The following is a 57,671-nucleotide window of genomic DNA, read 5'->3' as shown; positions in this document are numbered from 1 at the left end:
AAGAAATCGCTTACTCCTCCTGCACCGCCGTCTAATCAGGAGGAACACCCTCAGGAGATACATTCGCAACCAAAGTCATCATCCGATGCATCATCGGATTTGTCTCCTGTAAAAGAAGAAAGATATGAGAAGCAAGAGCAAATAGAACAAAAGCAATCCCAGGAACAGCAACCCCAGGAACAGCAACCCCAGCAATCAAAAGGAAATAATGGGCATCAGCAAGAAAACAACGGTAAAGAGTATAAACAAGAAAATAAAGAGTCTCAGCAAGAAAACAATGGTAAAGGGTATAAACAAGAAAATAAAGAGTCTCAGCAAGAAAACAACAGTAAAGGGTATAAACAAGAAAATAAAGAGTCTCAGCAAGAAAACAACGGTAAAGGATATAAACAAGAAAATAAAGAGTCTCAGCAAGAAAATAAAGGCAATATAAACGAAAACAACGGGCATAAAAAAGAGGACAAAAACGTTCCTGCCACGCAACATCAGGGGAAAGAAAAGAAAAATCCATAGAATATTTAAGAAGTATAGGGGACATTGTTTATCAAGACCTAAATGAAAAATTCCCAATAAGTAAAGGACAATACATATTTTATATAACCCAAAATATGATATTTTTATAAAAAAGTTTAATCAAAATTCACTTAGAATTCTTTACGTGAAGGGATAAAGCATCGCATCTTTTTTAGAAACGTCGCAACTTTCTTAAGAACTTCGCGTCTTTATTCAAAGCATCGTGATTTTATTTCAAAGCCAGAGTAAGAGTAGAAAAAATTGTAACGCTAGGGAATAATGAAGCTAAGTATTTTTATTTTTGGGACTTAGATGGAAATATGTTCGAAGCGGCTTGGTCGGTGTGGGATGAAACTGTATAAAGAATATTGATATGTGAGGGTTTTACTGCCCGCGAATAGCGAGATAAAATGAATGCGAGTATTTTTACATATGAATCTATGAAAAAGTTGATGAAATTGTCAGCTTTTTATTTTTGAAAAAAATTGTTTATCTATTTTTATAAAAAAATATTTTTTTGACCCCCATAAAATTTTTATTTCCTCCGAATATGTATAGTGAAGAAAGCAATTAGAATTGAAATCATTTCGTACAGCAACCTTGATTTTGAGAGGTATCGAAGCCATGCATATGATGAAAAAAGGGCAACTTCACCAAAGGGTGAAATCTGCCCAAAATGAGGTTGAAGTCATTCATAAGTTATTTGGATTAGTCGTTTGATCTCAAAGTTAACGGGAAATTACTGTTCTATATTCCTATTAAGCTATTTTCACACCAGAACCCTAGAAGGTCTATCTATTAAAATAGTTTGCGTTTGTACTTAGAATAAAAAGAAAAGGAGTATGTAAAAAAATAATGGAGAAAAAAATTCAACAAAAGACAGATAACTCAAAACCCGTTTTTTATGATCCTAAAGGAAGAAGAAAAATAGCTTTCAGTTGGTTTCTATGTATCTCAATAGTTAGCGTAAGTATTGTATTTTATTTTTTCTTTCGAAGTATTTTTTCAACACCAGAAATTCCAAATATGAATCCTTCTGTAAAGCAAGATACTAAACTTGTACCTATTAATCAAAAACTCAGCGACCAGCAGTTAAAGAAGGAAGAATTCAAATCTCCTAATACCGAAATAAAGAATAATGAAAATTCAGAAAAATCAACAGGCAATGGCGAACAACCTAAAGAAGTTTATGGTTTTTATGTAAACTGGGATGAAAATAGTACTGCTTCTTTAAAAGAAAATATCGATTCATTAACCATGTTAGTACCAGAATGGTATCACTTAAAAGCAGACTTAACAATTAGTAGTGAGATTAAGCCTGACATTGTAAAGTTAGCAAAAAAAAATCATGTGAAAATTATGCCTTTGCTTACTAACTATACGCAAGAAGCTTCTGGTCCTGATAGTAAACTTATTCATAAGTTACTGAATGATTCAGATGATGTACAGACAAAGTTTATTAATGATTTAGTAAAGCGAATTGAAGAGAATCAATTTGCAGGTATTAATATTGACTTTGAGTCAATACCTGAAGGCGATAGAGATAAATTAACAAATTTCATGAAAGAACTTACTACGGTCTTTCACAAACATCATTTGCTCGTAACGCAAGATGTCCCTGCTAATGATAAAGCCTTTGATTATGGTGCATTAGCCAAAGTAATAGATCGTATGATTGTAATGATGTATGATGAGCACTATGGAGCAGGGACACCAGGACCAATTGCTTCAAATAAATGGTTTGAACATACGCTCAATGATCTAAACATTCCCTCTGAGAAACTTATAGTTGCTTTCGGTAACTATGGATATGATTGGGAAGTAAATAGCAAAAAACCTGCGAAGTCTTTAACTTTCTCAGAAGTTATGACAATGGCTCATGATTCAAATATAAAAATTCAATGGGATAAGATTAGTGGAAACCCTTATTTTCGATATAAAAAAGGAGCGAAAGAACATACTGCTTGGTTCTTAGATGGTGTTACTCTTTATAATCAAGCAAAAATCGCAATGAACAACAATGCAAAGGGATTTGCATTATGGAGACTAGGAGCAGAAGATCCTACTGTATGGAAAGCTTTAAAAGATCCTATTGAGGTACAAAATAATCCTGATGCATTACATAAAATCGCTAGTTTAGATGAAGTAAATTATTCTGGGCAAGGCGAAATTTTACAGATTGAGAATGAAAGACAAAATGGATTGAGAGATTTTAAAGTAGGCAAAGAAGGTTATCTTACAGATGAAGTATATCAATCACTACCATCTTCATATCAAGTGAAACGCTATGGAAAACCAAAAGGAAAACAAGTAGTACTAACATTTGATGATGGACCAGATCCTAAATACACACCGGAAATTCTAGATATATTAAAAGAGCATAAAGTAAAAGCAGCCTTTTTTGTACTTGGTGAAAACGCCCAAATAAATCCTAATCTTGTTAAAAGAATATACGATGAAGGCCATGAAATTGGCAATCATACCTTCAAGCATCCTAACGTAGCTGATACGTCTTTACTACGAACAAAAGTAGAACTGAATACAACTCAGCGCCTGATTCAGGAAATAACTGGACACTCTACGGTTTTATTTAGGCCACCATATGAAGCGGATGCTGAGCTGGATTCACCAAATGAAATAGTACCTATTTTGCGTGCACAAAATATGAACTATACAATGGTGGCAGAAAAAGTTGATCCTGAGGACTGGGCGACGCCCTCAACAAATGAATTGGTAAAGCGTGCTCTTAATCCCATTTATAAGGGGGAGGGAAATGTTATTCTTCTCCATGATGCAGGAGGAAATCGTACTCATACGGTAGAGGCGCTGCCAATTATTATTAAAGATCTTAAAAAGCATGGATATAGTTTTGTAACAATTTCAGATTTAATGGATAAAGAACGAGATGAAGTAATGCCTCCCGTTTCTTCTGAGGGTAAGCAATATTTACTTTACAACAAAGCTGTTTTTTCAGGAGCGGGGTATTCTAAGCATATATTAACAACTATTTTTTATATTGCTATTGGATTAGGTATTTTCCGATTCCTATTTTTAATTTATTTTGCATTCAAGCAAAAAAGGAAAACAAGATCTCGTTTATTTACTAATTCGTCTTATCAACCTTTCGTTAGTGTTGTGATAGCAGCATATAATGAAGAGAAGGTTATAACCAAGACGATTCGCTCAATTTTGGATAGTGATTATAGAGAGTTTGAAGTTATTGTTGTTGATGACGGATCGAAAGATGGTACGTCAAAAGTAATTCAAGAAGCATTCCATAAACATCCTAAAGTTTGTTTAATTCAGAAAGAAAATGGTGGGAAATCATCCGCAATGAATTTAGGATTTCAAAAATCACGAGGAGAAATTATTGTCACTTTAGATGCGGATACTATTATTGCGCAAGACGCTATTTCTCTAATGATTAGACACTTTGAAGATCATAATGTAGCAGCAGTTTCAGGAAATGTCAAAGTGGGAAATAGACGGAATTTGTTAACTACTTGGCAACATGTTGAATACATTACAGGATTTAATTTAGAACGCAGAGCTTTTGATGAGTTGAATTGTATCACGGTAGTTCCTGGAGCTATTGGAGCATGGCGTAAAAAGAATGTAGTTGAATCTGGATATTTAAGCGAAGATACACTTGCAGAAGATACGGATCTTACTATAACATTTTTACGTCAAGGGCATCGAATTGTATATGAAGAAAAAGCATATGCTTATACGGAGTCGCCTGAAGATGTGAAAAGTCTCATTAAACAGCGATATCGTTGGTCGTATGGTACACTCCAATGTCTTTGGAAGCATCGAAAGGCATTGTTTAATCCAAAGCATAAAACATTAGGGTTTGTTGCATTACCTAATATGTGGTTGTTCCAATATGTCCTGCAGTTCATTGCTCCTTTAGCAGATATATTAATGATTATAGGGCTATTTGGTAGCAATCCGCTAAAAGTTTTGGGATTTTATCTTGTATTCTTTCTAATGGATCTTCTCGCTTCTCTTTTTGCATTTAAATTAGAGAAAGAGAATCCTAAACCATTAGCATGGTTAATTTTACAACGCTTTATTTATCGTCAATTTATGACTTATGTTGTAATTAAATCTGTATTTTCATCTATTCGTGGGGTTGCGGTAGGATGGAATAAATTGAAGAGAATGGGAAGTGTTAAGCACTCCTCTGAACATAATGAGGCATCATAAGAGAGCAGATAATCTGCTCTCTTTTTTTACTAGTAGCTTCTTATTTTGAATAACAATAGTTATGAATGATGTGGAACGAAAAATGCAAGTGGTAGAAAAAGAGAGAAATGGAAAATATGCTTTCTTGAATGATCCTAAGGTAATATGCCATTTTGTACACTTACAAAAAGATATAGATAAGAAGAAAAAATAGAAAAGAGGATACAGATGAATTCTTTAATTTACTCATTTTATTTTCCCTAATCTATTTGATTGTTGAGAATATAAAAACAGAAAGTGTAGCTTCTTTAGCTAAACTTTCTGTTTTTTCTTTTAGAATACACAATCATTCATTTAAATTCCCGAAGAAGAAATTCGTTTTTTTGTTTTTGGTAAGATAATAAATTTGATGAAAAATATGCTGACTATAACAGTTGAAAGAACAGGCAAAAAATCCTGTAGTGCAGCAAATAAAATAATGGAAAATAACGCTAGCTGAACGATTGCTAATGAAAATATAAGAGTGAGAAATTGACGTACTCTTTCTTTAAATGAAATCGGATATAATGCTACAATAGTATTTCCCGAAAAATATTTCCATAAGGAACGCAATTGCATAGCAGTCATATATAAGAGACAGCAAGTGATAGCGCCTTTTACAAATACATTTGGTACGAAATATAAAATGAAAGAACCGATAATAGTCAATCTCATATATATACCAAAATAATCATTCGCACGTAAGAATGATAAAGTGTTCAAATATAAAAAAGTAGATTGTTTTTTATGTAATATAGGTTCTAGCCAACTTGTTAGCCATTTTCTTTGTTTTACTTGTTTTTTCAGCTGCGGGACATCGGTGAAAAAGTTTGCAAATTGGTAAAAGCGCATGTCCATTTTTTCTTCTTGCTCAATTATATATTCCCATCCAATTCGTTTTGTTGGTTGTTTTGTTGTATAAACAAGTAGGAAGACAAGAAGTAATAGCATCGCACCTAATAGAACAACTGATACGGACTGAAAGAGCATATAAAGAATAAGTGCATTACAAGTGAAGCGAATAATAAACCAGATTTGGCTGTTATATTGATCACGCCATATCCAATTGATATATAGGTTCCAACCTTTTATTAACATTAAAATGAAAAAGATCGTACATAAGAATGGAACGGTTGTCTGTAATGTTTGCATTGCTAGCGGTGTAATGATTAGAAACGTAAATAGCAATGGAAAAAGTTGAATGACATAATTGTATAGAAGAGACTGTTTGAAATAAGATGTTAATTTCTCTTCGAGTGCCAGTAAATAGACAGCGTCAGGCTTCTGGATAAAAGTACGAATCGGGCATCTCGTTATCATGATGGTAAGCAGAGATATAATGATGATTAATGAAATGCCTTTAGAAGGAGATGTTTTAAGAAACTTGGCGTAATAATACGCACCAATGCATGAGACGAAGATAAAACTGTATAGTAGACCGCTAATCATGCGTGCAAAGTACATGATGACGTTTTGAATATGCTTTTGGAAACGAGTGCTCCATAGTGTTTCGATTGACATGTTTTTTCACCTCTGTCTTCTATTATATAGGTTTCTTTCTTATACAAAAATAAAAACGAGCAAATTGCTTTAAGCAATTTGCTCGTTTTTATTTTCTTCATTTTTTTTCTTATCGCGATTCATTAATGGATAAAATGCAAAGCCAATTACAAATAAGCCGATTCCAAGAAGGAATGTTTTTATATCTGAGGATCCAGTTTTAATGACCCACAGTGCATAGCAAAGTGCAATGACTGCGATAATACCATCCATAATCCTTGAACCGGGTTCGTTTTTATACGTTTCACCAGTTGCAACGAGTTTTAATTGGAAGATTGGTGAAACGAGATAAGGGATTAAGTAAGCTAAGGTTGAGACAGTAATAACGAATGTATAGGCCTCAGCAATGGTCCCTGATAACGTTGAGAAAAGGAAGACTTGCGACATAATATTTGTCAGTCTTAGTGAATAAATTGGACTTCCTTTTTTGTTTGTTTTTGCAAAGAAGGAAGGGAAGAATCCTTCTTTCGCCGCCTGATAAGGTACTTCTGAGCTTAATAAAATCCAGCCTAAGATAGAGCCGAATAGGGAAGTAAGAGCAAGTAGTGCCATCAATTTCCCACCGCCGTGGCCCATTGCAGCATTTAATGCATCGGCTAATGGACGTTCAGAAGTTTGAAGTTTATCAATGTGCAGAACACCCATTGTTAAAATGGTAATTCCTAAATAAATGGCAACTGTTAGTAATAAGCCAGCTACAGTTGCATGCTTTACTGTTTTTGGCGATTTCGCACGGTTTGATAAAAGAACAGCTGATTCAATACCGATAAATGCCCAAAGTGTTGTAAGAGCGGCTAAATTCACTTGTGAAAGTAGTCCATGTGACACGCCTTCTTTATCAATCACTGGTGTGTACCATTGTCCAAATTTAGAAGCTTGAAATGCAAACAAAGTAACAACGATAAATAGAAGGAATCCAGTTACCTTTGTTGTTGTTGCTAGGAAGTTTAATTTCCCGGCTCCGTTTACACCGTTTGTTAAAATCATATGTGTTCCCCATAGTAAGCATGAACAGATGCAAAATGTAATCAGTTTTCCAACTTCCACATCGAAAGAGCCGATTGAAAATAAGATACGTGTATCTTTCATAATCGGGAAGAAGAGTGATAAATAACCTGCAAAAGATGTAATAATAGCAACATTACTTGCCCAGTTTGCGACCCAGTAGCCCCAAACTATGCTGAAACCAGCCATTTTTTTCTTTTTTGGTGATGAGAATAAAGCATATGCATGACTTTGTGGTCCTGTTGTTAAGTCAGGACGACGAATTGCCAAATTACCGAAAACAAGAGCTAGCATTAAAACACCAAACCCTGTTGTTAACCAAGCTAATGTAACACCGAGTGGGCTTGCTGTTTGTGCTAACGTACTTGGCACCATGAAAATACCAGCGCCAACCATGTTACCGACAACGAATGCTGTCAGTACCCAAAAACCCCATTTTTTTTGTTGCATAAAAAATACCTCCAAAGTTAGTATAACCAAGTCAAGCGAGGAGATATGTATGTCTTCCAAAAAGGGAAGAAAGGTAAGCTTCATACAAAACAAAAAAAGCACGTGTAATTGTCGCTACGTGCTTTCTATCTTATAGGAAACCCACGACATACCTCTCGATAGCTCTCCACAAACAAATTGTTTGTGACAGTTCTGCACTTATTAAATAGCAGACCCAGCAAGAATGCACAGTGGGCATTTCTTACTTCGGCAACCATTCCTTTCCCATTCATTCATCGATGCCACTACATCTCCTGAAATGATACTCTTAATGACTGCAACCTCTACCTCACCGAGATACGAATGAGGATTTATGTATTAAATTAACATAATCAAGGGTAACAAATGAATTTTTATACGTCAATGGATATAGTAATAATCAGACTATAGTGAACAATTTGTCATTAAAAGAAGAGGGATTTTTTAGAAATAGGCTCTGTTAATCTGTGTGTTAAACTAATGAAGCAAATATTTTTGATATTTTGTTTCACTTGAGTCTAGAAAAACAACATAATTATTCTGTAAGGTTATTTGAGAATGTAATGGATTGGTTAATGAGAGAAGAGAAAGCGGGCTCATTGTAGCTCTTTTTTCTGTGCTGAAATATTACCATATAACAGAGCCTAGGAATAAAAAAAGAAGCTAAGTCTACAACCGTAGATTAGCTTCTAACACGAAATATTATACTAAGTTTAATACAGTTACTTTTTCACGTGTCATAGACTCAAGGCTCTTACGAATACCTTGTGCTCCCATACCAGAACCCTTCACACCGATGAATGGGAAGTGGTCAGGACCACGCTCTGTACGTCCGTTAATTTGAACGGAGCCAGTATCGATTTTGTTTGCAATTGCAAATGCTTTATTAATGTCTTTTGTGAAGACACTTGCTTGTAAGCCGAAATCTGATTTGTTCGCAATTTCAATTGCTTGTTCATCAGAAGAAACACGGATGATTGGAAGGATTGGGCCGAATGGCTCTTCCCAAGCAACTTTCATATCTTCTGTTACATTGTCAATTAATGTTGGGTAGATTAAGTTGCGCTCGCGTTTGTTACCAATTACGATTGTAGCGCCTTTTTCTACTGCATCGTCAACTAATCCTTGAACGAAATCAGCAGATTTATCGTCGATTAATGGCACGATTGTACAGTCTTGTTCTGGAGAACCAACAGTTAATTCAGCCACTTGATCTTTTAATAAGCTAACAAGCTCGTCCGCTACATTTTCATGTACAAGCACGCGCTTGATTGCAGTACAGCGTTGACCTGAGTATGAGAATGCGCCACTAACGATATGTTTTGCTGCTTCCCCTAGGTCAGCATCTTCACGTACGATACCAGGGTCTTTACCGCCAAGTTCTAATACAAGCGGAATCATAGCAGCTTTTTTCGCTAAGTGAGCACCTGTGTTTGTACCACCTGTGAACGATACCATATTTACGCCAGGATGTTCTACTAAGTAGTCGCCGATAACAGAACCGCGTCCTGTTGCTACGTTTACAAGTCCTTTTGGAAGACCTGCTTTATGAAGAGCTTCAACCATTTTAATACCGCTAATTGCGCCTTGTGTTGCTGGTTTAAAGATAACAGCGTTCCCCATAATAAGAGCTGGTGCAAGTTTTGCAGCAGATAAGTTTACAGGGTAGTTAAATGGTGCGATTGCTAAAATAACACCACGTGGTGCACGTTGAATGATTGCAAGCTTGGATTTAGATCCACCAGGGAAGCTATCGCCCATCATGCTTTCGCCATGCATGTGTAATGCTTCATCTACAGTATAACGAATTAAATCAGCTGTACGAACAACTTCTTTTTTCGCATCTTTATAACCTTTACCGACTTCTTTCATTACGATATCGGCAATTTCATCTTGCATATTTACGAGCTCATCAGCCCATTTATATAAATATTTTGCACGATCTTGAAGAGAAGCTTCAGCCCATTCTTTTTGAGCTTGTTGTGCTGATTTAATTGCTTCGTCAACTTCTTCACGAGTAATTGCTTGTACTTTACCAATTACTTCGTGTAAGTATGGTGATGGAATATCAATTGTTTGCCCAGAAGAGCTTTCTCTCCATTCACCGTTTAAATAAAATTTGTACGTATTGCTAGTTGTCATGATTTGTCCTCCTAAAATAGCAACTTGTAAGAGTGAGTATATGGTGATTGTAGGGGGTTTGAGAACATTTTTCAAACAAAATGTTTATGGAAACGATTTCTTATGTGATTTTTATTTTGTATGCCCTTTCTTAAAGGGGTTTACCTTATTTGTAAGTGAAATATAGGATTATCTATAATAATATCGATAGATAATTTTTTCGAGTATCGAAGTGGTATTGTACATCTTTTATTTTTGGTGATAAAAGTTTATTTTGTAAAATAATGAAAAAAACAATTGACAGAAAAGTTGATAAAGTTATAAAATTAAAAATGGAAAATAAATGAAGGGGGTGCGCGTAATGATTGTAATGGTAAATATGACTGGCTTAGTTGGATTACATGGTGGGAAACATTCATATCATTACGCAACCCGTACGGAAAGATAGTGCTTTTTTGTTTTTTCAAAAAGCGTACGTTGCGTATTTCGTAACGTACGCTTTTATGCGTTTTTGCGCATATCGTCAAGCGGCGGTATGCGTTTTTTTGTCTCTATTTTGGTTGTTTCCATACTTTGTATGGTTTCGATAAAGTGAAACTTCCATTCGTAAGGGGGATTTATCTCCCACGGATGGTTAGTTGAACCAATCGGGCATTAACGGGCAGTTATCCCCTTATCTATCGTGCTCATTTCTTGCTGAATCTTGAGGTGGGGATTTTACTGCCCGCAAATAGCGGGGTAGAAAAATATGGAAGGTGAGAAGTTATGGTGAAACAGTACAATTGGTACGGTGTAAAAGCAGGGGCTTTTGATAGTGGATAACAGAAATAGACTGAAACAAAATCGAGAAGGGAGAGATTTCATTGTTTTCAGTATTACAAAAGTTAACATGGTTTTTTAAAGAACATTGGAAGAGGTATAGCATAGCAATTGGAGTGCTTCTAATTGTAAATGTAATAGAGGTAATTCCTCCGAAAGTAATTGGATTAACAATTGATCATATAAAAGTAGGTTCTTTAACAAACGAAGTGATTATACAGTATGTTTGGATTTTATTTGGGGCGGCAGTTGGTGGGTATGTACTCACCTACGTATGGCAGCACCAATTATTTGGCGGTGCATTCGTGCTTGAAAAAACGATGCGTTCAAAATTTATGGGGCACTTGTTGAAAATGACGCCGACCTTTTATCACAAAAATCGTACTGGTGATTTAATGGCGAGAGCGACAAATGATTTAAAGGCGATTGCTATGACTGCTGGTTTTGGGATTTTGACACTTGTTGATTCTAGTTTATATATGCTCACAATTGTTTTTATGATGGGATTTTCAATCAGTTGGCAACTTACAATTGCGGCACTTCTTCCCTTGCCGATTATGGCATATGCGATGAATATATATGGGAAGAAGTTACATGAACGCTTTACGATTGCTCAAGATGCTTTTGGAGATATGAATGATAAAGTACTTGAATCGATTGCAGGCGTGCGTGTTATCCGTGCATATGTACAGGAAAAAGCTGATGAGCAAAGATTTCATCAATTAGGAACAGATGTATATGAAAAAAATATGAAAGTAGCAAGAATTGATGCACTGTTTCAGCCGACGGTTAAGATGCTAGTTGGTCTTAGTTATTTAATTGGCCTTGTATATGGAGCGTTTTTAGTGTTCCAATCGAAGGTTACTCTTGGTGAACTTGTGTCTTTTAACGTTTATCTTGGGATGATGATTTGGCCAATGTTTGCGATTGGTGAATTAATAAATGTCATGCAGCGCGGAAATGCTTCGCTAGATCGTGTCAATGAAACGTTAGCGTATGAGCCTGACGTGAAGAACGTGAAAAAGCCGACGCGTGTACACGAGCCAGAGTATATCGACTTTGATAAAGTTTCCTTTTCGTATCCTGCTTCACCTGAGCTTAATTTGAAAAATGTTTCTTTTTCATTAAAGCAAGGGGAAACGCTTGGTATTGTTGGGAAAACAGGGAGTGGTAAAACGACTCTTGTTCGCCAGCTCCTTCGTCAATATCCACTTGGAGAAGGGGATATTACGGTGTCGAATGTTGCGCTTGATGAAATTTCAACCGAAAACGTACGAAGTTGGATTGGATATGTACCGCAAGAGCATATTCTATTTTCAAAAACAGCACGAGAAAATATTTTATTTGGGAACAGAGAAGCAAATGAGGAGGAGCTTCAAAAAGCAATTGAAATTGCAGCATTTAAAAAAGATCTGGAGTTTCTTCCAGAAGGATTAGAGACGCTTGTTGGAGAAAAAGGTGTTTCTCTATCTGGTGGACAAAAACAACGGATTTCGATTGCGCGAGCTGTGATTCAAAATCCGGAAATTTTAATTTTAGATGATTCATTATCGGCTGTGGATGCTCGAACAGAAGCAGCGATTATTGAAAATATACGGAGAGAAAGAAGCGGAAAAACAACAATTATAACAACGCACCGCCTGTCAGCTGTGCAGCATGCTGATTGGATTCTCGTTATGGATAATGGTGAAATTATCGAAGAGGGAACACATGATAGGCTCGTTTTGAATGGTGACTGGTATGCGGAGCAGTTTGAAAGACAGCAGGGCGAAAACGTAGAGGGTGAGGTGAAAATATGAGTGTTGGAAAACGGTTATTTCAATACGCTATGAAAGTAAAGGGAACCATTTTTGTGGCACTTGCAATGTTATTTATTTTCGTTATTGCAGAGCTTGCAGGCCCATTTGTAGCAAAGACAATGATTGATGATCATATTGTCGGTATTGAGAAACCATGGCATGAAACAGTGCAAGGGGACGATGCCGTACTTTATAACGGAGCTTGGTATAAGCGAAGCGACCGCTTTGAACAAGGTGAACAAAAAGGAAAAGAAGTTCGTATTATACAAGTTGGTTTCACTTATTATTTTGTACCTAATAAGGTTGCAGCAGAGGGAACACATTCTGTAAAGGGAGATATTATTACAGTTCAAAGTGGAAAAGCAACGCAAGTGTATAAAGCAAAAATGTTAACAAACAAAGAAGTGTATTCGTTTTATGAACCTGAGATGAAACGATTACTTTTACTTGGCGGAGGATATTTTGCACTATTGTTAGTTGTATCTTTATTTGCATATGGTAAACAGTTTTTCTTACAGAAAGCATCTAATAAAATCATTCAAATTATGCGTGAAGATGTCTTTTCTCATATTCAAACATTACCGATTCGTTATTTCGACCATTTACCAGCAGGGAAAATTGTATCGCGTGTAACGAATGATACGGAGGCCATTCGGGAGTTATATGTAACAGTTTTAGCGACATTTGTTTCTAGTTTTATTTATATTATCGGAATCTTTATTGCTTTATTTTTACTTGATATGAAATTAGCGCTGTTATGTTTAATTATCGTACCAATTTTAATTGTTTGGGCTGTTGTATATAGAAAATATGCCTCTGTGTACAATCATAAGATGCGCTCTCGGTTATCAGATATTAATGGAACAGTGAATGAATCCATCCAAGGAATGCCTATCATCCAGGCATTTCGTCAAGAACGTGCAATAAAGAAAGAATTTGAAGAATTAAATGAAGATTACTTTAAGTACCAAAATAAAATTTTAAATTTAAATGCAGCGACATCGCATAATTTAGTGGGTGTCTTACGCAACATTGCTTTTACAGCGGTTATTTGGTATTTTGGCGGTGCCTCTTTGAGCGCTGCTGGGATTATCTCTTTAGGGATACTGTATGCATTTGTCGATTATTTAACAAGGCTCTTCTCACCAATTACAAATATGGTAAACCAGCTTGCGAATTTAGAGCAAGCGCGCGTTGCATCGGAACGTGTATTTGAACTGCTGGATGAAAAGGGCGAAGTAGTGGAAGAGGAACGTATACCACGTCTTAATGGAAATGTTCGATTTGATGATGTTTCATTTTCTTATAATGGGAAAGATGAAGTGTTAAAAAATATTTCTTTCGAGGCAAAAAAAGGAGAGACGGTGGCCCTTGTTGGTCATACGGGATCTGGGAAAAGTTCTATTATGAATGTACTCTTCCAATTCTATGAGTTTCAAAAAGGAAAACTTACAATCGATGGGCATGACGTAAAAAATATACCAAAGCAAGCACTCCGCGAGCACATGGGAATTGTATTACAAGATCCATTTTTATTTAGTGGTACAGTTGCGTCGAATGTAAGTTTAGAACATCCAAAGATTTCAAAGGCTCGAATTGTAAAAGCACTGCATGATGTAGGGGCAGAACGATTTGCTAACAATATAGAAGAAGAAATTACGGAAAAAGGAAGTACCCTATCGACTGGAGAGCGCCAACTTATATCTTTTGCACGTGCGTTAGCATTCGATCCTGCCATTTTAGTGTTAGATGAAGCGACTTCAAGTATTGATACAGAGACTGAGGCGATGATTCAAGGGGCACTAGAAGTTGTAAAGAAAGGAAGAACAACATTTATTATTGCACATCGCCTTTCCACAATTAAGAGTGCAGATCAAATCATTGTGCTCGATCGAGGGACTATTCTTGAAAAAGGGTCACATGAAGAATTAATGCAGAAAAAGGGTCGTTATTATGAAATGTATAAAACGCAAATAGAAGGAAGTCAAAGTGCGTAATTTTCACGAAATGTTCAGAAAACTTTAAAGCGATGTTTACAAATGCTCCCATCCCTTTCCTTATCCATGTGATATGTTGGAAGCAAGGGGGAGATAGAGATGGAAGAATTATCAGTTACATTTAACATTGCTTTCTTTTTATTATTGTGCGGAATGATCGGGTATTGTGTATTAGATTCTTAAAGGCAAGCTCTTTTAAGAGTGTTGAGAAACAGGGGCAGCTGCCTCTGTTTTTGTCGTTGTTTGTCAAAATGATAACCCCATAGTTAGTAAAATGATTGTTGAGAGCAGTTAACCTCTGATAAACTTAATTTATCAGAATTTTCCGGACTGATGATTGTTTGATGTTTCGTTAAAGCATAGGATTGAGGAATAAGCATAAGAAAATTTCACTAAGTAATAACCGGATTTAGCAGAAGACTAACTATTAAATGGGGATTATCTAAATGATACGTGTTTATAGGGGAAAAGAAGATAAGGTCAGTATATTAAATCTAATAAAAAGTATGGGGATAGAAGAAGAGGTAGGTTCTTTAGATGATATTGTCCTAAATTCTATGCAATTTCTCCTATATGAACAAAATGGAATTGAAGGGTTCTCATATTCATCTGTCTATGCAAATAGTGCTGGAGAGTCTATTGCTCAAATCAGTGTTTATGTAGAACCAGATTCCCGTTTAAAAGGTATTGGTTCTACATTATATAAAGCAATGGAAGAGGTAATTTCTAAAACAAAACCAGATTTTGTGTGTACTTATATGAGAGTCGAATCAGAAAATCCTATTGGCTTTGCTAAGAAAATGGGGTTTGAAAAATGGTGGGGTTCACTTGAATCGGTATACAAGGGAGGAACTTTTCCTAAAGCAGACATTGAGTTGATTAAATATGAAGATAGATTTTTTGACCAGTTTGTAAAAATGGTACAGGAATGTTATTACGAGTTGCACGAAAAGAATGGTATTAAACCTTACCTTGCTCCAGAAGACGGTGTAAAAAAATACAAATTAAACAATAAAAATAATGTATATTTAGTGTTAGAAAATGAACAAATTGTTGCATCAGTTACTACTGGAGAAGGGATATTAGATAATTTAATGGTTGTTCCAAGTTACCAAGGAAATGGATATGGACGTAAGGCTTTACAATTCGGTATGAACGAGATGTTAGAAGAAGGATACGAAGAAATCCGAATATGTTTTCTAGAGGGAAATGAAAGTGCTGAGAGGTTGTACACCTCTTTAGGCTTTAAGCCGCTTCATAATACACAGGTTTATCGAAAGTTCTTGTAAATTAAACACTCATTATTCCACAATCGGGAGCTTTAAGGGAACTCAATAATAGGAGTTCCCTTTCTTTATCTCAAAAAATAACAACATTGTTTAACATAGCTTGTTGTATAGAAAAATCCATATTGATCTTTCAACAGCCCAGTTATGACTATGAAGGAGAAAAGAAGACTTCTACTCATTTTCTCCTTTTGTTTTCACACGGCATGGGGCAAAAAAAGGCCCTGCCCACATTTATGCATGGTCGGATCCTCTCTCCCATCTAAAAAACAATGGTTTTGTCAATTTATATAAAAGTAAGTATTGTTTTACCTTTCTTCTTAGAAGTGCTATATTTAAAAATGTTACTTATTTTTTGTACGTAGTGATTTTATATCATGTTGTTTGATTATGAAAAAAAAGGATACACTAATGACGAACATTTTCATTGAAAAATTGTTCAAGATTGCATACAATCAATATAGTTTTTAAATTCCTATCAGAATACTTGGAGGACTAATATCATGAAGAAATTATTTTCAGTGCTTGCAGTAGCTACACTAGCAGTCGGTATTGTGGCGGGCTGTGGCAAAGAAGAGAAAAAAGATACAGCTACTAGTCAAGATGCATTGCAACAAATTAAAAAAAGCGGTGAATTCGTTGTTGGTACAGAAGGTACATACCCACCGTTTACATTCCACGATGGAAGTGGAAAATTAACTGGATTTGACGTTGAGTTAACAGAAGAAGTTGCAAAACGTCTCGGTGTGAAACCAGTATTTAAAGAAACACAATGGGATAGCTTGCTTGCAGGGCTTGATGCAAAACGTTTCGATATGGTTGCGAATGAAGTCGGAATTCGTGAAGATCGTCAAAAGAAGTATGATTTCTCTAAACCGTATATTTCTTCTTCAGCAGCACTTGTCGTTGCAAAGGATAAAGATAAACCTGCTTCATTTACAGATGTAAAAGGATTAACAGCAGCACAGTCTTTAACAAGTAACTATGCGGATCTTGCAAAGAAAAATGGTGCGAAGATTCAAGGTGTAGAAGGCTTTAGTCAAGCAGTAGAACTACTTAATACAGGTCGCGTTGATTTCACAATCAATGATAAATTATCAGTGTTAAACTATTTACAAACGAAAAAAGATGCAAATATTAAAATTGCAGCAACAGAAAAAGAAGCGTCACAAAGTGGGTTCTTATTCCGTAAAGGTAGCGATAAGCTTGTACAAGAAGTAGATAAAGCGTTAGAAGATATGAAAAAAGATGGTACGTATGACAAAATAACGAAAAAATGGTTCGGTGAAAATGTATCTAAGTAATGCATTGATTACAGATCGATTGTCTACATGGATAGATATTATGCAAGCATCCTTCATGCCTATGCTAGAGGGTGCTCTTTTCACGACAATCCCATTAACGATTATCACATTTGTGATCGGTATTATTTTGGCGATATTTACGGCTTTAGCACGTATTTCAAGTAGCCGCCTACTACAATGGATTGCTCGTATCTATGTATCTATTATTCGCGGAACACCACTTCTTGTACAATTGTTTATTATTTTCTATGGACTTCCAACTCTTAACATTGAGATTGATCCATATCCAGCAGCTATTATTGGTTTTTCATTAAATGTTGGTGCATATGCATCTGAAATTATTCGTGCTTCTATTTTGTCTATTCCAAAAGGACAATGGGAAGCAGCATATACAATTGGGATGACATATCCACAGGCGCTAAAACGCATTATTTTACCACAAGCGACACGTGTATCGATTCCACCGCTTTCGAATACGTTTATTAGCTTAGTGAAGGATACTTCATTAGCATCATTAATTTTAGTAACAGAGCTGTTTCGAAAAGCACAGGAAATTGCAGCAATGAACTATGAATTTTTAATTGTTTATTTTGAAGCAGGTCTTATTTATTGGGCGATTTGTTTCTTATTATCTATCGTGCAACAAATATTAGAAAAACGTTCAGAGCGTTATACGCTTAAATAATAATCCTTTTATAAAAGGAGTTTTTGTTTTTATGATTTCAATTCAACATTTACAAAAGAGTTTCGGTGATAACACGGTACTAAAGCATATTGATTTATCAGTGGAGAAAGGTGAAGTTGTTGTCATTATTGGGCCATCTGGATCTGGTAAGACAACATTTTTACGTTGCCTGAATGTATTAGAAATACCAAATGCAGGTATTGTTCGCATTGGTGACAAAGAGCTGGATTTCTCTAAAAAAGTAACGAAGAAAGATATTGTAAATCTTCGTACACAAACAGGTATGGTGTTCCAGCATCATAATTTATTTCCTCATTTAACAGCAATCCAAAATGTAATGGAAGGGCTTGTTACAGTGAAAAAAGTAGGGAAAGAAGAAGCGAAGAAAAAAGCGACATATTTCCTTGAGAAGGTTGGACTTGGTGACAAAATGGAGTTATATCCATTCCAACTATCTGGTGGCCAGCAACAACGCGTTGGAATTGCTCGTGCGCTTGCGATGGAACCAGAAGTTTTATTATTTGATGAACCAACGTCAGCGTTAGACCCAGAACTTGTACAAGAGGTCCTAAAGGTAATGAAGGAACTTGCACAAGAAGGAATGACGATGGTGATTGTAACGCACGAAATGCGCTTTGCTCATCAAATTGCGAATCGTGTTATCTTTATGGATGGCGGCGTTGTTGTGGAACAAGGTACACCAGAAGAAGTATTTACAGATCCAAAAGAAGAACGAACGAAGCGATTTTTACAAATGCTAGGGTAGAAAGAAAGGTCTCAAGCGAATGCTTGAGACCTTTTTTGCCATATATATTTATTTTTGGTATCCGCCAAGGCTTTGCTCAGCCATTGCTACTAAACGTTTTGTAATTTCGCCACCAACAGAACCGTTTGCACGAGCTGTAGAATCTGCTCCTAATTGTACACCAAATTCTTGAGCGATTTCATATTTCATTTGATCGATTGCAGCTGTTGCGCCTGGTACTACTAATGGATTGTTTTGGTTTGCCATAGGAATGTATCCTCCTTAAAGTATAGAAATTTTTTTGGTTGGATTAGCTGGAGTTGAACCAGATTATCGCCTCGTTTGGCGCTAATCCATCGTTTGAAGTGAATGTACTCATAGTATGGATGTTACGTAGAAAGATATGCGAGTTAATAATTTGTAAATTTTGTAAAAATATATACCGATTTTAATTTTTCAGCATATAAGTTACAGCTATGGATAACGAAAGGTGACCTGCACTCTTTTTCTCTCTGTGTTTTCACTTGGCATGGGGCAGGAAAAGGATCTGAATGCTTCTATGCATGGCCGGATGCTCCCTCCCACCTAAAAAGAAGGAGTTTATTTCGTTTTTTTAATTTGTATTTTTCTAAAAGAAGGTCACACTAATTGTAAATATGAAACCTCTATGATTGGAGGAGTTATAAATGGGAATATGTCCACTTTGCAATGCACTGGAAGCTCAAATATATTCTTGTCAAAGTTGCCTGAATGTACTCCAAGATTATGGGAAAGTTGTAGATTATACAGATGCTTATAGCGCATATATGGATCAAGATTTATTAATAGAGGTAGACGGTTTAACAGGAGAGAATTCTCAGCAATATTGTGTTCATGTTTTCTATTGCGGGACGTGTGGTACACAAACTGAATTAACGGTGAAACTGGTGTATTGAACTACCCTCACCTACCTCTACAAGAGCTTGAGGTGGGGGATTCTCCTGTCTCTATCCTCACAAAACAGTTCCTCTCGTTCAACAAAGAGGATACAACGATATAGAGTTCGGTAGTGTCTGTATGTAAGACGACCCATTCTATCTTCCGACGAAAGGCAAACAAAATAGGTACAACTACTTTGTTCTTATATCGAGGATAGAACACTTTGTCATGCATCCAGTTCCTAGACTTGTTATCTGCTCTGGTAATAAGCGTAAAAATCTGGGACAAAGTGCTCTTTTTTATCATGCAAATCGTTTTGCTAGTTTTTTCTTTTCATTTTCAAACAAGTGTAACCGTTCGATTTGTAAGACTTCTTTCGGTTGATCTACATCGTATAGCTGATAGAAATGATGCGTGCGAATATCCAATCGATTGTTTAATTGATGCCAATGGCTCCAGTGATGTGCGTCTTTCTTTGGAATATAAGGCTGAAGCACCCCAGGTACTTTTTCTTTATACCCTAACCCTCGGCGACCAATCGTAAAAGCCGCAGATTGATGAATAGAGATGCCGAATTTGCGCATGTATTTCATCTTTCCGGAGATTGAAGTGTAAGCGGGATTCACTTGAAAGACAGCCACGCCCCTTTTATCTGCACGATTCAGAATTGCACTTGTCATCTTCTCATAAGCAAACATACTCCTCATTCGATTCGCATGTTTATTTCCATATCGATTCCCTGTTTTCGATTGGGTTGTATCTAACTTCTCGATGACAATCGGCTTGTTATACCGCTCCGCTAAGTCCACTAAGCGAATCGCTTCCACTTCGATGATCTTTGTGATTTGTCCTGTGGATTTACCCATGATAGAAAAAACAAGGGCACCACTTCCTTTGTAATTTCCATCCTTCGTTACATTTGCCCAAGCAAAATGCTCAAGATTACAATCTACACCGATGACACCATCTGATGTACTGTAATTCGTATGAGGGTTTTCCGGTACATCGACTAAGCATTTCACAATATAATACTCACCATGGTCTTCCACAGCCCACGCAATCGGTTTGCCATGCTTTTTCTTATTCTTACACTGTAATTGGGTTGTGATTACTTTCTCAATGACTTCTTGTCCATACGGGAACGTAACAGCTGGAAACATCAGTGTTTTTCCGGAACTTGTCGTCATCCATAATCCCTTTGTCTCAGGCACATACTGAAACACAAAATTCCCATGTTTGGCATCTTTACGGCCAGATAGAATGAGTTGTTTATTTCGAGCACGGGAAAAGAATGTTTTCCATTTGTCATGGTTACGTACAAACTCGCGGGTGGTAAATTGAGAGCGAAATAGTTTTTTGCTTCCAAATACCGCGCTTGGAATATGCGTTTTATATGATGTAAGTTTCTGATTTAAACGGTATTGCCTATGGGTTAAAAGGCCGATTGTCGCCTGAATCCTTTTCATTTGAACATCCAAGTATTGGTGCTCAAACAGATATTCATTCAGCCAAATCAATGTGTCTTTTTTACGAGATAAGGAGATGAGGTTGTTGTGCTTCGCCAAGCGGGTGTTTTTCGGAAACGTCAGCTTTCCTTTCACACAACTTTGTTTGATTTTACGAAGATTTGTCAGTTTTGTCCGTTCTTGTTTCAACTTTTTCTTGAGCTTCTTGATTTTCTCTTGTATTTGTTTCTCATATAGCTTTTGTAACTCCATTAAACCTGTAAACAACGCCTTCGCTTCTTGCGCCGCACTGTTTGCATAATAATCATTCAATTGATAGTTCCGCTTGAGAACGAGATGAAGACTGTCTGTATATATCTTACGGTTCCAACGTTTTTCCCGAACAATCATTTGAAACGCAAAGCGCTTCGCCTGATTAAATGTTTCGATTGTCTCTGCCAATGCATCTACCATTTCATGCGGTACATCTATCTTATAGATCCGTTTCGAAAAATACGCTTTCTTCACCTGTTCTCACCTCATTTTATTTGATAAGATCATTATACACCAAAACAAACGTATGTTCTATTGAAAAAGAGACATTTTCTTTAAAAAAGACAAAACTGATTCATCCCCCACCTGCACTTCATTTAGAGGAGGGGGTCTTCTCGGTCAAAATGATAAAAAAACTTCCACCTATTATAGGGTGGAAGTTTTATCTTCTGGTAATAGCCTTTTCGGACGAGAAAGATGATGTTCTGTTAAATGCATGGCGTACTCGTAAAATAGCTGTCTCGTCAGTTCACTATATTCTTGTAATGTTTCGGATTGAAATATAGTTCTTCCAGGTTTGGAATTGGCTTCAAATAGCCAAATCTTCTCATCTTTATCTAAACCTAAATCAAAACCAATTTCTCCAATATTTCCTTCCGTTTGCTGATCTAAAATAGAACTTAGTTGCAAGGCTGCATCTGTCAATTTATTCGTGATTCGAACACGCTCCGTTGCATCAGAAAAAATATCTTGGAGTAGTTTTACTTCTCCGCCGCTATTTATATGAGTTGTCATACTGCCTTTCCCGGCGATTTTTGCAACGATGGCACTGACTCTCCAATTCCCAAAACGATTTTTATTTGTATGAATGCGAAAGTCTACTGGCTGCCCACCTATACGTAATAATACAATTCCTTGTTGAACAATAAATGTTTTTAAATCATGGCCTTGCATAACATGATTGATAAGTGTTTCTAAAGAGTGATACTTTCGTAATTTATTCTGCCCTGCCTCACGGTAACGACAATAATAACTGTTTTCTGAAGTGGAATAAAGAATTTGATAAATATTTCGTCCAAGACTACCATGCACAGGTTTCATATAAATGTGTTTATATGATGATAAGAAATTCTCTACTTGCTCGAAGTGCTGAAATGTTTCTGTTTGAGGTAACAGAGAAGCGACTGTTTTTTCATTTGTAAGCAGCTGGTGTATATTCCATTTGTTAAAAAAACCTGGGTTAAACCATGGAATGGTGTACTTCGTTTGTAATCGTTTTTTTGTTCTGAGAATAGGTTTGTAAAGTTCTGCTTCTCGATTAGGTAGCCGATCATAAATAACGTTTGGAAAAGGAACTTTACATTGTATCCAGTTTTCCTCTTTAAAAAAGTATCCATCAATTGTTTCCTCATCCCAGTTCATATGTTGTGCACCAAATAAGAAAACAAATGGATGTAAAGAGTGGGGTGGGGTCAGTAACTCCTTGAAACTGATGGAACGATTGCCAATTGGATTAGTAGCTGATTCTGTAAAACCTGTTGTGAAAATACCGATCAATGGCCCAAATACAAGTGTTTGATTTTGAATGAAAGCATGCACGGTAGTTGGAAATGGAAGATAAAGTTCTTTCGCAATTTGTTCGCCAATTATAATTTCGTGAGCATAAGTATAATGAATTTCAATATTTTCACATGTCGTATTTCGTGTGCCGAAGGAAAGAAATGTAAGGGGAGAAGTACTAGAAAATATATAGGGCAATGTTAGCGATCTTGGATGATCGATAGAAATTTGTAATGTGTAAATATGATCTTTCAATGTAATAGTCACTCCTTTTTCAGTTACGGTGTAAATCGATTAAACCGTAATGGGCCGCGGGAAGCTTCTTCGGCCAGTGAATAATCATGCTGTTTTCGCATTCGCATATATAATTCTAAGTGCTCTATTTTATCCATTATGTAAAAAGAGAAGAGAGAACTGCTCAATTGTTTTTTATTTCTATTGTGCAATTGCGCGAATGGCTTCAGTACATTGCAAACATGCTCCCATATCATTATACTGTTGTCCGTATAACGATATTCTATTTTTGGATGATCTATGTTTTAGGGCGAGAGAAGCCAAATTGAAAGACATTCTTTTTTAGAGGTAAGAGAGGATCTGATCAAGCATAGAAGCGGTCAGGTCCTTTTTTAGCCCCACGTCACGTGAAACCAAAAGGAGAAAATAAGTGGAGATTACGTTTTGTTTTCATAGCAGTGACTGATGTATGGAAAGATCGAAATGGATTTATGTACATACAAATGGAAAAACCTTTTTTTTAGAGGGGAGGGAGCATCCGTCCATGGATAGAAGCGATCGGATTCTTTTTCGGTCCCATGCCAAGTGAAAACGAGTGGAGGTCATCTTTTGTTCGTCATGACAGTGATTAGATTTTTGAAAAATTCCTGGTAGTAAGTTCGCGTCTTAAGCCATGAGAAATCGCAAAAGGTAGCTGATGGATGGAGAAAGTCAGTGTATCTCAAGATAAATGGCTGGTTGTGTATTGTTTTTGTAACAGGTTGTAGTAAGATATATATATTTGGAGAAATGGAAGGCTGGTATTGTGTAATGAATATGTGGTTAAATATGTTAACAACGACAGGGTTAGGAGCAATAATTGGTGGGTATACGAATCATTTAGCGATAAAAATGTTATTTCGCCCGCATCGCCCTATTTATATTGGAAAGTTTCGAGTACCTTTTACGCCCGGATTGATTCCGAAGCGTCGTGATGAACTTGCTGTTCAATTAGGGAAAATGGTTGTGGATCATTTGTTAACACCAGAAGGAATCGGGAAGAAATTAACAGATGAAAACTTTCAGCAAGAGCTTATTCAGTGGGGACAAGTAGAGATAGATAAAATTTTGGTGAATGAGCAATCATTACGAGAGGTTTTAGAAAAATGGGGCTTGGAGCATGTGGAAGGGAAGACCATCCAAAAAATTGAAAGTATGATTGTGGAAAAAATTGAGACGTTTTTATCACAATATTATACATATACGTGGGAACAAGCTTTGCCTAGTTCTGTTCATGAAAAAGTGGAGCAAATGATTCCGAATGTAGCATCATTTATTTTAGAAAGAGGTAAAAGCTTTTTTGAAAGTGAAGAGGGAAAAGAGCGGCTTGCCAAAATGATTGATGACTTTTTTGCTTCGCGAGGTACATTATTAAATTTAGTAGGTATGTTTTTAGGGAATGTAAGTTTAGTGGATCGTCTGCAGCCAGAAGTGATTAAGTTTTTAGGACAAGAAGGAACGAAGCAGCTTTTAAGTGATGTACTGCAAAAAGAGTGGGAGAAATTAAAGGGAAGAGAAGTGAAGGAACTAGATTCCTTTATAGAGAAAGAAACGATTGTAAAGTCAATCCTATCAACAGTTAAAATAGAGGAAACTGTAAGAGGATTTTTCAATCAGTCTGTTCAAAAAGTGTGTGAACCAGTTCGGGAAAAAGTTGTACAAACAATGATTCCAAGTTTAGTGAAAAAAGGTTTAGCATGGGGGATAAACAATACCGAACAGATTTTGAAAAACTTACGTCTTGCTGAAATCGTACAACAAGAAGTATCTACATTCTCAACAGAGAGATTAGAAGATCTTGTGTTATCAATTACGAAGAGTGAATTGAAGATGATTACATATTTAGGAGCGTTGTTAGGGGGGACAATAGGTTTGATTCAAGGTATAGTGTTGCTTTTTCTAATGTAACGCTTTGTCTATATAAATCCATGTTGCTTTTTCAACATACAAATCACTGTGATATGAACCATAAGTTTGCCGGAACGGCAAGCTTATGGTTCTTTTTGTTTATGGCAAACTTATGCTTCCGGTAATTTTGATGTTTTTGAATTAAAGCTAAGAAGGAATTCTTCAACCTGGGTACCAAAAATCACCCTTTATGAGCTCATAAAAGATTTTTAAGTACTTTTAATTGTGGATTTAAAACAAAGTTAAACCGTTTATATGTGGATTTTTGATAATGTAGGATTTTTTTCTTATTAAGCAAACGGGCCATTTAATTGAGTAAGTCTTATTAAACGAACGGTGGCAGGATAATGAATTTCATGGAGTAAAATAAGAAATTAGAGTAGAGAATTATTTAGAAAAGAACAAGGGATATGCCTTTGTTAAAATAACAGATTTATTTTTAGTAAAGAAAAATTAAGCTTGAAATAAAGATAGGTTTAAAAAAACGGTATGGACATGGCCAGCCGTTTTTTTGGGGGATTTATAAAACTTTTCAATGGAGTGCGTCGTCTAATAAATTGGAAGGAGGAACTGATGTGGATGAATTAACAGCAGAGGTGTTTGAAATAGAAGATAAGGAGGACCTTATAGATGAGATAATGAACAAGTATGGACAGGAAATCTTACAGCTTGTTTATTCATATGTGAATAATAAAGAGGTTGCTGAGGACTTAACGCAAGATATATTTGTTAAATGTTATAAGTCCCTTCATACATACAAAGGGAAATCAAATTTAAAAACATGGTTGTGGAGAATTGCCATTAATCATTGTAAGGACTATATAAAAAGTTGGTATAACAAAAAGGTAATCGTTACAGAGGATGAATCTACGTATATTGAGATTCAAAAAGAAAGTGTTGAACAAACTGTTATTCAAAATGCTGAGGACCGTAGGCTGGCTTCTGCAGTAATGAATTTACCAATAAAATATCGAGAAGTGATTTATCTCTTTTATTTTGAAGAATTGCCAATCAAAGATATTGCTATGGTAATAGAAGTGAAGGAAAACACTATAAAAACAAGACTTAAAAGAGCCAAGGAACTCTTGAAGAAAGGATTGGAGGAATAATCAAATGGAAGATCGATTAAAAGGGCTACGAAAATCAATGGAGAATACAACCTTTAAACATTTGAGTTTTTCTGATCAGCATCGAAAGCAGGTACACGAAAAAATCAATAAATCATACGAAAATGAAGAAGATATCTTTTTAGCAGTTTTACAACTTCTCATTAATGAAAAAACAGGATACGAATTGGCACAGCTATTGCGGGGGAGAGGGATTCAAAAATTCGAAGGCAATGAAGGTTTTTTATACACCTTATTACATCGTCTAGAACAGAATCGTTTTATCCAATCAAGTTGGGATCATTCAGGAGCTAAATATTATCAATTAAATGATAAGGGAAGAAAGATACTAAGAAAGGCAGAAAAAAATTCTGCAAAGGCAAGATTTATATTAAAAGAATTAGTACAGGGGTGAGACAAAATTGAACAAAAAAGGGGATCATTTTTTAAAAGAAGTCACCAATCATATTAAATCAAAAGAAGCAAAGAATCTTGTGGCAACTGAATTGGATTTTCACTTGAAGAAGGCTAAGAACATGTGGATAGAGAAAGGGCTAAGTGAGGAAATTGCTGAAGACAAAGCTGTTGAACAAATGGGAAGTCCAATCAAACTTGGTCAAGAACTTAACAAACTTCATAAGCCAAAGGTTGATTGGTTCATTATTATTTTATTGGTGACTGCTATGGGGCTAGGTTTCTTGCCAGCAGTAGCTCTTGGATATACGAATCATTTTCTAATCAATAAGGTGATATTTGTTATTCTCGGTGTTGCGGCAGCTTTTGGGATGATGCTGATTGATTATCGAAAATTAGAGAGACTGGGATGGCTGTTTTACACAATAGGAGTACTCATCCTGTTAATGATAGGCTATTTTCCAAACGCTTCAATTAATGGAGAACTGTTAATAAAAATTGGTCCCATTGCAATTGGATGTTTAATGGCAGTGCCGTTCTTTTTTCTAGCTTGGGCTTCCTTTTTCAATAACAATAGGTTAAAGGTTATACATCTTGTGATATTGTATCTATTTTCTTTGTATCTATTCTTAACTACATCAATTCTTTCAACAATTTTTATCTATATCATGATGGTATTCGTTATGCTTTGGTGGAGTAAGTTAGGAAAGAAACAGGCATTGATCATTACAGTTGTACCAATTTGTTTATTTATTATCGGTGGTTTATTTTTCTGGTCTTCAGTAAAAGAACGCTATTCGGCTAGGATTTTAGGGTATTTAAACCCAGAGCACGACGCAGGTGGTCCAGGGTATATGTATTTACGTTTAAAAGAGTTAATGTCGTCAGCAGGGTGGTTTGGTACATCTAGAAATATAGAGTTCCTCCCTGCTGCACATACTGATTTTGTGTTTGCAAGTTTGACTTACTATTATGGGTATTTGCTTGCACTGATCCTTGTTTTGATTCTTTCTCTTTTTGTAGCGAGGATAATAGTCATATCTTATAAAATAAATGATCGTTATGGGAAATTGCTTCTTGTTGGTGGAATGACTCTTTTTGTAGTCCAGTTCATTTATAACGTTGGAATGATCATAGGCTTATTACCGATCACTTCTATATCCTTGCCTTTTATTAGCTATGGATTGATGCCAACTCTGTTTAATGCGTTTTTAATAGGTATCGTGTTAAGTGTGTATCGACGTAAAAATTTGATATCAAGTAGTTTCATTTAGAATTGAATCTAAAATTTCTTTAAATTAATTTAACAAAGAAACTTTACATTGACATGGGTATTTAACTTATTCCAGAATAGGGCGCTTTAATGGAAGAAGGATCACAGAAATGAACAGACTTTTTTATAAAAGAATGATTCAATTAAATAAATTAAGAGCGTGTTTTGAAGAATTTTTTTTCAAAACACGCTCTTTCTTTTTGCTCGTTTATCAAGATTATTAGTATCAATTTGACCAAACATTATTCCAAAGCTGCATTAATAAAACACACAGCAAGCTTATGGGTTAATAATTAACTCACGGCAAAGTTATGCTTCCATTTTCTTTGGACAATTAGTTAAATATCTTCTAAAATAAGCGATTTCCGGCAAGTTTATGCTTCCAACTGTGGCAAACTTATGAGTAAAGTGACAATCACGGCCATGAAAACAACAGGAGACATCCACTTATGTTCTCCTGTTGTTTTCACATAGCATGGGGCCGACCGCTTTTATGCATGAACGGACGCCCTCACTCCTAAAAAGAAAGGTTTTCAATCGGTTTTTCAATTTGTACTTATATCCACCTTCACTTCGTTTAGAGGAGGGGGCCTTCTCGGTTAAAGTGATAAATAAAGTGAAATTTCTTCACATCTCGTTCATAGTTTGTTATTGTAAGAAGGTGCGTATCAAAAGGTACTCAAAGGGCGAGGACAATAGACCAAGCCCGTTAAAGGAGGAAAAATACAATGACAAAAAACATTCATGATGTTGCATATGAATTACAAAAAGCAATTGCAGAAAATACAGATTTCCAAGCTTTAAAAGCAAGTTATGCAGAAGTACAAGGGGATGCGGCATCAAAACAACTGTTTGATCAATTCCGTACAATGCAAATGGGCTTACAACAAAAGATGATGCAAGGACAAGAAATTACAGAAGAAGATAACCAAAAAGCACAAGAAGTTGTAGCGCTTATTCAACAAGATCCAAAAATCGTAAAGTTAATGGAAGCAGAGCAACGCTTAAATGTTGTAATCGGCGATATTAACAAAATTATTATGAAGCCACTTGAAGAATTATATACTGCATATCAAGCTTAATGAGAAAGGCGTTTCCTGAGAGGGAAGCGTCTTTTTTTATGGAGTTCGCAGAAGTTCCTTTTCTCAATCAATTGTATAAAAGGAAAGTTTTACAGGGAATAAAGTAAAGATAGGGTAAGGAATATTTGTTGAGAAAACCTTTAAAAATATGTGATACAAATGGAAAAATTTATAAAAAATATTATTTTGATATATTAAGATGCACGTAAGGGTTTTCATTTTTTATTGTCAAAATAATTTCGAATTCATATTGTTGGAAAAGTAATACATTTATAATATAATAATCAACAAGATATATTACACTACATTAATTAATCAGGTGTAATATATGGGTGGTTTACATAATAACTAGCTTTATTGTACACGATTTTGACATAAAGGGATGATTAGTTTGAGTACAGAAGTAAAAGCAAACAACGTGAAAACAACAACAAAAGGAGCCGATCTTGTTGTCGATTGTTTAATCGAACAAGGAGTTACACATGTTTTCGGTATTCCAGGTGCAAAAATTGATTCTGTGTTTGATGTGTTGCAAGAGCGTGGACCTGAGTTAATCGTTTGTCGTCATGAACAAAACGCAGCATTTATGGCAGCGGCTGTTGGGAGATTGACAGGGAAACCAGGTGTATGTCTTGTTACATCGGGGCCAGGGACATCAAATTTAGCGACAGGTCTTGTTACTGCTACGGCAGAGAGTGATCCCGTTGTTGCTTTAGCGGGTGCAGTGCCGCGTACAGATCGCTTAAAACGTACGCATCAATCTATGGATAATGCTGCACTATTCGAACCAATCACAAAATATAGCGTAGAAGTAGAGCATCCTGATAATGTGCCAGAAGCACTTACAAATGCATTCCGCAGTGCAACTTCTACTCATCCGGGAGCAACGCTTGTTAGTCTGCCACAAGATGTTATGACTGCTGAAACGTCTGTGTCATCTATTGGCACGCTTTCTCAGCCGCAACTTGGTATCGCTCCCACACATAAAATTGCAGCAGTTGTAGAACAAATTAAATCTGCAAAATTACCAGTTATTTTACTTGGTATGAGAGCGAGCACAAATGAAGTAACGAAAGCAGTTCGTGAGTTAATTGCTGATACACAATTGCCGGTTGTTGAAACGTATCAAGCAGCTGGAGCAATTTCACGTGAATTAGAAGATCATTTCTTTGGACGCGTTGGGTTATTCCGTAATCAACCAGGCGATATTTTATTAGAAGAGGCTGATCTTGTTCTATCTATCGGTTATGACCCAATTGAGTATGATCCGAAGTTTTGGAATAAGTTAGGGGACAGAATGATTATTCATCTTGACGATCATCAAGCTGATATTGATCATGACTATCAACCAAATTGCGAATTAATTGGTGATATTGCATTAACGGTAGATAGCATTGCAGAGCAATTACCAAGACTTATCTTGTCAACAAAATCAGAAGCTATTTTAGATCAATTACGTGCGAAATTATCAGAGCAAGCCGAAGTGCCAGTTCGCGATTCACAAGGGCTTACACATCCACTGCAAGTCATTCGTACACTTCGTTCGTTAATTGATGATGAAACAACTGTTGCATGTGACATCGGTTCACATTACATTTGGATGGCGAGATGCTTCCGTTCTTATGAGCCACGCCGTTTATTGTTTAGTAACGGTATGCAAACGTTAGGTGTTGCACTTCCTTGGGCAATTGCAGCGACATTGGTGGAACCAGGTAAAAAAGTTGTTTCTGTTTCTGGAGATGGTGGTTTCTTATTCTCTGCAATGGAATTAGAAACGGCAGTACGCTTGAATTCTCCAATTGTACATCTTGTTTGGAGAGATGGTACATATGATATGGTTGCCTTCCAACAAATGATGAAATACGGCAGAACATCAGCGACAGAATTTGGTGATGTTGATATTGTAAAATATGCAGAAAGCTTCGGTGCTACTGGACTTCGAGTAAATTCTCCAGAAGAGTTAGAAGATGTGTTGAAAGAAGCAATGAAAGCAGAAGGCCCTGTTATTGTTGATATTCCAATTGATTACCGCGATAACATTAAATTAAGTGAAAAATTACTACCAAACCAATTGAACTAATGGTAAAGGAGTAGAATAGACATGAGTATTGCACAATTATTAAATATTGATGCGAAAAAGATGAAAACGAATAATGAGGTATATCAAACATCAACAATGCTAGCTTTATTGGATGGTATATATGATGGCATTATCAACTTTGATAAATTAAAAGAGCACGGCGATTTTGGCATCGGTACGTTTGATCAATTAGATGGTGAAATGATTGCTTTTGATGGGGAATTTTATCATTTGCGTTCCGACGGTTCTGCAGAAATGGTAGCACCGGAAGAAACAACACCGTTTGCCACTGTAACATTTTTTGAAAAAGAAATGAGTTATACAATTGATCGTCCAATGAATCGTGAAGAAGTAGAAGCTTTATTACATGAATTAATGCCAAGTAAAAACTTATTTTATGCGATTCGTATGGATGGAACATTCCGTGAAGTAAGAACAAGAACCGTTCCGCGTCAAGAAAAACCATATACACCACTTGTAGAAGTGACAAAATCACAGCCGATTTTTTCTTTCTCTCATACGAAAGGAACAATGGCAGGATTTTGGACACCAGATTATGCGCAAGGTATTGGAGTAGCCGGTTTCCATCTACATTATATTGATGATGAACGAAGCGGAGGCGGACATGTTTTTGATTTTACTGTAGAAAACTGTACGATCGAAATTTGTCAAAAAGCACATATGCATTTAGCACTTCCAGAAACAGCTGATTTTATGGCAGCTGATTTATCTAGAGAAAATCTTGAAAATGATATTGCGACTGCGGAAGGTGCGGAGTAAAAAAGAAGCCGATTTGGCTTCTTTTTCATTTAGAGACAAATGGATGGTTCTTAAAATAAAAACGCCAAGGATAATGAACAGCTTCTTCAGCATAGTCAATATTGATGCGTGGGCCTGTTACAATCTCATATTGAGAAGATAGCTGCTCTGCTTCTGGCACCAATTCAATATATAATTCATCACCTTGTAAGGATAAGCCACGTTCTTCTAAAGTAATGCCAAGTGCGCGGCATAGCTTTCCAGGTCCGTTCGTTAAATTTTTGTATTGTGATTTCGTAAGATCTGTTTTACCGTAACGTGCCATTTTTATGTCTTCTATTCCATCGGCTGGCTCTAATGCCCGAATAAGAACGCCTTGCGGGGTACCAACTGGAGCTGTAATGACATTAAAACAATGATACATACCATAGATGAGATATACATAAGCGTGTCCTGGTGCGCCAAACATAACTTCCGTTCGCTTGGTTCGTCTTCCCCCATAGCTATGTGCAGCTTTATCATCTGGTCCTTTATACGCTTCTATTTCTACAATGAATCCACTTCGTTTTATTCCATCTACTATATGTACAAGTTTATGACCAAGTAAATTTTTAGCAATTTCTAATGTATCACCCTCATAAAAAGAAGGAGGTGCTTTCATATTGGTATCCCCTTTACTGATGATATACGTATATATTAAACCAAATTTGCGTACGAAATTCTAACTCGTTCTAATTAACGAATTTAGTTCATAAATTATGGATAGAGTAAAAGCAGCTAAGAGGAGGAATGCGACGTGATTTATCGCTTGTTGGCTCTTAATATAGATGGGACGCTCCTGCAGAAAAATGGGAAGATACCAAAAGGAACACGAGAAGCTATTGAATTTGTAAAGCGAAAAGGTGTATATGTTACGCTGTTTACAAGTCGGCACTTTCAATCGGCTCATAAAATAGCAAAGTCATTAAAACTAGATTCTATATTAATTACGCATAGCGGTGCTTTTATTTCTGCTTCATTAGATAAGCCGCTTGTTCAAAAACGATTATCAGAAGAAAAAACGTTTAATATCGTGCAAGTGCTCGAACATTTTGAATGTAATGTCCGTATTTCACATGAACGTTTTTCTATCGGTAACCGTGAGCGAAATACACCAAACTTAATTGCACGCACTGTATTATCAAGTTCGGATCCGTTATTTTATCCTGTTCAATTTGTAGATTCATTAGGTGACGCACTGCGTGATCAGCCTGTTGCAGCTCCGAAAATTGATGTTGTCTTTGCAAGTAGAGGAGAAAGAGAACGCGCGCTTAAAACGTTGAAAAAAGCATTTGAAAATGTTGAGTATATAGAATCCGGTGGGGGAAGGGTAGAAATTCTTCCGCTTCATGTATCGAAATTAAGAGGATTACAATTATTAGGAGAACACCTTGGGATCGAATTGAATGAAATGGTGGCAATTGGAGATAGTTTGGAAGATTTAGATGTCATCGCGGGTGTTGGATTAGGAGTTGCAATGGGAGATGCACCTATTCCATTGAAGCAAGCAGCAGATTGGATTACACGTTCCAATAGTGAAAACGGAGTGGAATATATGATTAAGGAACATTTTCGAAAGCAATTTCCACTTCCATTTTTAAAAAATCACTCGCAGGTTCATAAATGGTGACAAGATGACGAAAGAACGCAGCCTGAAAGCTGCGTTTCTTAGTGTTTGTCTTTCCGGGAAAATGAGGAAAAGCTTCTATATTGACCTCTAGTCACCCTTCAAGTAAACTAAAGAGAGTTTACAAATGAAAAGGTGATAAGTGTTGTTAATTTCAATAAAAACGTTACAAGATGATCGTTTTTTACGTCCGCTACAAAATATTAGCGGCTTATTTTTTGAAGAAAGCACGATAGGATTTGAGAAAGAAGATGCGAATCTTATTGTTGAGATAAAGATAGAAGGAAACGTGACAGCTTCAGCACGTTTAACAGACGTTGCAACTGGAAATGTATATGAAGAAACGTTTGAAAAAGATTTATCTTCCTTCACAGTAGAAAAAGAACGTATGAAACAAGTAAAACATGTTGTTTCATATGTGTATCTTTCTGTCTTGCAACAGCTAACTGGAATTGAGCAAAGTTGGGGGATTTTAACAGGAGTACGTCCAACGAAACTTCTTCATAAAATGCTTCAAAATGGCATGTCAAAAGAAGAAGCGCATAAAGAACTTCGTGAAAGCTATTTAATTCATGAAGAAAAAATTGAACTTCTGCAGCGCATCGTGGACTGTCAATTAGCAGTTGTTCCAGATTTATATCGTTTGAAAGAAGAAGTAAGTATTTATATCGGTATTCCGTTCTGTCCGACAAAATGTGCATATTGTACATTCCCGGCGTATGCGATTAATGGACGTCAAGGATCGGTTGATTCTTTCTTAGGAGGCTTACACTACGAAGTTCGTGAAATTGGTAAGTTCCTAAAAGAAAAAGGTGTTAAGGTTACAACGATTTATTACGGAGGCGGTACGCCAACAAGTATTACAGCAGAAGAGATGGACATGTTGTATGAAGAAATGTACCAATCGTTCCCGGATGTGAAAGAAGTACGCGAAGTAACAGTTGAGGCAGGTCGTCCTGATACGATTACGCCAGAAAAACTAGAAGTATTAAATAAATGGAACATCGACCGCATTAGTATTAATCCGCAGTCGTACCATCAAGAAACGTTAAAAGCAATCGGGCGCCATCATACAGTGGAAGAAACGATTGAAAAGTATCATTTAGCACGTCAAATGGGAATGAACAATATCAATATGGACTTAATTATTGGTCTTCCAGGTGAAGGGCTAGATATATTTAAACATACGTTAGATGAAACGGAAAAGTTAATGCCGGAATCATTAACAGTTCACACATTATCATTTAAGCGTGCTTCTGAAATGACGCAAAATAAGCGTAAATATAAAGTGGCAGGTCGTGAAGAAATTACAGCGATGATGCATGAGGCTGAAGAGTGGACGAAAAATCATAACTACGTACCATATTATTTATACCGCCAAAAGAACATTTTAGGTAACTTAGAAAATGTTGGTTATGCGATGCCATCGCAAGAAAGTATTTATAATATCGTGATTATGGAAGAAGTACAGTCTATTATCGGTCTTGGCTGCGGTGCATCAAGTAAATTTGTGCATCCAGAGACAGGGGCAATTACACATTTTGCAAACCCGAAAGATCCGAAATCATATAATGATGGTTATATCAAATATACAGAAGATAAGCTTGAAATTTTAAAAGAGTTATTTTCATAAAGTGAAACTTTAATCCGTGGTGGTTTTTCTCATCCCCCACGGATTATTAGTTGAACCAATCGGGCTTTTACGGGCAGTTTATCTCACACCTAACTTCTTGGCTTCTGCTAAAATTTAAGGTGGGAGTATTACTGCCCGTTAAAGCGGAGTATGAGGCTGGCCTAAAGGTTCGCATATTGCGAGTTTTTAGGTTTCAGTCTCTTTTTTTAATAAAAACCATTCTTTGGATGGGAGAGAGAATCCGTCCATGCATAGATTGCTTTTTTAGCCCCAGGCCAAGTAAAAACAAAGGGAGAAAATGAGTGGAGAACTCCTTTTGTTTTCATAGCAGATACGTGTATGCCTACAAATCAAAATGAATATATATTTGTAAAACGCTGTCGAGAATGATCAGAAAAAGAAGGTAAAAATGTAGAGGAAATGTCTACTTATAGACGAAATGATAGAATTATGAAAGTTAAAAGGGGGCATATTTTGACATGTATATGACGATTGGGAGGATTTTTGATTTAACGGTAGGGAAATATGCAAATAAAGAAGCGTTAGTAGAACCAGAAAAGAACATTCGTTGGACATATAAAGAATGGGATGAACAGATCAATAAAACGGCGCAAGCATTATTAGCAGAAGGTGTGAAAAAAGGAGATACTGTATCTGTTTATTTATATAACTGCCGTGAATTTGTAAACGTTTACCTTGCTTGTGCGAAAATCGGTGCGATTTTCAATCCGATTAATTTCCGTCTAAAAGCAAAAGAAGTAGCTTATATCCTCATGGATGCATCCTCAAAAGTCGTTGTATTTGAAAAAGCCGTTGAACAGACAGTTGCTGCCATTGAACGAGATTTCCCAAATAGTTCTTTTTGGTACATAGAAGATGACGCGCCTTCATACGCTGCTTCTTATCATGAAAAGGTAAATGCAGCTTCATCTGAGGCAGTGGATATTGTCGTTAAGGAAACAGATTATTGTTCGATGCTCTATACAAGTGGTACAACGGGTCATCCAAAAGGGGTGCTACATCGTCATCGTGATATGGCTGAACATAGTATGATTTGCACGTATTTCTTAAAATATAACCGTGATAGTATTGGCCTTGCAGTAGCACCGTTATATCATTGCGGTGAATTAAATGCTGGTATCATACCACGAATTCAAGTGGGTGGGAAAAATATCATTTTACACCACTTTGATACAGAGACGGTTTTACATACAATTCAAAAGGAAAAGATTACAACATTCTTTGCGGCGCCAACGATGTGGAATATGCTGTTACAAGAGGATTTATCACAATATGAATTACGGTCGATGAAAATTGGAGTATATGGCGGAGCTGCGATGGCACCAGCGCTCGTAAAAGAATGTAAAGAGCGTCTGCATATCGATCTTGTTCAAATTTATGGAATGACAGAGATGGGTCCCGTTATTGCATTCTTAGTAGAAGAAGATCAAATTACGAAAGCTGGTTCAGCTGGAACGCCTTGTTTTAGTCATGAAATTCGAATTGTAAAACCGAACGAAGAGGGGCCGGCAGAACCAGATGACGTGTTACCACCTTATGAAGTGGGAGAAATTATTTCACGTGGACCAACTATGATGGCAGGATATCATAATCGTGAAGAAGCAACAGCAAAGTCTATGTATAAAGGATGGTATCACTCAGGTGATTTAGGTTATTTAGATAAAGATGGTTATTTATACGTTGCCGATCGTTTGGATGATATGGTCATTAGCGGCGGGGTAAATATTTATCCGCGTGAAATTGAAGATTTCCTGCATAGTCATCCTGGGATACTAGATGTTGCAGTACTTGGTGAACCAGATGAATTATGGGGTGAACGTGTTGTTGCGGTAGTGGTCAAAAAGGATGAACATATTACGGCGGAAGATTTAGAAAAGTATTGTAAAGAAAGTGATGAATTAGCAGACTATAAACGACCACGCCACTACGTATTTGCAGATGAACTTCCTCGTAATGCGAGTGGGAAATTGCAGAAATTTGTACTTAGAGAGTCATTAAAAGGTGCTAAACAATAAAAAAAATGCCTTTCCAATTTGGAAAGGCATTTTTTTTATTTGCGTGAGAAACCTTCTTCATCAAGGTATTCTGCAGCTTCTGGATAGGAATTGAATGTTCCGTCTAAGTTACTACCTGCGTACACATTCCACATATCGTCTTCTTGGATAAGAGTAAGAATATGGCCGTCTTCATTATGCCATTCTTCTTCTTTAGTAGGTGCAGCCTGTGCGACTACTTCTTCCGGTTCTTGGGATAGAAGTTCAATTGATTTTTGAATTAATGAGCGTAGTTCATCTGCTGAAAATTCACGGATGTTAACCATGCCTTTATCGTCTGTTTTATAACCGTTAATGCCGCTAGCGTATACGAAACCATTCCCATTTGGATGTAAATGATAAACAACGTTCTTTTTGTCTAAGCGACTTTCTTCAAAGTGAAAGTTTACACGTTTTAATGACACGTTCTTTCTTTCTAATTGCGGGAAAGATTCGATAATCGATAATTTTTCTTCAAAAGTTAGCATAGTGCCTCCAAATATATAGTAAAAGATTTAATCCGTTCATTATAGCATAGGGGGATTTTTTTCTAAAGCGTTAGCGAGAAAGGAATGTGAAAAATGAAGACGGTTACTTCACGATACTGTAAAGAGTTTCTTCTAAAAGGCGCTGACGAACGCGCCTTTCTCACGTTACAATGGAACGTGGACATTATCCTGCATGTAACACTTCTACCTCAAAATTTAGCGAAAGCAAGGAAGTTAGTGAGAGAAGAACTGTCAGTAAAAGCCCGATTGGTAAGGGATAATAATCAGTGGGGCTGAAGACCCCCCACTGATTAAAGTTTCATTTTATGTAGAGGTGATTTTTTTATGGTTCAAAAAATAGCAAAAGAATGTTTAGCGGGTTTTACCGTGGCGATTGTTGCACTGCCGCTCGCAATTGCATTTGGGATTGCCGCAACGGGGACATCTGAAGGAGCGTTAGTCGGATTGTATGGTGCGATTTTTGCGGGATTATTTGCAGCGCTGTTTGGTGGCACAGCAGGGCAAGTAACAGGTCCTACAGGTCCAATTACGGTGATTGCGACAGGAGTTATCGCAACTCATGGACTCGAAGCAAGTTTTATCGCATTTATGATGGCCGGGTTGTTTCAAATTTTATTTGGTGTATGTAAGCTTGGAGCTTATATACGTTATATTCCATATTCCGTTGTTTCAGGGTTTATGAATGGAATTGCACTTATCATTATTTTAGGTGAAATGAAGCATGTAAAGAATAGCTTTTTACTTGTTCTGTTAACAATTCTCGTTATGCTTGTTGCAGGGAAGTGGATTAAAGCGATTCCGGCGAGTCTAATTGCGTTAGTTGGAGTTACGGCAACATTGCCATTATTTTCTCATGTATTACAAGGACTTACGATTCAATTACCTTTTGTGGGAACGATTCCTCTAAACAAGATGATTGAAAAAATTGGAGCAATTCCAGAAGCAATACCTTCTCTTCATGTACCATCTTTTAGTGGATCAGTAGTGCTTGAACTTATTTTTCCAGCACTTAGTATCGCATTATTAGGATCAATTGACTCTTTATTAACATCTGTTGTGATGGATAACGTAACAGGTACGCGCCATAAAAGTAATAAAGAATTGATTGGCCAAGGGTTAGGGAATATCATGAGTGGATTGTTTGGCGGATTAGCAGGAGCAGGAGCAACTGTAAGATCGATTGTGAATATAAGAAGTGGCGGGAAAACAGCATTGTCAGCTTGTATGCATAGCATCATTTTATTTATTTTCATTATTGGACTTGGTGCGGTTGTACAATATATTCCACTTGCAGTACTATCGGGTATTTTAATTTTAACAGGTATCGGAATGTTTGATTGGGATAGCATGAAAAAGATGCATGTAGCCCCAAAAGGTGATACTGTCGTTATGTTTTTAACAATGGTGATTACAGTGAAATTTGATTTAATGATTGCGGTTGCGTTTGGCATAGTGCTTTCCTTCATTTTATATATAGTGCAATGTAAAGAACGAAAAGCTTCTATTGTAAAAGAAGAAGGGGAAGATGCATTGTATATGATTCGGGGGCCGCTTTCCTTTCTATCTGTTGACCGTATTTTCTCTTCTTTGCAAGAAGTCAAATCTCATTTGACATTACGTTTGAATGATGTGCATTATATGGATACTTCGGGAGCGATGGCGCTATTAAACTTTGTGGATCATACGGAGAAAATGGGTGCAAGTGTAACGCTTGAGCATTTACAGCCGCATGTTGAACAGACGCTGCTAAGTTTGGCAAATGATGAACAAAGAAAAAAGTTACAAATGGTGAACGAAAAGTAGAATTGAAATGATGAAAAGCAGCATCCACATAATTGGATGCTGCTTGTAGCGTTTTCTTAATCTGCTTTTAAATCAACAATGACATAGGCTAATATTACGACAAAGAAAATACTAACAGCTGGTGCGGTTAATACATGTCCAGCCGTAAAGGCAATACCTAGTGCTAATACTAGCACACTGGCAAGGAGCATATATCTTACAGTTATAATGGATTTGAAATTCGTAATGACGCGAATGAATAATCGAATGCCAAAATAAACAAATGGTAACAGATAAAGCAGAAAACCAATGATTCCAAATGAAAAGAATAAATCATGAAAGTCCATTTCAATTAGTTTAACTGCATCTTTATCTTTATAGTTTCCTGCGTATCCCATACCGAATAACTTTTGTGATGTAGGGGCTTCTTTATAGTATTGTTTATACACTTGTAAGAATTTATCACGGTCACTATAAATTAAACTATTCATTTCTCCACTTGTTAATTTTCCTTCTGCACGTCTTTTTGCTTCTTCAGGATCCTCTGTAATTACTTTCCCTTCTTTTCTTGCTTGTTCTTCGCTTGCTAATTTTTTATCTTCATATATTTGTAAATGAATGCCCATATTTTTTGCAATAGGAGTAAGTGGTGTGACTGCCAATAAACCACCTAGTACAACAAGAGCAACAAAGGTATTAACAAGATGTGTAATTCCTTTACCTACTTTTTTACGTTGCATCATATATTCAATAATAGAAAAGAGAAGTGCAACGCCTAGTGTAAGGATAATTGCTCCATAGCCCACTTTTGTTCCGACCATAATACTGGCATACATCGCTAAAATTGTTGGAATCCAGTAGTATACTTTAGAAAAAGAAGTTGTTTTCTGTACAGAGTAGAGTACAACCATTGGGAACGTGATTGCTAAAATAGAACTCAATTCATTTCCCGCGAAGAACCATCCTCTAGAGCCGGTTTTTTCGTATGAATAACTTGAGAAATCTGTTCCGGATGCTATAGATACAATCATAACTATACTTACAATTAACGATGCATATAAGAAATATGTAATGAGTTTATCAGAAGCATACTGTTTATCTTTTAGTTCTTTAAATACAAGAATATACCCAAACAATAAAACGATTGGATATGTACTTTTCAAAATGAATTTAATTTCCTCGCCAAAAGAAACGGGGTGCTTGACGATCATATTGTTTACAAGTCCAGCAGCAAGTACGATACCGAGCAAGACTAGATAGAAAATATATTTCTTATTACCAGGTTGTTTCCAATTAAAAAGTAGATATCCTAAAGCGAGAGTCATAAAGGCAAATCTTACTACAATTCCGACTGTCGCACTCATGTGTAATGTGTAGATAGAGAAAGATGTTAATAAATCTAAAACTGGTTGCAACACGATGAATAGTAACAGGAAATGTGGGAAGTAGTTATTCGTTTGTTTCAACTTGTTAACCATGTTTTCCTCCATTTCTTCATTTTCGCATGATTGGATGAACGAATTTCTATGTCCATTTGATACATCAACATAAGAATACACCATTTTATTATAATGGTAAATAGACGAGGATATGTGGCAAATCTCTTGAAAAGAAGTTATTTTCTTTCATTCATAATAGGGAATATGTAAATTTTCGAGTTTATTAGACAGAAAATTACGAAAAAAGAAGGATTTTACACATCTTTTCTTTAATTATATAAGTATAATCTTTAAGGAAGAAAGAGGGATATATAATGGAAGTAAAAAGTAAAGCCGAGTCTGTAGTTGTGAAATATGAAGGACGAGTAGCAACGATTATGATGAATCGCCCGGAAGTATTAAATGCATTAGATGAGCCTACGCTCAAAGAATTGTTAGCAAAGCTGAAAGAAGTAGCTGAGAGTTCCGTTCATATTGTCGTATTATGCGGGAATGGACGTGGTTTTTCTGCGGGTGGAGACATTAAATCTATGCTTTCTAGTAATGATGAAAGCAAATTTGAAAGTATCATGAATACCATTTCTGAAATTGTTGTAACGTTATATACAATGCCAAAACTTGTGATCAGTGCAATTCATGGCCCAACTGCGGGGCTTGGTTTAAGTATTGCGTTAACAGCTGATTATGTATTGGCAGACATTTCATCTATCATTGCGATGAATTTTATTGGAATCGCTTTAATACCAGACGGCGGGGGGCATTTCTTCTTACAAAAACGTCTCGGTGAAAATATGGCAAAACAAATCATTTGGGAAGGTAAAAAGTTACCAGCAACAGAAGCGCTAGAGCTTGGATTAATTGACGAAGTTATCGGAGAAAACTTCCAAGGTGCTGTAAAACAAAAAATAAATGAATGGCTTCAAAAACCAATTAAATCCATGATTCAAACGAAACAAATTTTATGCGAAGTCAATCGCTCAAGCTTAGAACAAACGCTTCAGCTTGAAAAGCGCGGACAATACGAAATGAGAAGAACAGCTGACCATAAAGAAGGAATTACTGCATTTTTAGAAAAACGTCCGCCTGCGTTTAAAGGGGAATAAAAAAAGAAAAAGTGTTAACACATCCTAAGTGTTAGCACTTTTTTAAGTAATGAGGGAAAAGATGAAAAGAAAAGTTATAGTTATTATCGGTTTATTTATGCTAATCTATTTTGCTCTACATAGCACACCAACGCTTGCTGTTCGCACGGCGTTATTTTTTGAGGGCCATCCTAAGGTTGCTACAGGGGGAGAAATTACGAAGGAAAGAAATATAGAGAAAGAAGCACTTCCTGTAGCTTATCAAACATTGTATGGAACAGAAAATAACGAACCAGATCATTACTTCTTTCCTCAAGTACAAGCTCATGGAACGGGGATTGATATGATGAGTGCGTGTGTGAAAAAGAAATGGTTTTTCTATAAAGCAGAGCTAGGATGCTACTAAATATGGAAAGAAGATATGCTATAGTATAAGTATGATATTTTGGTGGAGGTAGAACTATGTCAACTTATAATAAACTAGTTAGAGATCTCGTTCCAGAAAAGATTTTAATGTCTGGAAAAACATATACTTCAAAAAAATTAACTGGTCAAGCATACATACAAGCATTAGCGAAAATCGGAACAGAGGAAATTCGTGAATTCGCCTCAATGAAAGAACGTGAACACGCATTAGATTCACTGGCTGATGCACTAGAAGTCATCATCTCACTAGCCCGTGCAGAAGGCGCAACATTTGAAGATATTGAGCGTCTTCGTAAGCAAAAAGAAGAAGAACGCGGTGGGTTCCAAAGAGGGATTTACTTGCTGGATGTTTCGGAGGAGTAGTTAACTGTGAATTATATAGAGATATAAAACCTTTCTGTTTTTGGGTGGAAGAGAGGATTCGTCCATGCGTAGAAGCGGACTCGGCTTTTTTCTGCCCCGTGCTGGGTTTGAAACAAAGGGAGAGAATGAGAGTAAAACGTTCTCTTTTGGCGTACAAAACAACAAACAATAAGCTAAATGGGTTACGAAATCGCAAATGATTTCGTAACCCATTTAGCTTGTTGATATATAAGTATTTTTGGCACTCTAGCAAGCCAATTCGCATAAGAAAACGCAAGTAAATTATCATGGGAGAATGAGACTTATTTTCCCCATATTTTTTTAAACGACTTAGCATATGTTATTACAAGTACAGATTGTACAATTAGAAATAGTGATGCAGTCAATGTTTTTACATTATGGTCCAATGCACCTAATACTCCTATAATTAAGCCAATTAAGATAAAAAGTACACTTAGGAAAGGCGTAACTTTCATTAATATTTCAAACTTTTTATTCATAGAATGACCTCCTATTTTCTGTGGATTTTAACTATTATATAGGATTTATTATAAAATTAAAATATTTAAATTATATGTAAATCGCCTATCTAAATTTAAAGGCCTTTAATTTTGTATCTGAATGAGAGGTGTCGGATTGCACCAAAAGTTTTTTGCTCTTAACAGAGTCATTTTTGGGGGAGCATTGTTTTTAATAAAGAATGATTGAATTCCCTCCCTATATAAGTAAATAACGAGGGGCTTCTGAAAAACATCTACTGTTATTCTCCTGAATCCTCTTCAAAAACGTCTCTTGTATATAATAACTATACATTATATACAAGAAGAAAGGTGCACGTAATTGGTAATTACATTAATTTATGTATATTAAACCAATTTTATTTATTCTTTCCTATTTTAAGGTGTAAAGAGAGTCCGTCCATGCGTAGAAGCGGTCAGTGCCTTTTTCTGCCCCATACCGGGTTTAAAACAAAGGGAGAGAATGAGAGGAGGTCTCTTTTTGTTTTCATAGCAGCGACTGATATATTGGGAAATCAATATATATAGTGAAAAACCGATATAAACCCTTTCTTTTTTGGGGTGGGAGAGAGGATCCATGTATATGCGGAAGTGGAAAGAAATATAAAAAATGTTGTTTAAAATAAAGGCTATATAGGAGAAACGCCATCTATAAGTGGTGGTTTTCTAATGATTCCTGTATACTGAATATTAGAAAAATGAAGTGGAGGAACCTACATTGGCACATCATGCAAAAGAAACAATGGAACTTATTAAACAGCTTGTTTCCATCCCAAGTCCATCTGGAAATACAGGTAAAATCATTAACTTTATTGAAAACTATGTAAAAGAGTGGAATGTAGAAACGAAGCGTAACAATAAAGGTGCGCTTATTTTGACGTTAAAAGGGAAAAACGTTGATCAGCATCGTTTACTAACTGCTCACGTTGATACTTTAGGTGCAATGGTAAAAGAAATTAAATCTGACGGTCGCCTTCGCCTATCCATGATTGGCGGGTTTCGCTGGAACTCTGTTGAAGGAGAATATTGCGAAATCGAAACAGCGAGCGGAAAAACATATACGGGTACAATTTTAATGCACCAAACATCTGTCCATGTATACAAAGACGCAGGTGAAGCAAAACGTGATGAAAAAAATATTGAAGTTCGTATCGATGAGCGCGTATCTTCAGCAGATGAAGTTCGTGAACTAGGAATCGAAGTAGGGGACTTTGTCTCATTCGACCCACGTGTCCAAATTACAGAGAGCGGCTACATAAAATCACGTCACCTAGACGACAAAGTAAGCGTGGCAATTCTACTAAAATTAATTAAAAGATTACAAGATGAAAACATTACATTGCCATACACAACACATTTCTTAATCTCTAATAATGAAGAAATCGGGTATGGTGGTAATTCCAACATCCCAGAAGAAACAGTAGAATACTTAGCTGTCGACATGGGAGCATTAGGAGATGGTCAAGCATCAGATGAATACACAGTATCCATCTGTGCGAAAGACTCTAGCGGCCCATACCACTACGGTTTACGCAAGCATTTAGTGGAACTTGCGAAAGCAAACAACATTGAATATAAAGTAGATATTTACCCATACTACGGATCAGATGCATCCGCAGCAATCCGCGCAGGATTTGATGTGAAACACGCGCTAATTGGAGCAGGAATTGATTCTTCTCATGCATTTGAGCGTACACATGAGAGTTCGATTGCACATACAGAGGCGCTTGTGTTTGCTTATGTGCTATCGGATTTAATAGAAGAATAGAAGAGGAATGCTTTTCTGAAGGAGTGATTGGTAGTTGTATACCAATCACTTTTTTTATTCCGCTATTCGCGGGCAGTAAGACTCCCGCTTCGAAATTCAGCAAAAGCAAAGAGGATAGGTGAGTGTGATTAAAGTTTCACTTTATTTGAATCATATGATATCATTTAACTTTATTAAAAGAGTATGTGAGCGATTGTAAGGAGTTGGGAATACGAACTAATTCCTAGAAATAAAATGCTCTTTAATAAGTAAAGAATCCGATGAAAAGGACTAATAAAAAGAGACAAACTTGCCTCGGCTTATTCGTCCCTTTTTCATATATTTCATGTTATATGGTGCTACTGAGAATGATAAGGAAGAACAATTTAAAATGATAAAGGATGCGAACAGATTGAATAATCACAGCACAACACCGGCATTTATATATACGTATGCATTCCGCGAGGATGAACGATCTTTATGTTATATGGAGATGCGCTCTCTTTTTGGAGTTGAGTCTCATGTTAACATTTTGAAAAGTAATGTTAAAATTGAGCCGAGCCGAAGTCCGTTTATGAAAGAACGAATCGAAGTGATGTATGAAGGAGACGACTTGGCAAATATTTTAGAACAAGTAGAACAAATTGATTTGGCAGGAGCTACATTCAAAGTTATTTTTGTTAAAATTAATGACCTCAATGAATCGAACAAGATAGAATACGGACAGAGGCGTGTAATTGAGAGAGAAATCGGCATGCAGATTGAAGGGGAAGCGGACGTGCATCATCCAGAGCGTGTATTTGGAATTGTTCCTCTTGGTGGTCGTTGGTATTTTGGAGAATATATTGAAAGTGAAGCTGTTTGGTATCATCACGTGAAAAAACCACGCAGCTATTCTACGTCACTTAGCACACGTGTTGCGAGAGCTGTTGCGAATATCGCTGTGCCAAATCCTGATGGAGTCAAAGCGATTGACCCGTGTTGTGGTATAGGAACGGTACTGGTAGAGGCACTGTCCATGGGAATTGACATCGTGGGCCGGGATATAAATCCTCTTGTTGTAATTGGATCTAGAGAGAATATTGCGCATTTTGGATTTGAAGGAGACGTAACGGTAGGGCCGATTGCGGATGTCACAACTAATTACGATGTAGCAATTATCGATATGCCGTACAATTTATTTACACATGCGACACCAGAAGATCAATTCTCAATTCTTACACATGCGCGTCGTTTTGCGAAAAAAGTAATTGTTGTAACCATTGAGACAATGGATCACATGATTAAAGAAGCTGGATTTGAAATTACAGACCGCTGTATAGCGAAAAAAGGGACATTTTCTAGGGAAATTCTTGTTTGTGAATAGGGGAAGTCTTTTGTAATGAAAAAAGGAAAGTGATTGGTATATATGCCAATCACTTTTTTCTTTATCACTCAAAGGAATTGTTTAATTGTAGAAACTACACTGCGAATGCGACAAAATACAACGCCATCCTGTTCGTTTCGAAAGGTACCAGAGATATTTTCCTTTACCTTGGCCATTCGCAAGTCACGCTCTGCTTGATTGTTGCCAAACGGACAAACGCATTCCGAATATGGTGAGAAACGGTCGATATATTTGAAAAATCGCCGATATATTTGAAAGAACAGTCGATATCGTTTTATCGATGAATCATAATAGATTACTTTTCTTTGAGTTCTTCTTGCTTTGCAGCTAATAAATTACGTAAAACATGCCCTCGATAGCTCTCTAACTTCCGTCCTTCAAAATAACGAACTCCTAATTTTTTCAGTTCAGCTACGTACCATCCTTTTGTTCCAAAATACATGGAGATCACTTCCTTTTTTTGCTTTTAAACAGTATATGTTTTAGAATTGATAAATTTCGTTTTCAATACTATATAACTGAATTTAAAATAAATGTTGAATATTCAGTCTATTTGTATTATTATTAGTTTATCATCGGATGACAGTGATTAGCCTCTCTGCATGCCCGGATATGATTTCGTTCAATTTAATCGAGGATGATTGGCTTCTTTCCACTTGAACTTCCTTAGCAGGAAGACGAGCCATAAGGATAGAGACAGTAAAATCCAATGTAACTTTGTACATTGTTTTTCTGGCTCTTTTTATTGTTCCTATTTATAGGAGGATTTTAAGAAAGCGTTATCAATAATGGGGATATTTCAATCTTATGTATGCTCACTTTAAGAAAAGGATTTATGAAAATAAATACTTATAGGTTGGTGATCTTTTTGGCGAAAGAAAAACAAGAATTGCAAAAAGACTTAAAAACCAGACATATCACGATGATTTCAATTGGTGGGGTAATCGGGGGCGGATTATTTGTAGGAAGTGGGACAATTATTCAATCAACCGGTCCAGCGGCCATTTTGTCCTATATCATTGGCGCTTTAATGGTTGTACTTGTGATGCGGATGCTCGGGGAGATGGCTGCGGTAAACCCTGATAGTGGTTCATTCTCAACATATGCACATAAGGCAATTGGACCTTGGGCAGGGTACACAATCGGTTGGTTATACTGGTTCAATTGGCTCATCATTATCGCAATCGAAGCGGTATTGTTAGGAGTGATGATCAATAATTGGTTTCCTTCCATACCAACATGGATAGCGAGTTTGTTCGTGATTATCATGATGACAATGACAAATGTTTATTCAGTGAAGTTATATGGGGAGTTTGAATATTGGTTAGCGTTTATTAAAGTTGTAGCGATTCTAGCATTTTTAGTTTTAGGAGTTTCTATGATTTTTGGACTTGTGCCTAATGTAGATAGACCGGATCTTTCAATGATCTCTGAAAACGGGGGCTTTTTTCCAAAAGGAATTATGCCAGTATTACTTAGCGTTGTGTTTATTTCTTTCTCTTTATCGGGGAGTGAAGTAGCGGCGATTGCGGCCGGAGAGTCTGATAATCCAGAGAAGAATGTAATAAGAGCGATTAACAGTGTTGTATGGCGTCTTATGATTTTCTTTGTAGGGTCTGTATCGATTTTGGTCATTTTTATGCCGTGGAACAATGCAGAATTATTGAAATTGCCGTATGCAAGTTTATTTCAGATGGCAGGAATCCCTGCGGCTGCGGAAATCATGAATGGGGTTGTATTTCTGTCGCTCCTTTCGGTTATGAATTCCGGAATATACACGAGTTCTCGTATGTTATTTTCACTTGCGAAAAAGGGAGACGCTCCTTTTATTTTTTCAAAGTTAAACAGTAGAGGGACACCAGTTTGGGCGATCTATGCAAGTATCATCTTCGCATTCATTTGCGCCATGCTAAAGTTTATATCTCCTGATAAACTATTTGCTTTTTTAGCGAATAGCTCAGGCGGCGTTACGATGCTGATGTATATGTTCGTTGCCGTTTCTCATATCAGGTTGAGAAGAAAAGCTGAAAGAGAAGATCCAGGGAAACTAAAGGTGAAAATGTGGTTATTCCCTTATCTCACATATGCAACACTTGCGATGATCATTACGATATTTGTTGCACAAGCGTTTATAGCGGATATGCGTATGCAATTTTATATGACGATGTTAGCAACTGCCGTAGTAATCGCAATCTATTTCCTAAGAGATAGAAATAAGCGAGTGCCAATAAAAGAAGATTTTACGATTATACAAGATTCGAAAGTTAGTTTAGAGAAGGAGTAAGAAAGGGGTATGTTCCATGTTAAAAGAAAAACAAAATATTGTAACGACAAAATCTAATAGTCTACATGAGAGAAGAAACAATGCAGTGCCTGGGGGTCCTTATAATATTACGCAGTTATATGTCGGGTCGGCAAAAGGGGCAATCATTACGGATGTAAATGGTAACGAATTAATAGATTTTGCAGGCGGGATTGGTATGCAAAATGTCGGGCATTGTCATCCGAAAGTAGTACAAGCCATTCAAAGCCAAGTGGAATCTTCTATTCATAGTTGTTTTCATGTAGCGCCGTATGAAAGCTATATTGAGTTGGCTGAGAGATTGAATGAATTAACGCCAGGAGATTTTAAGAAAAAAACAATGTTTGCAAATAGCGGGGCTGAAGCGGTAGAGAACGCTGTAAAAATCGCTAGGAAAGCGACTGGGCGCAGTGCCATCGTTTCATTTGAGCGTGCATATCATGGGCGGACACTTCTGACAATGTCTCTTACGAGTAAGGTAAAACCTTATAAGCATGGATTTGGTCCATTTGCATCAGATGTATACAAGCTGCCTTATCCGTATTATTACCGCGCGGAAGACGGCATGACGAAAGAAGAAGTAGATGGGCAAATTTTAGCGTATTTCGAGCGTTTTATGTTAGAGGAAGTGGCAAGTGATAATATCGCTGCCATTATTTTGGAACCGCTTCAAGGGGAAGGTGGATTTATTGTTCCAAGTGCAACGTTTATACAAGGCGTCAGAAACCTTTGTGATAAATATGGAATTATCATGATTGCTGATGAAATTCAAACGGGTTTTGCTCGTACAGGAAATTTGTTCGCAATGGATCATTTTGGCGTTGCTCCTGATTTAATGACATTTTCAAAATCCATTGCTGCAGGTATGCCGCTTAGCGCAGTGACAGGAAGAGCGGAATTGATGGATGCACCTGGGCCGGGACAACTTGGCGGCACTTTTTCGGGAAGCCCGGTTGCTTGCGCAGCTGCACTCGCTGTTTTAGATGTAATAGAAGAAGAGCAGTTAGTAGAACGTGCTAGAGTAATCGGGAATCGGATGATGGAAGTATTTAATGGCTGGAAAGAGAAGTACGAATGTATTGGAGATGTGAGAGGCCTTGGAGCTATGACGGCGATCGAACTTGTAAAGGATCGAAATACGAAAGAGCCAGCAACAGAAGAAGTAAAAGCGATTATGCAAGAAACACATAACAAAGGTGTAATCACAATAAGCGCTGGTATTTATGGTAATGTCCTTCGTTTCTTACCGCCGCTTGTTATCACAGATGAACAGCTGGAGGAAGGTCTTCATATTCTTGAAACGGCAATTGCGAAACTATCAAAATAGGAAACGATGATGGAGGCAGAGAAATGAGGTTTTTAAATTATATAAACGGCCAGTGGAAAGAGCCATCTGCGAATCAATATTCGAAAAATTACAATCCGCATAACGGAGACGTGTTGGGAGAATTTCCACTAAGCTCAAGAGAGGATACACAATCCGCGATTGCATCCGCGAAAGAAGCGTTTCAAAGTTGGCAAGGATTATCATTTCATGAGCGTGCTAGCTATTTGTGGAAAGCAGCCGCAATTTTAAAAGAACGAGTGACGGAAATCGGTCAAGATTTAACAAGTGAAGAAGGAAAGACACTTGCCGAAGGAATCGGCGAGACGAAGCGAGCAATCAGCATTTTGGAATACTATGCGGGGGAAGCAAATCAGCCGGTAGGGGAAATGATCCCTTCTGCAAATCCGAAAACAATGCTCTATAGTAAGCGCGTCGCGGTTGGACCAGTCGGACTCATTACACCATGGAATTTCCCAATTGCGATTCCAGCATGGAAAATGGCGCCAGCACTTATTTATGGAAATACGGTTGTCATTAAACCTGCTGAAATTACACCAAAATCCGTGTATCATCTTGTGAATGCTTTTCACGAGGCAGGAATTCCTGCTGGGGTTATCAATTGTGTTTTTGGAAAAGGCTCAGTCGTTGGAACGGAATTAACAGAAAATCCTGATATAAAAGCGATATCCTTTACTGGTTCGAATAGCGTCGGAAAAACCATTCAACAAACGGCGATTGCAAGCGGGAAAAAGGTGCAATTAGAAATGGGAGGAAAAAACCCATTAGTCGTATTAAAGGATGCCGATACCCAGAAGACAGTCGATATTGCGATAAGAGGTGCATTCATGTCAACAGGACAAAAATGCACAGCGACAAGCAGAGTGATTATTGAAGATGAAATTTATGAGGAATTTCGTAATCAACTCCTGTTACGCACAGAAGCTCTTAAAGTTGGAAATCCATTAGAAAATGCTACGTTTATGGGGCCGTGCGTATCCGAGAACCAGCAGCACTCTGTTTTATCGATGATTGAAGCAGGAAAGAAAGAGGCTTCTTTACTTTGCGGAGGTAGTGCACCAGAAGAAGATGAGTTAAAACAAGGATATTATGTTTTACCGACTATTTTTGAAGACGTACCGCAAGATGCACGAATTGCGAAAGAAGAAATCTTCGGTCCTGTTATCTGTTTGTTTAAGGTGAACAATTATCAAGAAGCGATTCATTTAGCGAACGATACAGAATACGGACTGAGTGCATCTGTTTGTACAAATAATCTCAGCCTGGCCCAGCAGTTTATTGACGATATGGAGGTTGGGATGGTTCATGTCAACTCAGAAACGGCAGGAGCAGAGCCACAAGTTCCGTTTGGCGGAATGAAAAATTCTAGTGCAGGACCACGTGAACAAGGAAAAACAGCTGCAGAATTTTATACACGAGTGAAGACAGTATATATCGATCAAGTATAAGTTATAAAATGGGGGATGAACATGCGTAAAGGTACTTTTTTCATGGCAGGACACTCAAGACTTCCGAAAGGGATGGCTGTACGGAGTGTCTATGAAACATTAACAATTACAATAGAGGCAGATCACAAATATCACGTTATTATTGAAGCGTCATGTACCCTTGCTACTGAACATGGAAGAGACTTTATTGCTCAAATGTTAAGAGGACATAGTTTACGAGATGGCATTGAAGAGATCACGCAAGAAATCTCGTATCACTATCAAGGAAAAGCACAAAATGCGATTATTAGTGCGGTAAAAGATTTGTATCGCCAATATACAAGCTATGTAAACGGCGAAAAGCCACAAGAAGAATATGAAGAAACAAATCTATAACAAACTGCCTAGTTTATTACGCTTTACTTTCTAAAGAGCATTCATAAACAAGAGCCAGTTATATTTCAGCTTATTTGATGAGCGAAATATAACTGGCTTTTTTATTTTTATCTAATGAGGAGGAAAGAATATGTCAAAATCAAACGAAGATGTAAAACAAAAAAGAGGGTGCGCGAAAAATGATGTAGTGAAAACTTGTAATATGTGTAAAGTATGTGGGCGGAAGAAGGAAAATGAAAAGCATATGTTAAAAGAAGGCTCTTTAAAATGAGAAAATTATAATAAATAAATATAGTGTCAGCTCTTACCGCTTCATATACAATAAAAGTAGGATTGCTCTTCTACTAAAGAGCACTTTTCAGAAGGAGGGAATGACTTGGAGAAAATGAAAGTAGAGTTTGAAGTGAAAGGATTCGGTGAAGAAGATCTAGTAAATGTTGATGGTGCTTTTAAAAGTATTGAAATTGCAAGAGTAAATGGCTTATCAAAAGATACGACATTAGGTGAGTTGGAATCAATTTTAAATGCTATGTTTGATGAAGTTGAAAAAAATTATGAAAATCCACCACAATTCACTGGAAGAATTACGATTCGAGCAAAGAAAGAGAATGCTGAAATTAAGTATTATGGCTAACTCTAACTGCATGGAAATAAATAATAAAAACATATTGACAGTATAAATATTTTGAATTATCATTTAATTATAAAGTGATAAGATCCATATGAGAAATTAGCCTTCTCTATATCCGATCTTCATTTTCTATTTTGCACATATTTTCATAAAAAAACTGTCTATTATTACTGTACTTTAAGAGATTAAAGAACACTCGTAATTTAAAGCCAGTTGTACGTTTTCTACGATTTGTATTGTAGATGCGTATGACTGGCTTTTTCGTTTTATTTAAACTAAAGGAGGAAATAACATGTCAGTGATTACAGAGCAAGTAGTGAAGATGAAATTTGCGAAGAAATATGAGGGCTATGAAATTGTTCCTCATCCAGAACATAAACGTTTGTATCATATTGTGTTAGATCAGCAATTGCTTCAGCAATTTTTCGCAGAGGTAAAAGAACATTCGGAGCAATCCTTACAATATATTCCGTATTCTCGCTTTATCCTCGCTGATCAAATGAAAAAATTCTTTGGTGAATCGTTTATGGAAAATGTTCGCGGTATTATTCACGACCGGGAAACAGGCGGGTTTACAATTGGTGTACAAGGCGAAACGATAGATGCAGGAGACTATGTGAAATTTGCAACGGCATTAACACATTTAATTGGTACACCTAACTTTGATGCAATGACAGGAACGTACTACGCGAGATTTAATGTGAAAGATACAGATGGCAGTGATTCTTACCTTCGCCAAGCATATCGATTATTCACGCTTCATACAGACGGGACATTTGTTGACGAACCGACAGATTGGCTCCTTATGATGAAATTTGAGGAAAAGAATGCGGTAGGGGGTGAATCACGTTTACTTCATTTAGATGATTGGGAAGAGCTTGAGAAGTTTCGAAAGCATCCACTCGCATCTGTCAAAGTCACATACAAAGCACCTCCAAGTAAAAATGCGCAGGAAATCGTCTACCGTGAAACATTTTTTGATGTAAACAATGCACCGTGTATTTGTTTTATTGATCAATTCGCTTATCCAGATAATATTGAACAGGCAACATATTTGAAGGAATTATCACACTCTGTGGAGAACTCTCCAGCAACGCACGCATTAAAATTACCAGTTGGAGATCTCGTTCTATTAAACAATCTCTTTTGGATGCACGGGCGCGCTCCTTTTGAGAAAAACAAAGATTTATATCGAGAGCTTATGCGCCAGCGCGGCTGTTTTTCTAAATAATACATGTGGCGGGTCTTTCAACAAGGCCTGCCTTTCCTAATATAGGGGATACAGACATAAGGGGGAAGTTAAATGTATGATTTTCTAATTATCGGCGGAGGAATTGTCGGCCTTTCAACTGGAATGGCCTTAACGAAAAAATTTCCTCATGCCAAAATCGCAGTCATCGAAAAAGAGGACGAACTTGCGCATCATCAAACAGGACATAATAGCGGTGTCATTCATTCCGGTATTTATTATAAACCGGGCAGCTATAAAGCGAAATTTGCGAAAGAAGGAAACGCAGCGATGGTGGAGTTCTGCAAAGAAAATGGCATTGCCTATGACATGTGCGGCAAGGTGATCGTGGCGACAGAAAAAGAAGAAATTCCTCTTTTACATAATCTGTATGAAAGAGGCCTGCAAAATGGGTTACATATTTCGAAAATCGACAAAGGAGAACTAGCGGAAATCGAGCCTCATGTAAAAGGATTAGGAGCTATTCGCGTTCCTTCCTGCGGCATCGCCGATTATAAAGGAGTCAGTCATACATTTGCACGTTTTATAGAGGAAAGCGGAGGAGAAGTACACTTAGGCACAAAGGCAGAACAAATTTTTGAACACAAAGATTTCGTTACAATCGAAACAAACAAAGGTGCCTTTGAAACGAAATTTCTCATTAACTGCGCCGGACTACATAGCGACCGAATCGCCAAAAAAACAGGAATACTAACAGACATGAAAATCGTCCCGTTCCGAGGCGAATATTATGAACTCGTTCCAGAAAAGCGCCACCTTGTAAAACACTTAATCTATCCTGTTCCAAACCCAGACTTCCCATTCTTAGGCGTTCACTTTACACGAATGATAAATGGGGACGTACATGCAGGGCCAAATGCAGTACTAAGTTTCAAGCGCGAAGGCTACACAAAAAAAGACTTTAACATAAAAGACTTCATGGAAACAATGACATACGCCGGCTTTTGGAAAATGGCAATGCCAAACATGAAAGAAGGCATGAAGGAAATGATTCGTTCTTTCAGTAAACAATCTTTTCTCAAAAGCTTGCAGCGCTTAATACCAGAGCTCACAGAGAAAGATATCGTTCCAACCCATGCTGGTGTAAGAGCCCAAGCCATTTTATCCAACGGAAATATGGTAGATGACTTCTGTATTATCCCGGGCATAAACTCTATGCATATTTGCAATGCCCCGTCTCCAGCGGCAACGGCGAGTTTGAAGATTGGGGAGGAGATTGTAGGGAAGGTGCCGGATGTGATTTTGGACCGAATTTCCTTGTCGAAAGCTACTTTTTGAGGTAGCTTTTTATTTTTTTTTGGTAAATAACGAAATTTATTGAATTACGGATATATGTTGAGAAACAATCGATATATTTGGAAAATAACTGATATAGGAGAAGAATACTCAATATTTCGGTATGAAATAGGAGGTATACGGGTATTTCCGAAATATTTATAGGGCGTATTTTCTTGTGTGAAAGCGCTTTATCACTTAACTTACACTACATGTCGTTAGACAAGGAATTGATTTTATGAAACAATAATATCAGGTAAGGAGAGGGTGCTTTTCCTTAAGTGCTTCGTATTGAATTTATTCTATAAGAGAAGGTGTGCTTAATGATTTTAAATTAAATAAGGAGCTGTTTTTATTATATGCAACAAAAAAATGATTTAGATTTTGGACCTCAAGATGTGAATATTGTTAATCCTAAACAAGCGAGGAAAGCTGTTGTTGCTACTGGCATTGGGAATGCAATGGAGTGGTTTGACTTTGGCTTATATGCGTATTTAGCGGTTACTTTAAGTCAATTATTCTTCTCGGGTGTCCACAATAGTGGTCTCCAACTTGTACTTACATTCGGTACATTTGCTGCCGCCTTTCTAGTTCGACCAATTGGAGGTATTTTCTTTGGTAGAATTGGTGATAAATATGGTCGAAAGATTGTTTTAAGTACGACTATTATTTTAATGGCGCTTTCTACATTATTCATCGCACTGCTGCCAACTTATGAACAAATTGGTATTTGGGCACCGATACTATTATTAGTTGCTCGAATGATTCAAGGTTTTTCCACAGGAGGCGAATATTCAGGTGCAATGGTTTATATCGCAGAATCTTCTCCAGATAAAAAGCGTGGTATACTCGGTAGTGGTCTTGAAATTGGAACACTCTCAGGTTACATTGCTGCTTCGGTAATCGTTACCATTTTGACGTTATTGTTAACAGATGAACAAATGCTTAGTTGGGGATGGCGTATTCCTTTCTTAATTGCTGCACCAATTGGTTTGGTCGGTTTATATTTACGCCGTCATTTAGACGAATCTCCAATCTTTCAAAAGATGGAAAAAGCACAAGAGGAATCTGAAGACAATGAACAAATTCCGTTTATCGATATTTTAAAATATCATAAAAAGGACTTCCTGCTTAGCACAGTAATTGTTGCCTTCTTTAATATTACTAACTATATGATCCTTTCTTTTATCCCTTCTTATCTAACACAAATATTAAAAATCAAAGAAACAACTGGTTTAATCATCATTTCAATTACGATGGCACTTATGATTCCATTGGCGCTTTACTTTGGTAAATTAAGTGATAAGGTTGGCAATAAACGTGTAGTACAATTTGGTTTACTTGGTTTAACATTATGTTCAATTCCAGCATTTTTACTAATAGGTAATGGGCATATTGCAGCCGTTTTTGCGGGTATTCTTGTTTTAGGTTTCTTCCTTAGTGTTTATGAAGGAACACTGCCTTCGTTGTTACCAGCTCTCTTTTTCACAGATGTACGTTATCGTGCACTTTCTATATCCTTTAATATTTCTGTATCCATATTTGGTGGTACAACACCACTTGTATGTTCATACTTAGTTCATGCTACTGGTAATGCTCTAGCACCAGCATTTTATTTAACAGGTATAAGCTTAATTGGATTAGTTGTATTTAGTTTACTATTTGTTACCACATCAGGGCGTGCATTAAAAGGCTCTTATCCTACCGTAGAAACGAAAAAAGAGGCACATCAAATAGCTAAGCAAGACCCTGAAGAAACACTTTGGTGGCATGAAGAATCTTTAGAAATTGAAGCAGAGAGACAATCGTAATAATGATTGTTTGAATTTTCAATATAAAAAAGCCTCCTGTTAAAGGAGGCCGCTGAATGCAAAACAAGAAAGGTGATTTTTCGTTCAATTTGGAACGGAAAATCACCTTTTTCTTTATTCTGTTTCATTTTGTTTCGTTCATTTTAATTATATGAAATTTTTTGTTTGATTCTGTTGTTCAGCTTAAAATGTATACTCTCTAAATGGAAAAAGATGAGTATAATCAAATTGTGTAGAAAAATGTGAAATTTGAAAGGGAGGGGATAGTGATGCAGTTAGAACAACAGGATTTGTTTAAAGGGGAAAGAGTTGTTATGGAGCGAAAAGCGAATGCAATGATTGATTTTAAAGAATTTGGTATGAAAAAATCAAATATAGCCCTTTTAGAAAACAGGAAGCGATTGGCGGAAAGTTATATGTAACGAACTATCGGCTTATTTTCAAATCACATTCTATAAATCGTGTAAGGGCTATGTACAGTATCCTACTATCTACTATTCAATTTGTTAAGGACGATTCTTTTCTTGTAGGGGTTCTGCCGCATACCCATCAAACTAAGATTTTAAAATACCATGCCCATCAACCTAATATTTTGGAGTACCCCAAAACAAAAATTTTATCTCACTACAGTTGTCTATGAGAATTCAGTTCATTTTTTTGTTTTAGGGAACAATTAATTTCCAATACATGTCTTAATGCGAAAATGTGATATTTCGTTCTCTATATGTAATATTGCATATAAATATATATTGATATAAATGTAAGCGCTTACTATAATAAGAGTATAAAGATTTACCACATCTTAATACTCAAAAAAGAGGAGGAAATAATATGGCAATCGCAATGGCAGTTGTATCATTCTTAGGTGGAATCATCCCATTAGTAGGAGAACTTTTAAAAGCAGTAATGTAAGTTCAATATCTTACTATACAAAAAAAGAGGAGGAAATAATATGGCAATCGCAATGGCAGTTGTATCATTCTTAGGTGGAATCATCCCATTAGTAGGA

48 protein-coding genes, 1 pseudogene and 1 riboswitch (1 of these 50 running past the window's edge) are annotated in these 57,671 nt (G+C 36.7%); of the genes and pseudogenes, 38 read left to right on the top strand and 11 right to left on the bottom strand.

What is annotated here, in order from left to right; genetic code table 11:
* The 3 genes and pseudogenes from JDS96_RS17630 to JDS96_RS17620 form a co-directional block, all read left to right on the top strand.
* Positions 1 to 513, top strand: the 3' end of a protein-coding gene (locus JDS96_RS17630) for an anti-sigma factor domain-containing protein (RefSeq protein WP_199667595.1). The gene continues 645 nt to the left of window position 1, outside the view; only the last 513 of its 1,158 coding nucleotides appear in the window; its start codon lies beyond the left edge, outside the window; it ends in the stop codon at positions 511 to 513.
* Positions 514 to 1,074: 561 nt separating this feature from the next.
* Positions 1,075 to 1,233, top strand: a pseudogene (locus JDS96_RS17625) (IS6 family transposase); the annotation flags it as partial.
* 135 nt (positions 1,234 to 1,368) lie between these two features.
* Positions 1,369 to 4,722, top strand: a complete 3,354-nt coding sequence (locus JDS96_RS17620; RefSeq protein WP_199667594.1) for a trifunctional glycoside hydrolase family 18/polysaccharide deacetylase/glycosyltransferase family 2 protein — start codon at positions 1,369 to 1,371, stop codon at positions 4,720 to 4,722.
* A 333-nt stretch (positions 4,723 to 5,055) separates the two neighbouring features.
* Here the strand turns inward: JDS96_RS17620 and JDS96_RS17615 are convergent, their stop codons facing one another.
* The 3 genes from JDS96_RS17615 to JDS96_RS17605 all read right to left on the bottom strand — a co-directional run bounded on the left by JDS96_RS17615 (position 5,056) and on the right by JDS96_RS17605 (position 9,915).
* The gene (locus tag JDS96_RS17615; protein ID WP_199667593.1) at positions 5,056 to 6,261 is read right to left on the bottom strand and encodes an ABC transporter permease; all 1,206 of its coding nucleotides are present in this window, start codon (positions 6,259 to 6,261) and stop codon (positions 5,056 to 5,058) included.
* A 69-nt stretch (positions 6,262 to 6,330) separates the two neighbouring features.
* A complete protein-coding gene (locus JDS96_RS17610) occupies positions 6,331 to 7,755 on the bottom strand; it encodes an amino acid permease (protein WP_006093664.1) in 1,425 nt (474 codons plus the stop codon).
* 151 nt (positions 7,756 to 7,906) lie between these two features.
* Positions 7,907 to 8,089, bottom strand: a riboswitch (Lysine riboswitch).
* Positions 8,090 to 8,475: 386 nt separating this feature from the next.
* Positions 8,476 to 9,915 (bottom strand): NADP-dependent glyceraldehyde-3-phosphate dehydrogenase, encoded by a 1,440-nt coding sequence (locus JDS96_RS17605; RefSeq protein ID WP_097786660.1) that lies wholly within the window; start codon positions 9,913 to 9,915, stop codon positions 8,476 to 8,478.
* An 842-nt stretch (positions 9,916 to 10,757) separates the two neighbouring features.
* Between JDS96_RS17605 and JDS96_RS17600 the strand changes: the two genes are divergently transcribed.
* From JDS96_RS17600 to JDS96_RS17575, 6 genes are all read left to right on the top strand, one after another.
* The gene (locus JDS96_RS17600) at positions 10,758 to 12,512 is read left to right on the top strand and encodes an ABC transporter ATP-binding protein (protein ID WP_033795917.1); all 1,755 of its coding nucleotides are present in this window, start codon (positions 10,758 to 10,760) and stop codon (positions 12,510 to 12,512) included.
* Positions 12,509 to 14,509, top strand: coding sequence for an ABC transporter ATP-binding protein (locus JDS96_RS17595; RefSeq protein WP_199667592.1), 2,001 nt, complete (start codon positions 12,509 to 12,511; stop codon positions 14,507 to 14,509). Before JDS96_RS17600 ends, JDS96_RS17595 begins: the two co-directional genes overlap by 4 nt.
* A gap of 446 nt (positions 14,510 to 14,955) precedes the next feature.
* Positions 14,956 to 15,798, top strand: coding sequence for a GNAT family N-acetyltransferase (locus JDS96_RS17590; protein WP_199667591.1), 843 nt, complete (start codon positions 14,956 to 14,958; stop codon positions 15,796 to 15,798).
* A 500-nt stretch (positions 15,799 to 16,298) separates the two neighbouring features.
* Positions 16,299 to 17,099 carry an amino acid ABC transporter substrate-binding protein gene (locus JDS96_RS17585; protein ID WP_003195492.1) on the top strand — a complete coding sequence of 267 codons (801 nt, stop codon included), beginning with the start codon at positions 16,299 to 16,301 and terminating at the stop codon, positions 17,097 to 17,099.
* Positions 17,086 to 17,784: an amino acid ABC transporter permease gene (locus JDS96_RS17580; RefSeq protein WP_018767653.1), complete on the top strand. Its 699-nt coding sequence runs from the start codon at positions 17,086 to 17,088 to the stop codon at positions 17,782 to 17,784. Before JDS96_RS17585 ends, JDS96_RS17580 begins: the two co-directional genes overlap by 14 nt.
* A gap of 31 nt (positions 17,785 to 17,815) precedes the next feature.
* Positions 17,816 to 18,550: an amino acid ABC transporter ATP-binding protein gene (locus tag JDS96_RS17575; protein WP_199667590.1), complete on the top strand. Its 735-nt coding sequence runs from the start codon at positions 17,816 to 17,818 to the stop codon at positions 18,548 to 18,550.
* Positions 18,551 to 18,598: 48 nt separating this feature from the next.
* On the opposite strand, the gene JDS96_RS17570 is transcribed toward JDS96_RS17575, so the two are convergent.
* Positions 18,599 to 18,796, bottom strand: coding sequence for an alpha/beta-type small acid-soluble spore protein (locus tag JDS96_RS17570; RefSeq protein ID WP_003195499.1), 198 nt, complete (start codon positions 18,794 to 18,796; stop codon positions 18,599 to 18,601).
* Between the two features lie 419 nt (positions 18,797 to 19,215).
* On the opposite strand from JDS96_RS17570, the gene JDS96_RS17565 reads away from it, so the two are divergent.
* Entirely contained in the window at positions 19,216 to 19,464 is a 249-nt protein-coding gene (locus JDS96_RS17565) for a hypothetical protein (RefSeq protein WP_199667589.1), read from the top strand.
* Positions 19,465 to 19,749: 285 nt separating this feature from the next.
* On the opposite strand, the gene JDS96_RS17560 is transcribed toward JDS96_RS17565, so the two are convergent.
* Both JDS96_RS17560 and JDS96_RS17555 read right to left on the bottom strand, forming a co-directional pair.
* Positions 19,750 to 21,420: an IS200/IS605 family accessory protein TnpB-related protein gene (locus tag JDS96_RS17560; protein ID WP_199667588.1), complete on the bottom strand. Its 1,671-nt coding sequence runs from the start codon at positions 21,418 to 21,420 to the stop codon at positions 19,750 to 19,752.
* Positions 21,421 to 21,591: 171 nt separating this feature from the next.
* Positions 21,592 to 22,980 (bottom strand): YheC/YheD family endospore coat-associated protein, encoded by a 1,389-nt coding sequence (locus JDS96_RS17555; protein ID WP_097786739.1) that lies wholly within the window; start codon positions 22,978 to 22,980, stop codon positions 21,592 to 21,594.
* A gap of 768 nt (positions 22,981 to 23,748) precedes the next feature.
* On the opposite strand from JDS96_RS17555, the gene JDS96_RS17550 reads away from it, so the two are divergent.
* From JDS96_RS17550 to budA, 7 genes are all read left to right on the top strand, one after another.
* Positions 23,749 to 24,906 carry a DUF445 domain-containing protein gene (locus JDS96_RS17550; RefSeq protein ID WP_098715936.1) on the top strand — a complete coding sequence of 386 codons (1,158 nt, stop codon included), beginning with the start codon at positions 23,749 to 23,751 and terminating at the stop codon, positions 24,904 to 24,906.
* Between the two features lie 575 nt (positions 24,907 to 25,481).
* Positions 25,482 to 26,015 (top strand): sigma-70 family RNA polymerase sigma factor, encoded by a 534-nt coding sequence (locus tag JDS96_RS17545; RefSeq protein ID WP_097793705.1) that lies wholly within the window; start codon positions 25,482 to 25,484, stop codon positions 26,013 to 26,015.
* Positions 26,016 to 26,019: 4 nt separating this feature from the next.
* The gene (locus JDS96_RS17540; RefSeq protein WP_199667587.1) at positions 26,020 to 26,427 is read left to right on the top strand and encodes a PadR family transcriptional regulator; all 408 of its coding nucleotides are present in this window, start codon (positions 26,020 to 26,022) and stop codon (positions 26,425 to 26,427) included.
* A gap of 7 nt (positions 26,428 to 26,434) precedes the next feature.
* Entirely contained in the window at positions 26,435 to 27,700 is a 1,266-nt protein-coding gene (locus JDS96_RS17535) for an FtsW/RodA/SpoVE family cell cycle protein (RefSeq protein WP_199667586.1), read from the top strand.
* 727 nt (positions 27,701 to 28,427) lie between these two features.
* Positions 28,428 to 28,781 (top strand): YlbF/YmcA family competence regulator, encoded by a 354-nt coding sequence (locus tag JDS96_RS17530; RefSeq protein ID WP_006093678.1) that lies wholly within the window; start codon positions 28,428 to 28,430, stop codon positions 28,779 to 28,781.
* Positions 28,782 to 29,172: 391 nt separating this feature from the next.
* Complete coding sequence (alsS, locus tag JDS96_RS17525; protein WP_199667585.1) at positions 29,173 to 30,861, top strand: acetolactate synthase AlsS; 1,689 nt, start codon at positions 29,173 to 29,175, stop codon at positions 30,859 to 30,861.
* A gap of 21 nt (positions 30,862 to 30,882) precedes the next feature.
* Positions 30,883 to 31,641 (top strand): acetolactate decarboxylase, encoded by a 759-nt coding sequence (gene budA, locus JDS96_RS17520; protein ID WP_199667584.1) that lies wholly within the window; start codon positions 30,883 to 30,885, stop codon positions 31,639 to 31,641.
* A gap of 25 nt (positions 31,642 to 31,666) precedes the next feature.
* Here the strand turns inward: budA and JDS96_RS17515 are convergent, their stop codons facing one another.
* Positions 31,667 to 32,281 (bottom strand): DNA-3-methyladenine glycosylase, encoded by a 615-nt coding sequence (locus JDS96_RS17515; RefSeq protein ID WP_199667583.1) that lies wholly within the window; start codon positions 32,279 to 32,281, stop codon positions 31,667 to 31,669.
* 135 nt (positions 32,282 to 32,416) lie between these two features.
* Between JDS96_RS17515 and JDS96_RS17510 the strand changes: the two genes are divergently transcribed.
* The 3 genes from JDS96_RS17510 (at position 32,417) to JDS96_RS17500 (ending at position 36,955) form a co-directional block, all read left to right on the top strand.
* Complete coding sequence (locus tag JDS96_RS17510; protein WP_003195518.1) at positions 32,417 to 33,289, top strand: Cof-type HAD-IIB family hydrolase; 873 nt, start codon at positions 32,417 to 32,419, stop codon at positions 33,287 to 33,289.
* A 139-nt stretch (positions 33,290 to 33,428) separates the two neighbouring features.
* Entirely contained in the window at positions 33,429 to 34,919 is a 1,491-nt protein-coding gene (locus JDS96_RS17505) for a coproporphyrinogen III oxidase (protein WP_003195520.1), read from the top strand.
* Between the two features lie 479 nt (positions 34,920 to 35,398).
* The gene (locus tag JDS96_RS17500; RefSeq protein ID WP_097786743.1) at positions 35,399 to 36,955 is read left to right on the top strand and encodes a fatty acid--CoA ligase; all 1,557 of its coding nucleotides are present in this window, start codon (positions 35,399 to 35,401) and stop codon (positions 36,953 to 36,955) included.
* A 35-nt stretch (positions 36,956 to 36,990) separates the two neighbouring features.
* Here the strand turns inward: JDS96_RS17500 and JDS96_RS17495 are convergent, their stop codons facing one another.
* A complete protein-coding gene (locus JDS96_RS17495) occupies positions 36,991 to 37,461 on the bottom strand; it encodes a hypothetical protein (protein WP_003195524.1) in 471 nt (156 codons plus the stop codon).
* 93 nt (positions 37,462 to 37,554) lie between these two features.
* Between JDS96_RS17495 and JDS96_RS17490 the strand changes: the two genes are divergently transcribed.
* Positions 37,555 to 37,758, top strand: a complete 204-nt coding sequence (locus JDS96_RS17490; RefSeq protein ID WP_097786744.1) for a hypothetical protein — start codon at positions 37,555 to 37,557, stop codon at positions 37,756 to 37,758.
* Between the two features lie 48 nt (positions 37,759 to 37,806).
* Entirely contained in the window at positions 37,807 to 39,285 is a 1,479-nt protein-coding gene (locus tag JDS96_RS17485) for a SulP family inorganic anion transporter (protein WP_003195526.1), read from the top strand.
* A gap of 56 nt (positions 39,286 to 39,341) precedes the next feature.
* Here the strand turns inward: JDS96_RS17485 and JDS96_RS17480 are convergent, their stop codons facing one another.
* Positions 39,342 to 40,742 carry an O-antigen ligase family protein gene (locus JDS96_RS17480; RefSeq protein WP_199667582.1) on the bottom strand — a complete coding sequence of 467 codons (1,401 nt, stop codon included), beginning with the start codon at positions 40,740 to 40,742 and terminating at the stop codon, positions 39,342 to 39,344.
* A 275-nt stretch (positions 40,743 to 41,017) separates the two neighbouring features.
* On the opposite strand from JDS96_RS17480, the gene JDS96_RS17475 reads away from it, so the two are divergent.
* From JDS96_RS17475 to JDS96_RS17465, 3 genes are all read left to right on the top strand, one after another.
* Positions 41,018 to 41,806 carry an enoyl-CoA hydratase gene (locus JDS96_RS17475; RefSeq protein ID WP_003195529.1) on the top strand — a complete coding sequence of 263 codons (789 nt, stop codon included), beginning with the start codon at positions 41,018 to 41,020 and terminating at the stop codon, positions 41,804 to 41,806.
* Positions 41,807 to 41,867: 61 nt separating this feature from the next.
* Positions 41,868 to 42,191: a hypothetical protein gene (locus tag JDS96_RS17470; protein ID WP_098101221.1), complete on the top strand. Its 324-nt coding sequence runs from the start codon at positions 41,868 to 41,870 to the stop codon at positions 42,189 to 42,191.
* Between the two features lie 56 nt (positions 42,192 to 42,247).
* Positions 42,248 to 42,574 (top strand): nucleoside triphosphate pyrophosphohydrolase, encoded by a 327-nt coding sequence (locus JDS96_RS17465; protein ID WP_003195533.1) that lies wholly within the window; start codon positions 42,248 to 42,250, stop codon positions 42,572 to 42,574.
* Between the two features lie 302 nt (positions 42,575 to 42,876).
* On the opposite strand, the gene JDS96_RS17460 is transcribed toward JDS96_RS17465, so the two are convergent.
* The gene (locus tag JDS96_RS17460) at positions 42,877 to 43,074 is read right to left on the bottom strand and encodes a hypothetical protein (RefSeq protein WP_003206043.1); all 198 of its coding nucleotides are present in this window, start codon (positions 43,072 to 43,074) and stop codon (positions 42,877 to 42,879) included.
* A 545-nt stretch (positions 43,075 to 43,619) separates the two neighbouring features.
* Here JDS96_RS17460 and JDS96_RS33280 point away from each other — a divergent pair.
* The 3 genes from JDS96_RS33280 (at position 43,620) to JDS96_RS17445 (ending at position 46,205) form a co-directional block, all read left to right on the top strand.
* Positions 43,620 to 43,718, top strand: coding sequence for an SEC-C metal-binding domain-containing protein (locus JDS96_RS33280; RefSeq protein ID WP_199667581.1), 99 nt, complete (start codon positions 43,620 to 43,622; stop codon positions 43,716 to 43,718).
* Positions 43,719 to 43,810: 92 nt separating this feature from the next.
* On the top strand, positions 43,811 to 44,860 hold the full coding sequence (locus tag JDS96_RS17450) for a M42 family metallopeptidase (protein ID WP_199667580.1): 1,050 nt from the start codon (positions 43,811 to 43,813) through the stop codon (positions 44,858 to 44,860).
* Between the two features lie 391 nt (positions 44,861 to 45,251).
* Complete coding sequence (locus JDS96_RS17445; RefSeq protein WP_033796971.1) at positions 45,252 to 46,205, top strand: TRM11 family SAM-dependent methyltransferase; 954 nt, start codon at positions 45,252 to 45,254, stop codon at positions 46,203 to 46,205.
* Positions 46,206 to 46,521: 316 nt separating this feature from the next.
* Here the strand turns inward: JDS96_RS17445 and JDS96_RS17440 are convergent, their stop codons facing one another.
* On the bottom strand, positions 46,522 to 46,668 hold the full coding sequence (locus JDS96_RS17440; RefSeq protein ID WP_006093693.1) for a YflJ family protein: 147 nt from the start codon (positions 46,666 to 46,668) through the stop codon (positions 46,522 to 46,524).
* A gap of 393 nt (positions 46,669 to 47,061) precedes the next feature.
* Between JDS96_RS17440 and JDS96_RS17435 the strand changes: the two genes are divergently transcribed.
* The 10 genes from JDS96_RS17435 (at position 47,062) to JDS96_RS17390 (ending at position 57,084) form a co-directional block, all read left to right on the top strand.
* Positions 47,062 to 48,510, top strand: coding sequence for an amino acid permease (locus tag JDS96_RS17435; RefSeq protein ID WP_033794534.1), 1,449 nt, complete (start codon positions 47,062 to 47,064; stop codon positions 48,508 to 48,510).
* Positions 48,511 to 48,526: 16 nt separating this feature from the next.
* A complete protein-coding gene (gabT, locus tag JDS96_RS17430; protein ID WP_199667579.1) occupies positions 48,527 to 49,855 on the top strand; it encodes a 4-aminobutyrate--2-oxoglutarate transaminase in 1,329 nt (442 codons plus the stop codon).
* Between the two features lie 23 nt (positions 49,856 to 49,878).
* Positions 49,879 to 51,321: an aldehyde dehydrogenase family protein gene (locus tag JDS96_RS17425; protein ID WP_003195551.1), complete on the top strand. Its 1,443-nt coding sequence runs from the start codon at positions 49,879 to 49,881 to the stop codon at positions 51,319 to 51,321.
* Positions 51,322 to 51,342: 21 nt separating this feature from the next.
* Positions 51,343 to 51,696 carry a DUF3870 domain-containing protein gene (locus tag JDS96_RS17420; protein ID WP_003206024.1) on the top strand — a complete coding sequence of 118 codons (354 nt, stop codon included), beginning with the start codon at positions 51,343 to 51,345 and terminating at the stop codon, positions 51,694 to 51,696.
* A gap of 130 nt (positions 51,697 to 51,826) precedes the next feature.
* Positions 51,827 to 51,967, top strand: coding sequence for a hypothetical protein (locus JDS96_RS17415; protein WP_003206022.1), 141 nt, complete (start codon positions 51,827 to 51,829; stop codon positions 51,965 to 51,967).
* Positions 51,968 to 52,072: 105 nt separating this feature from the next.
* A complete protein-coding gene (locus tag JDS96_RS17410; RefSeq protein WP_018767088.1) occupies positions 52,073 to 52,330 on the top strand; it encodes a hypothetical protein in 258 nt (85 codons plus the stop codon).
* A 289-nt stretch (positions 52,331 to 52,619) separates the two neighbouring features.
* Positions 52,620 to 53,558: a glutarate dioxygenase GlaH gene (gene glaH, locus JDS96_RS17405; protein ID WP_199667578.1), complete on the top strand. Its 939-nt coding sequence runs from the start codon at positions 52,620 to 52,622 to the stop codon at positions 53,556 to 53,558.
* Positions 53,559 to 53,630: 72 nt separating this feature from the next.
* Positions 53,631 to 54,854: an L-2-hydroxyglutarate oxidase gene (gene lhgO, locus JDS96_RS17400; RefSeq protein WP_199667577.1), complete on the top strand. Its 1,224-nt coding sequence runs from the start codon at positions 53,631 to 53,633 to the stop codon at positions 54,852 to 54,854.
* A 356-nt stretch (positions 54,855 to 55,210) separates the two neighbouring features.
* Positions 55,211 to 56,662 (top strand): MFS transporter, encoded by a 1,452-nt coding sequence (locus tag JDS96_RS17395; RefSeq protein WP_018767091.1) that lies wholly within the window; start codon positions 55,211 to 55,213, stop codon positions 56,660 to 56,662.
* Positions 56,663 to 56,931: 269 nt separating this feature from the next.
* Positions 56,932 to 57,084: a hypothetical protein gene (locus tag JDS96_RS17390; RefSeq protein ID WP_199667576.1), complete on the top strand. Its 153-nt coding sequence runs from the start codon at positions 56,932 to 56,934 to the stop codon at positions 57,082 to 57,084.
* Positions 57,085 to 57,671 lie beyond the last annotated feature (587 nt).

It is taken from the genome of Bacillus cereus group sp. N21, assembly GCF_016483395.1.
Classification (GTDB): Bacteria; Bacillota; Bacilli; order Bacillales; family Bacillaceae_G; genus Bacillus_A; species Bacillus_A pseudomycoides.
This window is presented reverse-complemented; position numbering and strand designations above follow the sequence as displayed.

Coding starts and splice junctions, on each gene's coding strand:
- JDS96_RS17620 (WP_199667594.1), top strand. CDS start 1,369: ATGGAGAAAAAAATTCAACAAAAGACAGATAACTCAAAACCCGTTTTT.
- JDS96_RS17615 (WP_199667593.1), bottom strand. CDS start 6,261: ATGTCAATCGAAACACTATGGAGCACTCGTTTCCAAAAGCATATTCAA.
- JDS96_RS17610 (WP_006093664.1), bottom strand. CDS start 7,755: ATGCAACAAAAAAAATGGGGTTTTTGGGTACTGACAGCATTCGTTGTC.
- JDS96_RS17605 (WP_097786660.1), bottom strand. CDS start 9,915: ATGACAACTAGCAATACGTACAAATTTTATTTAAACGGTGAATGGAGA.
- JDS96_RS17595 (WP_199667592.1), top strand. CDS start 12,509: ATGAGTGTTGGAAAACGGTTATTTCAATACGCTATGAAAGTAAAGGGA.
- JDS96_RS17590 (WP_199667591.1), top strand. CDS start 14,956: ATGATACGTGTTTATAGGGGAAAAGAAGATAAGGTCAGTATATTAAAT.
- JDS96_RS17585 (WP_003195492.1), top strand. CDS start 16,299: ATGAAGAAATTATTTTCAGTGCTTGCAGTAGCTACACTAGCAGTCGGT.
- JDS96_RS17580 (WP_018767653.1), top strand. CDS start 17,086: ATGTATCTAAGTAATGCATTGATTACAGATCGATTGTCTACATGGATA.
- JDS96_RS17575 (WP_199667590.1), top strand. CDS start 17,816: ATGATTTCAATTCAACATTTACAAAAGAGTTTCGGTGATAACACGGTA.
- JDS96_RS17570 (WP_003195499.1), bottom strand. CDS start 18,796: ATGGCAAACCAAAACAATCCATTAGTAGTACCAGGCGCAACAGCTGCA.
- JDS96_RS17565 (WP_199667589.1), top strand. CDS start 19,216: ATGGGAATATGTCCACTTTGCAATGCACTGGAAGCTCAAATATATTCT.
- JDS96_RS17550 (WP_098715936.1), top strand. CDS start 23,749: ATGGAAGGCTGGTATTGTGTAATGAATATGTGGTTAAATATGTTAACA.
- JDS96_RS17540 (WP_199667587.1), top strand. CDS start 26,020: ATGGAAGATCGATTAAAAGGGCTACGAAAATCAATGGAGAATACAACC.
- JDS96_RS17530 (WP_006093678.1), top strand. CDS start 28,428: ATGACAAAAAACATTCATGATGTTGCATATGAATTACAAAAAGCAATT.
- budA (WP_199667584.1), top strand. CDS start 30,883: ATGAGTATTGCACAATTATTAAATATTGATGCGAAAAAGATGAAAACG.
- JDS96_RS17515 (WP_199667583.1), bottom strand. CDS start 32,281: ATGAAAGCACCTCCTTCTTTTTATGAGGGTGATACATTAGAAATTGCT.
- JDS96_RS17500 (WP_097786743.1), top strand. CDS start 35,399: ATGTATATGACGATTGGGAGGATTTTTGATTTAACGGTAGGGAAATAT.
- JDS96_RS17495 (WP_003195524.1), bottom strand. CDS start 37,461: ATGCTAACTTTTGAAGAAAAATTATCGATTATCGAATCTTTCCCGCAA.
- JDS96_RS17490 (WP_097786744.1), top strand. CDS start 37,555: ATGAAGACGGTTACTTCACGATACTGTAAAGAGTTTCTTCTAAAAGGC.
- JDS96_RS17485 (WP_003195526.1), top strand. CDS start 37,807: ATGGTTCAAAAAATAGCAAAAGAATGTTTAGCGGGTTTTACCGTGGCG.
- JDS96_RS17480 (WP_199667582.1), bottom strand. CDS start 40,742: ATGGTTAACAAGTTGAAACAAACGAATAACTACTTCCCACATTTCCTG.
- JDS96_RS17475 (WP_003195529.1), top strand. CDS start 41,018: ATGGAAGTAAAAAGTAAAGCCGAGTCTGTAGTTGTGAAATATGAAGGA.
- JDS96_RS17470 (WP_098101221.1), top strand. CDS start 41,868: ATGAAAAGAAAAGTTATAGTTATTATCGGTTTATTTATGCTAATCTAT.
- JDS96_RS17465 (WP_003195533.1), top strand. CDS start 42,248: ATGTCAACTTATAATAAACTAGTTAGAGATCTCGTTCCAGAAAAGATT.
- JDS96_RS17460 (WP_003206043.1), bottom strand. CDS start 43,074: ATGAATAAAAAGTTTGAAATATTAATGAAAGTTACGCCTTTCCTAAGT.
- JDS96_RS17440 (WP_006093693.1), bottom strand. CDS start 46,668: ATGTATTTTGGAACAAAAGGATGGTACGTAGCTGAACTGAAAAAATTA.
- JDS96_RS17435 (WP_033794534.1), top strand. CDS start 47,062: ATGAAAATAAATACTTATAGGTTGGTGATCTTTTTGGCGAAAGAAAAA.
- gabT (WP_199667579.1), top strand. CDS start 48,527: ATGTTAAAAGAAAAACAAAATATTGTAACGACAAAATCTAATAGTCTA.
- JDS96_RS17425 (WP_003195551.1), top strand. CDS start 49,879: ATGAGGTTTTTAAATTATATAAACGGCCAGTGGAAAGAGCCATCTGCG.
- JDS96_RS17420 (WP_003206024.1), top strand. CDS start 51,343: ATGCGTAAAGGTACTTTTTTCATGGCAGGACACTCAAGACTTCCGAAA.
- JDS96_RS17415 (WP_003206022.1), top strand. CDS start 51,827: ATGTCAAAATCAAACGAAGATGTAAAACAAAAAAGAGGGTGCGCGAAA.
- glaH (WP_199667578.1), top strand. CDS start 52,620: ATGTCAGTGATTACAGAGCAAGTAGTGAAGATGAAATTTGCGAAGAAA.
- lhgO (WP_199667577.1), top strand. CDS start 53,631: ATGTATGATTTTCTAATTATCGGCGGAGGAATTGTCGGCCTTTCAACT.
- JDS96_RS17395 (WP_018767091.1), top strand. CDS start 55,211: ATGCAACAAAAAAATGATTTAGATTTTGGACCTCAAGATGTGAATATT.
- JDS96_RS17390 (WP_199667576.1), top strand. CDS start 56,932: ATGCAGTTAGAACAACAGGATTTGTTTAAAGGGGAAAGAGTTGTTATG.